The 57,671-nt window shown below is 63.1% G+C and carries 45 protein-coding genes, 3 pseudogenes and 1 riboswitch (2 of these 49 only partly in view); of the genes and pseudogenes, 22 read left to right on the top strand and 26 right to left on the bottom strand.

Translation table 11 applies throughout. The annotated features are described in order from the left end of the window. The 3 genes in view from AOT87_RS26095 to AOT87_RS26105 are tightly spaced (at most 10 nt apart) and all read left to right on the top strand, a layout consistent with a single transcriptional unit that may run on beyond the window. Nucleotides 1-5,375, top strand: the 3' portion of a protein-coding gene (locus AOT87_RS26095; protein WP_057967572.1) for a non-ribosomal peptide synthetase. Its footprint begins 19,021 nt before the window's first position; 5,375 of the gene's 24,396 nt are visible here — the last part of the coding sequence; its start codon lies off the left edge, out of view; it ends in the stop codon at nucleotides 5,373-5,375. Beyond that, on the top strand, nucleotides 5,375-13,531 hold the full coding sequence (locus AOT87_RS26100; protein WP_057967573.1) for a non-ribosomal peptide synthetase: 8,157 nt from the start codon (nucleotides 5,375-5,377) through the stop codon (nucleotides 13,529-13,531). Before AOT87_RS26095 ends, AOT87_RS26100 begins: the two co-directional genes overlap by 1 nt. 10 nt (nucleotides 13,532-13,541) lie before the next feature. Beyond that, nucleotides 13,542-14,216: an isoprenylcysteine carboxylmethyltransferase family protein gene (locus AOT87_RS26105; RefSeq protein WP_057967574.1), complete on the top strand. Its 675-nt coding sequence runs from the start codon at nucleotides 13,542-13,544 to the stop codon at nucleotides 14,214-14,216. Nucleotides 14,217-14,219: 3 nt separating this feature from the next. On the opposite strand, the gene AOT87_RS26110 is transcribed toward AOT87_RS26105, so the two are convergent. From AOT87_RS26110 to AOT87_RS26125, 4 genes are all read right to left on the bottom strand, one after another. Next, nucleotides 14,220-14,672, bottom strand: coding sequence for a hypothetical protein (locus AOT87_RS26110; RefSeq protein ID WP_057967575.1), 453 nt, complete (start codon nucleotides 14,670-14,672; stop codon nucleotides 14,220-14,222). Between the two features lie 64 nt (nucleotides 14,673-14,736). Continuing rightward, nucleotides 14,737-15,354 (bottom strand): TetR/AcrR family transcriptional regulator, encoded by a 618-nt coding sequence (locus tag AOT87_RS26115; protein WP_057967576.1) that lies wholly within the window; start codon nucleotides 15,352-15,354, stop codon nucleotides 14,737-14,739. Between the two features lie 224 nt (nucleotides 15,355-15,578). Next, on the bottom strand, nucleotides 15,579-16,811 hold the full coding sequence (locus AOT87_RS26120; RefSeq protein WP_057967577.1) for a glycosyltransferase: 1,233 nt from the start codon (nucleotides 16,809-16,811) through the stop codon (nucleotides 15,579-15,581). Continuing rightward, nucleotides 16,811-17,455: a TetR/AcrR family transcriptional regulator gene (locus AOT87_RS26125; protein ID WP_057967578.1), complete on the bottom strand. Its 645-nt coding sequence runs from the start codon at nucleotides 17,453-17,455 to the stop codon at nucleotides 16,811-16,813. Before AOT87_RS26125 ends, AOT87_RS26120 begins: the two co-directional genes overlap by 1 nt. 253 nt (nucleotides 17,456-17,708) lie before the next feature. On the opposite strand from AOT87_RS26125, the gene AOT87_RS28140 reads away from it, so the two are divergent. The 4 genes and pseudogenes from AOT87_RS28140 to AOT87_RS26145 all read left to right on the top strand — a co-directional run bounded on the left by AOT87_RS28140 (nucleotide 17,709) and on the right by AOT87_RS26145 (nucleotide 20,539). Next, nucleotides 17,709-17,990: a hypothetical protein gene (locus AOT87_RS28140; RefSeq protein WP_030097516.1), complete on the top strand. Its 282-nt coding sequence runs from the start codon at nucleotides 17,709-17,711 to the stop codon at nucleotides 17,988-17,990. 49 nt (nucleotides 17,991-18,039) lie between these two features. Beyond that, a complete protein-coding gene (locus AOT87_RS26135) occupies nucleotides 18,040-18,342 on the top strand; it encodes a hypothetical protein (RefSeq protein ID WP_057967580.1) in 303 nt (100 codons plus the stop codon). A gap of 802 nt (nucleotides 18,343-19,144) precedes the next feature. Continuing rightward, nucleotides 19,145-19,525, top strand: a pseudogene (locus tag AOT87_RS26140) (hypothetical protein); the annotation flags it as partial. A gap of 238 nt (nucleotides 19,526-19,763) precedes the next feature. Continuing rightward, a pseudogene (locus AOT87_RS26145) lies at nucleotides 19,764-20,539 on the top strand (glucose 1-dehydrogenase). Here AOT87_RS26145 and AOT87_RS26150 read toward each other — a convergent pair. From AOT87_RS26150 to AOT87_RS26200, 12 genes and pseudogenes are all read right to left on the bottom strand, one after another. Further along, nucleotides 20,540-21,334 carry an alpha/beta hydrolase gene (locus AOT87_RS26150; RefSeq protein ID WP_057967581.1) on the bottom strand — a complete coding sequence of 265 codons (795 nt, stop codon included), beginning with the start codon at nucleotides 21,332-21,334 and terminating at the stop codon, nucleotides 20,540-20,542. It lies immediately after the preceding pseudogene. Nucleotides 21,335-21,352: 18 nt separating this feature from the next. Further along, nucleotides 21,353-21,772 (bottom strand): TIGR03618 family F420-dependent PPOX class oxidoreductase, encoded by a 420-nt coding sequence (locus tag AOT87_RS26155; RefSeq protein ID WP_057967582.1) that lies wholly within the window; start codon nucleotides 21,770-21,772, stop codon nucleotides 21,353-21,355. Nucleotides 21,773-22,001: 229 nt separating this feature from the next. Further along, nucleotides 22,002-22,838: pseudogene (locus AOT87_RS26160) on the bottom strand (lipase family protein); the annotation flags it as partial. Between the two features lie 111 nt (nucleotides 22,839-22,949). Then, entirely contained in the window at nucleotides 22,950-25,328 is a 2,379-nt protein-coding gene (locus tag AOT87_RS26165) for an excinuclease ABC subunit UvrA (RefSeq protein ID WP_057967583.1), read from the bottom strand. Next, nucleotides 25,329-25,739: a VOC family protein gene (locus tag AOT87_RS26170; protein WP_057967637.1), complete on the bottom strand. Its 411-nt coding sequence runs from the start codon at nucleotides 25,737-25,739 to the stop codon at nucleotides 25,329-25,331. Between the two features lie 10 nt (nucleotides 25,740-25,749). Further along, nucleotides 25,750-26,190, bottom strand: a complete 441-nt coding sequence (locus tag AOT87_RS26175; RefSeq protein WP_030097541.1) for a helix-turn-helix transcriptional regulator — start codon at nucleotides 26,188-26,190, stop codon at nucleotides 25,750-25,752. A 17-nt stretch (nucleotides 26,191-26,207) separates the two neighbouring features. After that, nucleotides 26,208-29,765 (bottom strand): carboxylic acid reductase, encoded by a 3,558-nt coding sequence (car, locus tag AOT87_RS26180; protein WP_057967584.1) that lies wholly within the window; start codon nucleotides 29,763-29,765, stop codon nucleotides 26,208-26,210. Between the two features lie 180 nt (nucleotides 29,766-29,945). Beyond that, a complete protein-coding gene (locus AOT87_RS26185; protein ID WP_057967585.1) occupies nucleotides 29,946-30,227 on the bottom strand; it encodes a glutaredoxin domain-containing protein in 282 nt (93 codons plus the stop codon). A 9-nt stretch (nucleotides 30,228-30,236) separates the two neighbouring features. Then, nucleotides 30,237-30,632: a pyridoxamine 5'-phosphate oxidase family protein gene (locus AOT87_RS29125; RefSeq protein ID WP_057967586.1), complete on the bottom strand. Its 396-nt coding sequence runs from the start codon at nucleotides 30,630-30,632 to the stop codon at nucleotides 30,237-30,239. 303 nt (nucleotides 30,633-30,935) lie between these two features. Continuing rightward, complete coding sequence (locus tag AOT87_RS28145; protein ID WP_232785744.1) at nucleotides 30,936-31,175, bottom strand: WhiB family transcriptional regulator; 240 nt, start codon at nucleotides 31,173-31,175, stop codon at nucleotides 30,936-30,938. Between the two features lie 38 nt (nucleotides 31,176-31,213). Beyond that, on the bottom strand, nucleotides 31,214-32,950 hold the full coding sequence (locus AOT87_RS26195) for an NRAMP family divalent metal transporter (RefSeq protein ID WP_057967587.1): 1,737 nt from the start codon (nucleotides 32,948-32,950) through the stop codon (nucleotides 31,214-31,216). Between the two features lie 301 nt (nucleotides 32,951-33,251). After that, nucleotides 33,252-33,421, bottom strand: a riboswitch (M-box (ykoK) riboswitch). An 83-nt stretch (nucleotides 33,422-33,504) separates the two neighbouring features. Beyond that, on the bottom strand, nucleotides 33,505-35,001 hold the full coding sequence (locus AOT87_RS26200; protein WP_030097547.1) for a potassium/proton antiporter: 1,497 nt from the start codon (nucleotides 34,999-35,001) through the stop codon (nucleotides 33,505-33,507). Between the two features lie 60 nt (nucleotides 35,002-35,061). On the opposite strand from AOT87_RS26200, the gene AOT87_RS26205 reads away from it, so the two are divergent. After that, entirely contained in the window at nucleotides 35,062-35,739 is a 678-nt protein-coding gene (locus tag AOT87_RS26205) for a TrkA family potassium uptake protein (RefSeq protein WP_057967638.1), read from the top strand. A 4-nt stretch (nucleotides 35,740-35,743) separates the two neighbouring features. On the opposite strand, the gene AOT87_RS26210 is transcribed toward AOT87_RS26205, so the two are convergent. After that, nucleotides 35,744-35,944, bottom strand: coding sequence for a hypothetical protein (locus AOT87_RS26210; RefSeq protein ID WP_057967588.1), 201 nt, complete (start codon nucleotides 35,942-35,944; stop codon nucleotides 35,744-35,746). 200 nt (nucleotides 35,945-36,144) lie between these two features. Between AOT87_RS26210 and AOT87_RS26215 the strand changes: the two genes are divergently transcribed. The 3 genes from AOT87_RS26215 (at nucleotide 36,145) to AOT87_RS26220 (ending at nucleotide 38,011) form a co-directional block, all read left to right on the top strand. Continuing rightward, complete coding sequence (locus AOT87_RS26215) at nucleotides 36,145-37,560, top strand: NAD(P)/FAD-dependent oxidoreductase (protein WP_057967589.1); 1,416 nt, start codon at nucleotides 36,145-36,147, stop codon at nucleotides 37,558-37,560. Nucleotides 37,561-37,634: 74 nt separating this feature from the next. After that, the gene (locus AOT87_RS28550; RefSeq protein WP_044105428.1) at nucleotides 37,635-37,790 is read left to right on the top strand and encodes a DUF6131 family protein; all 156 of its coding nucleotides are present in this window, start codon (nucleotides 37,635-37,637) and stop codon (nucleotides 37,788-37,790) included. 20 nt (nucleotides 37,791-37,810) lie between these two features. After that, the gene (locus AOT87_RS26220) at nucleotides 37,811-38,011 is read left to right on the top strand and encodes a hypothetical protein (RefSeq protein ID WP_030097550.1); all 201 of its coding nucleotides are present in this window, start codon (nucleotides 37,811-37,813) and stop codon (nucleotides 38,009-38,011) included. Between the two features lie 5 nt (nucleotides 38,012-38,016). On the opposite strand, the gene AOT87_RS26225 is transcribed toward AOT87_RS26220, so the two are convergent. After that, complete coding sequence (locus tag AOT87_RS26225; RefSeq protein ID WP_057964626.1) at nucleotides 38,017-38,775, bottom strand: MerR family transcriptional regulator; 759 nt, start codon at nucleotides 38,773-38,775, stop codon at nucleotides 38,017-38,019. Between the two features lie 310 nt (nucleotides 38,776-39,085). Between AOT87_RS26225 and AOT87_RS26230 the strand changes: the two genes are divergently transcribed. The 3 genes from AOT87_RS26230 to AOT87_RS26240 are packed head-to-tail and all read left to right on the top strand — an operon-like array spanning nucleotide 39,086 to nucleotide 42,843. Next, nucleotides 39,086-40,255: a sodium:proton exchanger gene (locus AOT87_RS26230; protein ID WP_232785743.1), complete on the top strand. Its 1,170-nt coding sequence runs from the start codon at nucleotides 39,086-39,088 to the stop codon at nucleotides 40,253-40,255. 48 nt (nucleotides 40,256-40,303) lie between these two features. Further along, nucleotides 40,304-42,181 (top strand): S9 family peptidase, encoded by a 1,878-nt coding sequence (locus AOT87_RS26235; RefSeq protein ID WP_057967591.1) that lies wholly within the window; start codon nucleotides 40,304-40,306, stop codon nucleotides 42,179-42,181. Beyond that, nucleotides 42,178-42,843 (top strand): DUF3159 domain-containing protein, encoded by a 666-nt coding sequence (locus tag AOT87_RS26240; protein ID WP_057967592.1) that lies wholly within the window; start codon nucleotides 42,178-42,180, stop codon nucleotides 42,841-42,843. Before AOT87_RS26235 ends, AOT87_RS26240 begins: the two co-directional genes overlap by 4 nt. Here AOT87_RS26240 and AOT87_RS26245 read toward each other — a convergent pair. The 3 genes from AOT87_RS26245 to AOT87_RS26255 all read right to left on the bottom strand — a co-directional run bounded on the left by AOT87_RS26245 (nucleotide 42,764) and on the right by AOT87_RS26255 (nucleotide 45,377). Next, nucleotides 42,764-43,459 carry a restriction endonuclease gene (locus AOT87_RS26245; RefSeq protein ID WP_057967593.1) on the bottom strand — a complete coding sequence of 232 codons (696 nt, stop codon included), beginning with the start codon at nucleotides 43,457-43,459 and terminating at the stop codon, nucleotides 42,764-42,766. The genes AOT87_RS26240 and AOT87_RS26245 overlap by 80 nt on opposite strands. Nucleotides 43,460-43,525: 66 nt before the next feature. Beyond that, nucleotides 43,526-44,290 carry an endonuclease VIII Nei2 gene (nei2, locus tag AOT87_RS26250; protein WP_057967594.1) on the bottom strand — a complete coding sequence of 255 codons (765 nt, stop codon included), beginning with the start codon at nucleotides 44,288-44,290 and terminating at the stop codon, nucleotides 43,526-43,528. Nucleotides 44,291-44,369: 79 nt separating this feature from the next. Next, nucleotides 44,370-45,377 carry a bile acid:sodium symporter family protein gene (locus AOT87_RS26255; protein ID WP_057967595.1) on the bottom strand — a complete coding sequence of 336 codons (1,008 nt, stop codon included), beginning with the start codon at nucleotides 45,375-45,377 and terminating at the stop codon, nucleotides 44,370-44,372. A 71-nt stretch (nucleotides 45,378-45,448) separates the two neighbouring features. On the opposite strand from AOT87_RS26255, the gene AOT87_RS26260 reads away from it, so the two are divergent. Further along, the gene (locus tag AOT87_RS26260; RefSeq protein ID WP_057964622.1) at nucleotides 45,449-46,303 is read left to right on the top strand and encodes a LysR substrate-binding domain-containing protein; all 855 of its coding nucleotides are present in this window, start codon (nucleotides 45,449-45,451) and stop codon (nucleotides 46,301-46,303) included. 15 nt (nucleotides 46,304-46,318) lie between these two features. Here the strand turns inward: AOT87_RS26260 and AOT87_RS26265 are convergent, their stop codons facing one another. Next, complete coding sequence (locus AOT87_RS26265) at nucleotides 46,319-46,681, bottom strand: DoxX family protein (protein WP_057967596.1); 363 nt, start codon at nucleotides 46,679-46,681, stop codon at nucleotides 46,319-46,321. Further along, complete coding sequence (locus AOT87_RS26270) at nucleotides 46,681-46,977, bottom strand: hypothetical protein (RefSeq protein ID WP_057967597.1); 297 nt, start codon at nucleotides 46,975-46,977, stop codon at nucleotides 46,681-46,683. Before AOT87_RS26270 ends, AOT87_RS26265 begins: the two co-directional genes overlap by 1 nt. 74 nt (nucleotides 46,978-47,051) lie before the next feature. Between AOT87_RS26270 and AOT87_RS26275 the strand changes: the two genes are divergently transcribed. From AOT87_RS26275 to AOT87_RS26290, 4 genes are read left to right on the top strand one after another with little or no spacing between them, the layout of a single operon-like run. Beyond that, on the top strand, nucleotides 47,052-47,894 hold the full coding sequence (locus AOT87_RS26275; RefSeq protein ID WP_057967598.1) for a sigma-70 family RNA polymerase sigma factor: 843 nt from the start codon (nucleotides 47,052-47,054) through the stop codon (nucleotides 47,892-47,894). Between the two features lie 38 nt (nucleotides 47,895-47,932). Next, on the top strand, nucleotides 47,933-48,424 hold the full coding sequence (locus tag AOT87_RS26280) for a DNA starvation/stationary phase protection protein (RefSeq protein WP_030097566.1): 492 nt from the start codon (nucleotides 47,933-47,935) through the stop codon (nucleotides 48,422-48,424). Nucleotides 48,425-48,446: 22 nt separating this feature from the next. Then, a complete protein-coding gene (locus AOT87_RS26285) occupies nucleotides 48,447-49,097 on the top strand; it encodes a thioredoxin domain-containing protein (protein ID WP_057967599.1) in 651 nt (216 codons plus the stop codon). A 34-nt stretch (nucleotides 49,098-49,131) separates the two neighbouring features. Continuing rightward, nucleotides 49,132-49,944: a CoA ester lyase gene (locus tag AOT87_RS26290; protein WP_057967600.1), complete on the top strand. Its 813-nt coding sequence runs from the start codon at nucleotides 49,132-49,134 to the stop codon at nucleotides 49,942-49,944. Here the strand turns inward: AOT87_RS26290 and AOT87_RS26295 are convergent. Further along, entirely contained in the window at nucleotides 49,934-51,184 is a 1,251-nt protein-coding gene (locus AOT87_RS26295) for a M20 family metallopeptidase (RefSeq protein ID WP_057967601.1), read from the bottom strand. The genes AOT87_RS26290 and AOT87_RS26295 overlap by 11 nt on opposite strands. A gap of 75 nt (nucleotides 51,185-51,259) precedes the next feature. Here AOT87_RS26295 and AOT87_RS26300 point away from each other — a divergent pair, with 75 nt between their 5' ends. The 3 genes from AOT87_RS26300 to ppc all read left to right on the top strand — a co-directional run bounded on the left by AOT87_RS26300 (nucleotide 51,260) and on the right by ppc (nucleotide 56,171). After that, entirely contained in the window at nucleotides 51,260-52,420 is a 1,161-nt protein-coding gene (locus AOT87_RS26300; protein ID WP_057967602.1) for an FAD-dependent oxidoreductase, read from the top strand. 55 nt (nucleotides 52,421-52,475) lie between these two features. After that, nucleotides 52,476-53,309, top strand: coding sequence for a glycoside hydrolase family 16 protein (locus tag AOT87_RS26305; protein WP_057967603.1), 834 nt, complete (start codon nucleotides 52,476-52,478; stop codon nucleotides 53,307-53,309). A 72-nt stretch (nucleotides 53,310-53,381) separates the two neighbouring features. After that, a complete protein-coding gene (gene ppc / locus AOT87_RS26310) occupies nucleotides 53,382-56,171 on the top strand; it encodes a phosphoenolpyruvate carboxylase (RefSeq protein WP_030097572.1) in 2,790 nt (929 codons plus the stop codon). Between the two features lie 4 nt (nucleotides 56,172-56,175). Here the strand turns inward: ppc and AOT87_RS26315 are convergent, their stop codons facing one another. Both AOT87_RS26315 and AOT87_RS26320 read right to left on the bottom strand, forming a co-directional pair. Next, nucleotides 56,176-57,348, bottom strand: a complete 1,173-nt coding sequence (locus AOT87_RS26315; RefSeq protein ID WP_057967604.1) for an FAD-dependent oxidoreductase — start codon at nucleotides 57,346-57,348, stop codon at nucleotides 56,176-56,178. Between the two features lie 83 nt (nucleotides 57,349-57,431). Beyond that, nucleotides 57,432-57,671, bottom strand: partial view of a hypothetical protein gene (locus AOT87_RS26320; RefSeq protein WP_057967605.1) — the 3' end only. 381 nt of this gene lie beyond the right edge of the window; the window shows 240 of its 621 coding nt (coding positions 382-621); its start codon lies beyond the right edge, outside the window; the stop codon is at nucleotides 57,432-57,434.

Here is a 57,671-nt window from a genome sequence, read left to right on the forward strand (position 1 = left end):
TCGACTACACGCTGTGGCAGCGCACCGAACTGGGTGATCTTGATGACGGTGGCAGCCGCATAGCGACGCAGGTGGCGCACTGGCAGGAGGCGCTGTCGGGCATGCCCGAGCGCATCGAGCTGCCGACCGACAGGCCCTACCCGCCGGCTGCGGACCAGCGGGGTGACACCGTGTCCCTGGACTGGCCCGTCACGCTACAGCAGCAGATCGCCAGGGTGGCAAGGGAACACAACGCGACCAGCTTCATGGTGCTGCAGGCCGCCCTCGGGGTGCTGCTGGGCAAGCTCAGTGGAAGCACTGATGTCGCCGTCGGATTCCCGATTGCGGGGCGCAGCGACCCCGCTCTCGATGAGCTGATCGGATTCTTCGTCAACACCCTGGTATTACGGGTGGACTTGACTGGTGATCCGACGGTGGCAGAGCTGCTTGCCCAGGTGCGAGGACGGAGCCTGGCTGCCTACGAAAACCAGGACGTGCCTTTCGAAGTGCTCGTCGATCGGCTCAATCCCACTCGGTCATTGACCCACCACCCGCTGGTCCAGGTGGCGCTGGGGTGGCAGAACGTCCCCGGACAAGGTGGCGGCGAGACCGGACCAGGACTGGCACTCGGTGATCTAACGGTGACCCAGATGGCGGCGGACACCCAGACCGCCCGCATGGATCTGAGCTTCTCCATGGCCGAACGCCGCACGCACACCGGTGATCCTGCCGGGATCGGCGGGACGGTGGAGTTCCGCACCGATGTGTTTGACCGGGCCAGCATCGAAACACTGATCAATCGGTTCGAACGGGTGCTGGTGGCGATGACCGCCGATGTGGATCAGCATCTGTCATCGATCGATGTGGTTGATAGTGAGGAACACACTCGCCTTGACGTGATGGGTAACCGAGCGATGTTGTGCCGAACGGGAAGTGCCCCGGTGTCGGTCCCCGAGTTGTTCGGCGAGCAGGTGACGCGCGCACCCGAGTCGGTTGCGATCACCGACGGCGTACGTTCGATGACATATCGGCAACTCGACAGCGCTGCAAATCTCTTGGCACACATGCTAATCGCGCAGGGTGCGGGGCCTGGAGGTTGCGTTGCACTGCTGATGGAGCGATCCGCCGAAGCGATCGTCTCCATGCTGGCAGTACTGAAGTCCGGTGCGGCATATCTCGCGATCGACCCGGCGGCGCCTGCGGCCCGGATGGAGTTCATGTTGGCCGACGCGGCGCCCGTCGTCGCGATGACCACCGGCGGTCTGGCCGAGCGGTTGGACGGTCGCGGGTTGGTGGTCATCGATGTCGGCGATATGTCCGATCTCGATGACACCCTGGCGGACGACGAACTTGGTAATGCGCTGCGGGCCGCGGCTCCCGAGGACATCGCCTACCTCATCTACACCTCGGGAACCACCGGGGTACCCAAGGGTGTGGCCGTCACGCATCACAATCTGACCCACCTGGCGCGCTCGACGCCCGCCTGCCTGCCGCCCGACCAGGTGTGGACTCAGTGTCATTCCTACGCATTTGATTTCTCGGTGTGGGAGATCTGGGCCGCGTTGCTCGATGGCGCACGTCTGGTGATCGTGCCCGAGTCCGTCGTTAGTGCACCCGAGGAATTCCACGCACTGTTGGTCAGCGAGCGGGTCAACGTGCTCACCCAGACTCCCTCTGCGGCTGGGTCATTGCCGGCGGATGGGCTGGAGTCGATTGCGCTGCTTCTCGGCGGTGAGGCCTGCCCGGGTGAGGTGGTGGATCGCTGGGCACCTGGGCGGACGGTGATCAACGCCTATGGCCCCACCGAAATCACGGTGTACGCGTCGATGAGTGCACCGTTGAAAGCCGGGTCGGGTGCCGCGCCGATTGGTGCGCCCGTTGCGACCTCGGCGCTGTTCGTGCTCGACGAGTGGTTACGTCCGGTGCCGATCGGCGTGGTCGGCGAGTTGTATGTGGCCGGTGATGGTGTGGCCTGCGGCTACCTGGGCCGGCCGGGGCTGACGTCATCACGCTTTGTGGCCTGCCCATTCGGCGAGCGCGGTGCGCGTATGTACCGCACCGGCGATCTGGTGACCTGGCGTTCCGATGGACAGCTGCAGTATTTCGGGCGCGCCGATGATCAGGTGAAGATCCGCGGGTACCGCATCGAGCTCGGCGAGGTGCAGGCCGCTTTGTCCGCCCTGGCGGAGGTATCTCAGGCGGTGGCGGTCGCCCGTGAGGACCAACCAGGTATCAGGCGGCTTGTCGGCTATGTCACCGAATCGGAGAAGGGTGCGGTGGACTCGGCTGCACTCCGAAATAGATTGGCAGACAACCTTCCCGGATACATGATCCCCAGCGCGATCGTCGTCCTGGACGCGTTGCCCTTGACGGTGAACGGCAAGCTGGACACTCGCGCGTTGCCGGTGCCGGAGTATCAGGACATCGATCGGTACCGTGCCCCGGCCGATGCGATCGAGGACACGCTGGCAGGCATCTACGCCCAAGTGCTCGGGCTCGATCGAGTTGGAGTCGATGACTCGTTCTTCGACCTGGGTGGAGACAGCATTTTGTCCATGCAGGTTGTTGCCCGGGCACGCGCGTGCGGTGTGACATGCCGCCCGCGCGACATCTTCGTGGAACAGACTGTGGCGCGGCTGGCCCAGGTCGTCGGATTGTCCAGCCACGACGTGGTCCCGGCGGACGAGGGTATCGGGCCGGTGCCCGCGACTCCGATCATGCGGTGGCTCCGTGAGGTCGAAAGGACCGGCGGCCCGATCGACCAGTTCAACCAGACGGTAGTGATCCAAGCACCACGGGGAGTCACTGAGTCCGATGTGGCGATGGTTTTGGGTGCCCTGCTTGACCGGCACGCCATGTTGCGACTACGCGTGCAGGTTGACGATGAGCAGGATTGGGCTCTTCATGTTTCCGAAAAGCCTTCATTATCAGCGCATCTGAGTTCCGTGGAGGCGTTGTCGGACGAGGCGTTGACGGCAGCTCGATCGCGGTTGGATCCGTCTGCCGGGGAGATGGTCAGCGCGCTATGGGTGACATCCACGAACCAGCTGGTCTTGACTATTCATCATCTCTCCGTCGACGCGGTGTCCTGGCGGATTCTGCTTGAAGATCTCAACATCGCTTGGGCCCAGCATCGTCATGGGCAATCCGTCACGCTGCCGACAACGGGAACCTCCTTCGGCCGCTGGGCCGCACTGGTCGACGATCATGCGCATGCCAAGACCGTTGTGGACCAGGCCGATCGCTGGCGCCGAGTGCTGGCAACGCCGTCGGCACTGCCCTCGGTGCGGGCCGGCCTGGACACGTACGCTGCCGCTGGGCATCTCACGGAGTCACTGGATGTTGAGACGACCCGCGCGCTCCTCGGTGAGGTTCCGGCAGCGTTCCACGCCGGGGTTCAAGACATACTGCTCATCGCGTATGCGTTGGCATTGACGGAGTTCCTGGGTATCACCTTGCCGGTAGGCATCGATGTCGAGGGACATGGCCGCGTCGAGGAACTGGGGGACACCGGGCCCAACGTCGATCTGTCGCGCACTGTGGGCTGGTTCACCACCAAGTACCCGGTGGCATTGAGTGTTGCGGGGCAGGTCGGACGATCCGTGGATGGGTTGCGCTGGGAACAGATCGTGGCCGGAGATCAGGCGCTCGGGCAGGTGGTGAAGGACGCCAAGGAACAACTGCGTGCGCTGCCCGAAGGCATGACGTACGGACTGCTGCGCTACCTCAATCCGGACGTTGACCTATCCGGGTCGGATCCGACCATCGGATTCAACTACCTCGGCAGATTTGGTGCGGCCGACACCGCGCAGTCCGTGTCCACTTCAGAGCTCTGGCAGGTCTGTCCCGACGGCGCGGCGGTGTCCGCCGCGGCTGCCGCAATACCCATGCCGCTGGCTCACACGCTGGAACTCAACGCGAGCACCGTCGAAACAGATTTCGGTCCAAGTCTTTATGCCAACTGGACATGGGCTCCCTCGGCGTTGGACGACTCCCAGGTCGGCCGACTTAACCGGCTATGGTTCGACGCCTTGGCCGGGATCTGCGCACATGTGCGTGGTGGCGGCGGCGGTCTTACACCGTCCGACATCACCCCCGCCCGGCTTACCCAGCTGGAGATCGATGAGCTCGCTCGAGATCATCCGATCGCCGATGTGCTGCCGCTGACACCCTTGCAGCGGGGACTGTTGTTCCAGGCCAACGCGACTCGCGGAAACCAGGACGACGTCTATGCCATGCAACTCGATGTCACCGTGACGGGCCCGCTCGATTCTGACCGGTTACGCGAGGCGGTATGCACGGTGATCAACCGGCATCCCAACCTGGCGGCCCGCTTCGACAAACGGTTCGACGAACCGGTGCAGATCATCCCGGCAGAACCCAGTGTGCCCTGGCAGTACGTTGATATGCGCACGGAAAGAACGGATATCGACACGAGACGGCGGGAGCTGTGCGCCGCCGAACGTGTATCGGTCTGCGACCTGATCCAGCAATCCGCATTCCGGGCGGCCTTGATTCGCCTATCCGATAACGCGCATCGATTCGTCCTGACCTACCACCACATCGTGCTCGACGGCTGGTCGCTGCCCATCCTGCTGCAGGAGATCTTCGCGAGCTACTACGGGCAGCGTCTCCCTGCTGCCGGGTCGTACCGCAGGTTCGTCACGTGGCTGGCTGATCGAGACATCGAGGGCGCGCGGCAAGCCTGGCGTGATGTGCTTGCGGGTTTTGACACCCCCGCGCTGGTCGCGCCCCGGGGCAGGACCACGCCGGGACCGCGTGCCACCGAGACGTACCGGCTGCCTGCCGAGACGACAACGGCCGTTACCGAATTGGCGCGCTCGGAACACACCACTGTCAACACGGTGCTGCAGGCTGCGTGGGCGCAGGTGCTGATGTGGCTGACGGGCCGGCACGATGTCGCATTCGGGGTTGCGGTCTCGGGGCGATCGGCGGAGGTGGCAGGCGCAGATTCCATGGTCGGGCTATTGATCAACACCGTGCCGGTGCGGGCAACGATCACGCCCAATACCACTATTGCCGACCTGTTGGGCGATCTGCAGCGGCGGCACAGCGCCACCCTTGACCACCAGCACCTGGCTCTCAGCGAGATACACCATGCCAGCGGTCACGAGCAGTTGTTCGACACGCTGTTCGTCTACCAGAACTATCCGGTGGAGGCGGTGGCGGCATCCATGGCCGACGGCTTGGCGATCACCGAAGTCAGTGGCCGCGAGTACAACCACTACCCGCTGACCCTGCAGGCCATGCCCGGAAGTGAACTGTTCCTGCGGGTCGAATTCGATACCGGACTGTTCGGTGTGGGCCGGGTACAGAAGATCGTCGAGAGGTTCCAGCGGGTGCTGGAGGCGATGACGGGGGAGGTACAGCAATAGTGAAGGCCGATGCCACCAGGCGCGTGTTGTCCATGGATCTGGGCGATACATATGAGCGCACAGAGTTGGATGCGTGGGGTAATCGTGCGGCGCTGGATCGCCCCGTGACCTCGGCGTCGATTCCGGAGTTGTTCGCCGAGCAGGTGGCGCGCCACCCCAGTGCGGTCGCGGCGAGTTGCGATGGCAGCCACGTGTCGTATCGCGGGCTCGACGAGGCTTCGAATCGGTTGGCACACTGGCTTGTTGCACATGGCGTGCGGCCGGGCCAGCGCGTGGCTCTGCTGTTCTCACGATCGGTCGAGGCGGTCGTGGCCATCATGGGGGTGCTGAAGGCCGGTGCGTCTTACGTGCCGATTCATCCCGCGGTGCCCGACGCGCGGCTGGAGTTCGTACTGACCGATGCATCGCCGGCGCTCGCGGTGACCACCGGCGATCTGGCGCACCGTCTGGACGGTCGCGGGTTAGTGGTCCTCGATGTGGGTGACGTGCCGGCGAACGCCGAGACCGGCGCGGTTGGCGAAGGGCCAACATCGGTGGTGCTCAGCGGCGAGGATATCGCCTACGTGATCTACACTTCGGGAACCACTGGCGTTCCGAAAGGTGTTGCCATTGCGCATCACAACGTGACCCGACTGATCCGAGCCATTGACGCCAATCTTCAGTTGTTACCGGGACAGGTTTGGTCACAGTGCCATTCGCTGGCTTTCGACTTCTCGGTATGGGAGATCTTCGGCGCTCTGCTGCATGGCGGGCGGCTCGTAGTGGTTTCGGATTCGGTGGTGCGCTCACCCGAGCAGTTCCACGACTTGCTGGTTGATGAGCAGGTCAGTGTGTTGAGTCAGACTCCGTCAGCGTTCTATGCGTTACAGACCGTGGACACGAGCAGGCCGCGGGCAAGTCAACTCGCTCCGGCGGTGGTCGTCTTCGGTGGGGAGGCTCTGGAGCCGAACCGGCTGAAGGCGTGGTTCGAGGACCATCCACGATCGCCCCGATTGATCAACATGTACGGGATCACCGAGACGACGGTGCATGCCTCGTTCCGTGAGATCACCGCCGAGGACGCCGATGGGTCGGACAGCCCGATCGGTGTACCTCTGGAGCATCTCGCATTCGCGGTTCTGGATGACTGGATGCAGCCGGTGGCGGTTGATGTGGTCGGCGAGTTGTACGTGGCCGGTGCGGCCTTGGGGTGCGGCTATCTGGGAAGGGCTCCCCTGACCGCCACCCGTTTTGTGGCCTGTCCGTTCGGAGAATCAGGCGCCAGGATGTACCGCACCGGAGACTTGGTGTGTTGGGGAGCCGATGGACAACTGCGATATCTGGGCCGTGCGGACCAGCAGGTAAAGATCCGTGGCCATCGGATCGAACTCGGTGAAATACAGTCGGTATTAACGGTTCTCGATGGCGTCGAGCAGGCCGTGGTGATCGCCCGGGAGGACCGTCCGGGCGATAGACGGTTGGTCGCCTACATCATCGGTACTGCCGACCCCGTGGAGTTGCGCGCCGCACTGGCCGACAGGTTGCCGACCTACATGGTGCCCGCCGCGGTGGTCGCGCTGCCGAGTTTCCCCTTGACCGTCAACGGAAAACTCGACAAGAACGGGCTACCGGCGCCGGAATATCACAGCGTCGATCAGTACCGAGCCCCGGTCAGTCCCACCGAGGAGATCCTGGCCGGGATCTATGCTCAAATACTGGGTCTGGACCGCGTAGGCGTCGACGATTCGTTCTTCGACCTGGGTGGTGATTCACTGCTGGCGATGCGCTTGGTCGCCGCGCTCAACCGATCCATGGATGCGGGCCTGGACGAGCGCGCGGTGTTCGACGCCCCCACGGTCGCGCAGTTGATGCTCCTGATCGGTGGGGAAGATCGTCGACTGCAGCCCTTGGTCGCTGCCGTGCGACCGGCGTCGCTGCCGCTGTCATTTGCGCAGAGCAGGCTATGGTTCATCGACCAACTGCACGGCCCTTCACCGGTGTACAACCTGGCTGTGGGGCTGCGCCTACGGGGCCCGCTGGATGCAGAGGCGCTCGGCGCAGCGTTCGTGGACGTGGTGGACCGTCACGAGAGTCTGCGCACGATGTTCCCGGCGGTGGACGGAAAACCGCAGCAGCTGGTTGTGGCGGTCGAAGAGATTGAATTCAGCTGGGATGTCGTGGACGCCGCCGAATGGCCGGCGGACCGGCTGGAAGAGTCGATCGCGGAATCGGCGTGGCACAGCTTCGACCTTGCGACCGAGATCCCAATTAAGGCAGGGCTTTTCCGCATCGCTGACGACGAGCACGTGCTCGTGGCGGTGGTGCACCATATCGCCGCAGACGGTTGGTCGATGACGCCGTTGGTGACTGACCTGGGCGTGGCCTACGCCCGCCGATGCGTGGGGCAGGCTCCCGATTGGAAGCCGTTGGCGGTCCAATACGCCGATTACACGCTATGGCAGCGTGAACAATTGGGTGTACTCGATGACGGCGACAGCCGGATCTCTCGGCAGCTGGAGTTCTGGGAGAAAACACTGGCCGGTATGCCGGAACGTCTGATGCTGCCGACCGATCGCCCCTACCCTTTGGTCGCCGACCAACACGGTGCCCGACTCGATGTGAACTGGCCGGCAGATCTGCAACAGCGCGTCAATCGTCTGGCGCGCGAACACAACGCCACCAGTTTTATGGTCGTGCAGGCGGCACTTGCAGTGTTGTTCTCTAAGCTCAGCGCGAGTTCTGATGTAGCGGTGGGATTTCCGATCGCCGGACGCCGTGATCCGGCGCTGGATGAGCTGGTCGGGTTCTTCGTGAATACGCTGGTGCTGCGGGTGGAGCTCGCGGGAGATCCCAGTGTCGCTGAGGTACTGGAACAGGTACGTGCGCGCAGTTTGGGTGCTTTCGAGAACCAGGACGTGCCCTTCGAGGTACTCGTCGAGCGATTGAACCCGGCCAGATCTCTGACCCATCATCCGTTGGTGCAAGTGATGCTGGCATGGCAGAACGTGCCCGGACAGATCAGCGAGTCTCGCGGTGGACTGACGTTGGGAGATTTGCAGCTCAGCCAGGTACCGCTGGATACCCACTCGGCCCGGATGGATCTGTCGTTCTCATTGTCGGAATGCTGGAACGAATCAGGCCAGGCCGCAGGGATTTCGGGGACCGTCGAGTTTCGTACCGATGTATACGACGCCGGCAGCATCGGGACCATGATCGACCGGCTACGACGGTTGCTCGAGGCGATGACCTCCGATGCGACACGGCCACTGTCGACGATCGACGTGCTGGACGCGGCGGAGCTCGAACAGTTGGACGGCTGGGGTAACCGGGCAGAGTTGGTCAGGCCCGAGATCTCGGTATCCATCCCAGCCTTGTTCGCGCAGCAGGTCTCTCGTGTGCCAGGCGCGGTGGCGGTCTGTTTCGACGGCAGTCATATGTCATACCGCGAACTGGATGAGGCGTCGAATAGGTTGGCGCACCTGCTGGTCCAGTATGGCGTGGGCCCGGGAGAGCGGGTGGCGTTACTGTTCTCGCGGTCGGTCGAGGCAATCGTGGCGATCTTGGGAGTGCTCAAAACCGGTGCGGCCTATGTGCCGATCGATCCGGCGGTGCCTGATACACGGATGGAATTCGTGGTCGCTGATGCAGGCCCAGTTGCTGTCGTGACAACCACTGAGCTCGCGGATCGGTTGGATGGGTACGGAGTTGTGGTCATCGGCATCGACGATCCGGTCCTCGGTGTCCAGCCGGTCGGTGCGCCGTCGGTGGGACCGGCGGCAGAGGACATCGCCTACGTGATTTACACATCGGGTACGACGGGCGTGCCCAAGGGCGTGGCCATTCCGCATCGGAATGTGACCAGCCTGCTGCGAGCGCTGGACGCCGATCTCGAGTTGTCGGCCGGTCAGGTGTGGGCGCAGAGCCACTCGTTGGCCTTCGACTTCTCGGTATGGGAGATCTTCGGAGCCCTGCTTCATGGCGGGCGGTTGGTGATCGTGTCCGAAACTGTGGTGCGGTCGCCGGAGGAGTTCCACGCCTTGCTGGTCGACGAGCAGGTCAGTGTGTTGAGTCAGACGCCGTCGGCGTTCTACGCGTTGCAAACCGTGGACGCGATGGGCGCCGAGCCCGCGGGTCAGCTCGGTATCGAGATAGTGGTCTTCGGCGGAGAGGCACTGGAACCGCAGCGATTGAAGCCATGGCTGGACCGGCATCCGGTCTTGCCGAGGCTGATCAACATGTATGGGATCACCGAGACGACGGTGCATGCCTCGTTCCGGGAGATCACGGCCGCTGATCTCGAGGACGCGGTCAGCCCGATAGGCGGGCCGCTGGGGCACCTGGCGTTCTCCGTGCTGGACAAGTGGCTGCGCCCCGTTCCGGTTAGCGTGGTCGGCGAGCTGTACGTGGCGGGCGCGGGGTTGGGCTATGGATATGTTGGCAGGACGGGCCTGACTGCCGCGCGGTTTGTGGCGTGCCCCTTGGGGACGGCAGGCTCGCGGATGTACCGCACCGGAGACTTGGTGAGCTGGGGACATGACGGCCAGCTGCGGTACGCAGGGCGCGCCGATGAGCAGGTGAAGGTCCGCGGTCATCGCATCGAACTGGGTGAAATCCAGACGGCCCTCATGGGTTTGGCGGGGGTTGAGCAGGCTGTCGTGATCGCCCGTGAGGACCGCCCTGGAGACAAGCGCCTGGTTGGTTACATCACCGGTTCCGCAGACACAGGCAAGATTCGCGCTCAGCTGGGAGAGTGTCTGCCCAATTACATGGTGCCGGCCGCAGTGGTCGCCTTGTCGATCTTGCCCTTGACGGTCAACGGGAAGCTCGACAAAAAGGCTTTACCCGCACCGGAATACACCGATATCGATCATTACCGCGCCCCGGCGACTCTTGTCGAAGAGATCCTGGCCGGGATCTATGCCCAAGTTCTGGGCCTGGACCGGGTCGGCGTTGACGATTCGTTTTTCGATCTCGGGGGCGACAGTATTTCGGCCATTCAGGTGGTGTGGCGGGCGCACGGCGCGGGCCTGGTCGGTCGCCCGCGCGACATCTTCGTCCAGCAGACGGTAGCCCGGCTGGCGCGGGTGGTCAGGATGGCCGACGGTACCGGTGGCATAGCAGACCAGGGACTCGGTGCGGTCGTCGCGACACCGATAATGCAGTGGCTAAAGGGAATTGACGGTCCGATTGACGAATTCAACCAGACCGTAGTACTGCAATCACCGACAGGTGTCACAGAGGCAGCCGTTGTCATCATGTTGCAGGCTCTCCTGGATAGACATGGCATGCTGCGGCTGCGCGCAGCGAACGATGGGGATGGCGGCTGGTCGTTGACGGTGCCCGATCCGGGCACGGTCAATGCTCACGAGTGTCTGCAATCGGTGGATGTCTTGACCGATGAGGTAGTGGTGGCAGCACGTTCGCGGTTGAACCCGGCCGCGGGAGTGATGCTGAGCGCGCTGTGGGTGACCAGCACCAGCCAGCTGGTGCTGGTCGTTCACCATTTGGCTGTCGATGGGGTGTCATGGCGAATTCTGTTGGAGGATTTGACCATTGCGTCAACCCAGCTGCGCGGCGGCCAGGAGGTGCTGTTGCCACCGGCGGGGACGTCTTTCCAGCGATGGGCGGAGCTACTGGCTGAACACGCACGCCGCCCCGAGGTGGTCGGGGAGGCGGGCGCCTGGCGTCAGGTGGGGGAGATTCCGTCGAGCTTGCCGGCGCCGCAACCGGTCGAGGATACGTTCGCCACGGCCGGGTACCTGACCGAGTTTCTGGATGCCGAGACCACACACATGCTGCTCGGTGAGGTGCCGGCAGCATTTCATGCCGGCGTGCACGAGATCCTGTTGATTGCCTTTGCTTTGGCGTGGGCTCAGCACTTGGGTACCGGTGGTGCTCCCATCGCCATCGACGTGGAGGGTCATGGACGCCAAGAGGAGTTGGCAGATACGAGCGGAACCACCGGAAGTATCGACTTGTCGCGCACAGTGGGCTGGTTCACTACCAAGTACCCCGTGTCGTTGGCGGTCGGTGGATTGCGCTGGACTCAGGTTGTCGCCGGAGACGCCGCGCTCGGCGCGGTGATCAAAGATGCCAAGGAGCAGCTTCGAGATCTGCCTGACGGTTTGACCTATGGTCTGCTGCGCTATCTCCATCCTGAGGTGGATCTGCCGGGATCGGACCCCGCAATCGGATTCAACTATCTCGGGCGGCTGGGGGCTCCGGCAGCCTACGCATCGGGAGACGTGTGGCGCTTCAGTCAAGACGGCTTGTCATTGACCGGAGCTGCCGGGGCAATGCCCATTGCGCTTCCACACACCGTGGAGCTCAACGCGGTCACCATCGACACTGACACCGGACCGCACCTGAACGCCACCTGGACGTGGGCGCCCACGGCTCTGGATCGGATGGCGGTCATGCGTATCAACCGGCTGTGGTTCGACGCCCTGGCGGGTATATGCGCGCATGTGCGAAGGGGTGGAGGGGGATTGACTCCCTCGGATATCGTTCCGGCTCGGCTCAGCCAGCGCCAGATCGATGCTCTGCAGGGTCAGTTCCGGATCGCCGACGTATTGCCGCTTACTCCCTTACAACAGGGATTGCTTTTCCACGCTGGCATCGCGAACTGCTCCGGTGATGATGTGTATGCGGTGCAGTTCGATATCGAGATGAGCGGATCGCTGGAGGCGGACCGACTGCGTGATGCGGTGCAGGCAGTGGTAGCAAGACATCCGCACCTGGCAGCGCGATTCTGCGAGCAGTTCGAGCATCCGTTGCAGATCATTCCCGCCGATCCTGTGGTGCCGTGGCGGTATGTCGAGTTATCAGCTGATCAAACAGATCTCGATGTTGGCGAGCAGATTGAGCAGATCTGCACCGCGGAACGCGCCGCTGTTTGTGATCTCGCCGACCAGCCCGCGTTTAGGGCCGCGCTCATCCGCATCGGGGACGATCGGCACCGGTTTGTGCTCACGAATCACCACATTGTGCTCGATGGCTGGTCGATGCCGATCCTCATGCAGGAGATCTTCGCGGGCTATCACGGGATGCGGTTGCCCCCAGCCGCGTCTTATCGAAGCTTCGTGACCTGGCTGTCAGAGCGAGATCACGAGGCCGCGCATGAGGCGTGGCGTGAGGCACTGGACGGCTTCGAGACTCCCGTTCTCGTTGGCCCGTCACAGAAGTTGCAATTCGGGCGACGAAGCGTCGACTCGTTCAGCGTGCCCGCGAAGACCACGCGTGCGCTCACGAAGCTCGCACGTTCGCACCACACCACCATCAACATCGTGCTGCAGGGCGCCTGGGCGTTGCTCCTGAGTTCGGTGACCGGTCACCGCGATGTCGCGTTCGGCTCGACCGTCTCGGGACGCCCGGCCGAAGTCCTCGGGGCGGAATCGATGGTGGGCCTGTTGATCAACACGGTGCCGGTGCGGGCCACCATCACTCCTACCACGACGACCTCAGATCTATTGCACCAATTGCAAAGTGCCCATAACGACACTCTGGAGCATCAGCACCTTTCATTGAGTGACATCCACCGCATCACCGGCCAGGAAAGGCTGTTCGACACCGTCTTCGTGTATGAGAACTATCCGACCGACACCGGGACGGCATCGGAAATCGACGGCTTGGCTATCACTGGTTTCAGTAGTCGCGATTACTACCATTATCCGATCGCTGTGCAGGCCGCGTCCGGCCGTGAATTGGAACTTAGGGTCCAGTACGACACCGATGTGTTCAGCGCGGAGAGTATTGAAGAGCTGATCGAGAGGTTCAAGCAGGTGTTGGTGGCGATGTGTGCCCATCCCGGGCGCACGTTGTCCTCCCTGGAACTGCTGGACCAGCTTGGCCGAGCGCGGTGGAGCGGGTGGAGCGATGATCTTGTGCCGATGCCGGAGATGTCGGCCGGTGAAGTCCGTAGCACAAAGGGATCATATTGTCCCCCTGCAACTTTGAATGAGCAGATCCTGTCAGGGATCTTCGCCCACGTACTGGGCGTGGACCGCGTCGGGGTCGACGAGTCATTCTTTGACCTGGGCGGCAACTCGCTGGGGGCGATGCGTGTGGTTGCCGCGATCAACACCGCCCTGGATGCCAACCTCACGATGCTTGCGCTGTTTGACGCGCCGTCAGTCAGAAGCTTGACCCAGCAGCTGGCAAGCAGTCCCACGCGATGATCGGACGTCTGTGAAAGCCATTGCACGAGTGCTGACATTGGGGCTCGTTGAACTTGCCGTGTTCGGCTTGGTGCTGTTCTTGCTCGCGGGAACGTTCGACTACTGGCAGGTGTGGGTCTTTCTCGTGGTGTTTGCCTTATCGACCTGGATACCCACCCTGTATCTGCAGCAGGTCAACCCGGCTGCGCATGAGAGGCGTAAGCACGCGGGACCGGTGGCGGAGTCCCGAACGGTACAAAAGATCCTTATCGGTGGTTGGTATGTGTCGCTGGTGGCGATGGTCGTGGTCAGCGCATTGGACCACCGCTTTGGCTGGTCTTCGGTGCCCGCGGCGATATGCGTACTGGGTGACGTCCTCGTGGCCGTGGGACTGGGTATCACAAGCCTCGTGGTCATTCAGAACAGTTTCGCCGCTTCCACCGTGCAGGTCGAAGCGGATCAGACCGTCGTCTCCACCGGCCTGTACGGGCTGGTGCGCCACCCTATGTACACCGGCAACGTGATCACCATCGTCGGTTTTCCTCTGGCGCTGGGCTCGTACTGGGGGCTGGTCTTTGTTCTACCTGGCGTGTGTGCACTGATCGTACGCATCCACGACGAGGAGAAGTTGCTTGTCACGCAGTTGGATGGGTACCGCGAGTATGCCCAGAAGGCGCGCTATCGCCTACTGCCGTACGTGTGGTGACTGTCACGAGAACCATTGCGCACGTGCAAATCCGGCGAGCAGAACCGCGAAACCACCTATCTCGCCGGCGATGAGTGAGACCATGGCCAGGTGCATTGCCGCACTGGATTCTTCGAATTGATTGGTGGTGTCACGCAGCGCGCCATGAAACATGTAGCTCACGATCGCGGCGAGAAAGAAGAAGACCAGCACCATTGCGGCAGTGAGGTTTACCCAGCTGGGCCACCCGCTCAACTCGACGAATACCGCGGTGAGCAAGGTGGCGAATGCGTAGAGCAGGGCGGCGCGATGCGCGGTATCCACATACGGGTGCGCGAGATGGTTTGGGCTGGTCACCATCTGACGGTATTTCCACACGCCCAATCCGAGGGCGAGAAGGAAGATGAGCCCGGCCGCAAGTAGTGTTATGGCGGTGTCGGTGCTGAGCACATATCCGGTGCTGGTCATTGTCGTCATCCTTTCCCCAAGAGGTTAGGGCCCCGCGCGCTCGTTTCGGTTGAGGTCAACCACGAGCGCCCGGTTACTTGTCGTGAAGATGTTCCAGGCCGGTGACGAGCAGTCCGAGGCCGAACTCGAAATCATCCTCAATCGAAACGGCCAGGGAGTTCCCGATGGCGAGTGTCATCGGGAAGTTGGCCAGGTCGAGGTCCTGCACGAGACGCATCAGGAGTGCGGGATCGGTGCCGCGGCTCCTATGTTCCACTCCTAGCTGAGTCGCGAAGCCCAGGACGTATCGGCCCACAGTCGTATAGATGCGGGCCGCATCCCCCGGGGAGAACCCTGCATTCACAAACAGCGCGAGCGTGCGTTCGCGGAGCATGAAGACCTTCGGCCCGACGGGCAACTGCTCGGTGAGCAACGCGGCGACATTCGGATGCCGCCGCATGGCCTCGAACAACGCACGCGAGGTGACGATGCACGCGCGCTGCCAGGGGAGTTCCGCGAGTTTCTGGTCGTCGAACTCGACCTCTCCAAAGACTCGATCGACGACATGTGCGACGAGCTCGGTGCGGTTCTCGAAATGCCGATAGATCGTCGCGGTCCCGGAATCGAGCCGACGTGCCAGCGCGCGCATCGACAGCGCCTCGCCGCCCTCTTCGTCCACGATCCGCAGCGCCGCGTCGACGATCGAATCCATGGGTACTGGTGGGCGGCCGCGTGTTCGTCGCTCGTCCGTCACACCGGCCAGTATGTCCCTCTTGACACCGCCCGGCAATTTCGGCAACACTGTCTCCGTAATTCAGTCAGATGGCATGACCAGGGAACCGCGACCGAGTCCACACCGCGCTGATGACGTGGACTGGCTCATGAGGGGTGTCGCGGACTTCCTCGGTCGCCTCTGACTGGGACTCGCGGCGACCCTCAGCCCAATAGTCGGTCGATGGCTGCGACAGTGTAGGCAGCGCCGTCCTCGGCCCCGACGACATTCGCCGCCCGGCGGCCCCGATCTTTGAGCTCTTGATCAGTAGTGGCCGCACGGATGGCCTCCGAGAGTCGTTCAGTGGTCGAGGCGCGTTGTGGGATGGTGTCGGTGCTGAGCCCCAGATTCCGGAGCCGTGCAGCCCAGAAGGGTTGATCTCCGAGGCCGGGTACGGCCACCGTGGGCACTCCGGCACGCAGACCGGCAGCGGTTGTCCCGGCGCCGCAATGGTGTACCACGGCGGCCATGCGTGGAAAGAGCCAGCTGTGCGGCAGCTCGTCCACTGACAGGATGTCATCATCGTCGGCATTGATCCCGGCCCAACCTGTTTGCACGATTCCCCGCACACCCGCCAGATGTACCGCGCCGCGCACGAGCTCTGATAGGCGTGCAGCGTCGGCAGCTGACGTCATCGTGCTGCCGAAGCCGAAGTACACCGGTTGATCACCCGCTGCGAGGAAGTCGGTCAGCTCTGGGGCGGGTCGCCACTGTGGATCGGTTTCCGGCCACCAGTACCCGGCGACCTCCAGGCCTGGTCGCCAATCCAGCGGGCGCGGTACAACATATGTCGAGAATCCATGCAGAACAGTCCATTTCGACTCTGTACGGTTCTTGCGCGACTTGCTTGCCGATACTTTCGGCAGATCAAGCTCCCGCCGGAAGCCGGCTACCACCCCGCCATAGAGGCGATCGACAAGCCAGGCCCCGGCGTGGGATGCCAGACGATTGCCTGCCCCGCCCGCGGACCAAGCTCCGAGGGTCGCTGGCGGGAACTGGGAGGTGGCAGAACAGGGCTGTAGCCGAATCCCCATGGAGGGAATGCCTTTCGCTTCGGCTAGGGGATGCCCTGCTAATTCGGAGAAGGGCGACAGCAGCAAGATGTCTGTCGTCACGTCCTGAACGGCGCTGATTATTGCGGCGCCGAGGGACCGCATGCCGCGCGGGGCGAGAAACTCGGCGAGCCCCTTGGTGACGTTGACGTCGGCGTCATGGGCCGGTGTGTCCGGCTCGGCAACGCCACGAAAATGCAGGCCTGAAGCGGTTATCAAAGAGCTGAAGCGATCAAACGCGGCAATTGTCACCTGGTGTCCGGCCTGGCGTAGGCGGACACCGACACCGGTCAGCGGGGCGACATCACCGTGGCTGCCGATGGCGGCGATGAGGATACGGGCCACTACACCCTCCGCACTACTCGCCGGAACATCTTCACGAGATCCTCGGTATATCCGTGTGTATCGAATCCGGGGTCTTGCAGGATCTTCTCCACGACGATATTGACCGCACCTCGCAGGGCGATCGCAGTGGAATCGACTGGAAAGGAAGAGAATTCGCCGGACTTCTGACCGGCTCGGAGAATGACTGATGGGTCGAGCTGGGTCAATTGCGCGGTCAGCTCGGGTGTCAATCCCATATCGTGCAGATGTCTGCCGCCGCTGGGTTTGTAGCCCGCTGCGAGCTGTGTCAGTGCCGCCAACTGAATCCGGTGGCTGTCGAAATAGCTGATACTGGAACGGATATAGGCCGCAAGCTTGTCAGTCTGCGTCCGCGCTCGATCAACCTCGGGGATCACCGCATCGAGTCCGGACCGGTACATGGAGGCGATCACCGCCTCGACGAGTCCATCCTTGGAACCGAAGTGGTACAGCACCACGCTCATCGCGATTTCGGCACGCTCGGCGATCTTCCGAATCGAGGTCCGCGGATAACCCACCTGGGCGATGACTTCGATGGCGCACGCGACGATCTGATCGCGGCGGGCGACCTCGGTGAACGTCGGCTCCCGACCGGTTTTAGATCGCATGATCGAATTATAGATCAATTGATCTAGACAGTTCGGACTGTTTCGCCTGGTTAACGGCAAGTTAACGGCTATATACCACCTTTCGCTGACCCCAACCCCCATGGGGTATTCTGAGTTTTAGCTGAGAATCAGCCGAGGATCTCATAAATTGGGAACCAGGTGGACCTTAATACCGTTGAACAGGGTGAATGCATCAACGTTGATGTCTTTGGCAAGTGATGTTCACTTCCTAGGCCATTAGCAAGATGACCGAGCGGAAAGGAAACACCACATGAAAAAGTCACTCGCTGCAATCGTCGGCGGCGCTGGCATCGCTGTAGCCGTCGCTGTCATGGGCGCCCCTGTCGCCCTGGCGGGGCCGACGCCTCCTCCGGTCTGCTACGCCAGCGAGACCAGTGTCAACGCTACTGATCTGCGTCCTTGCGTGGCTCCGGGCGATGTCATTTATGAGCAGGGCGTCCACCAGCCGACGTATGAAGGCGCCAACCCGTTGGTCCCGCTGGGCACCAACCCGCACGTCCCCTTTGGCACCAACAAAAACAACGCTTCGTAACCAGATGTAAGTCCGCTTCATCTTCGTCGACGCAGAAGGAGCAACAACCATGAAGAAGATCACGACCGCGGCGGCGCTACTCGCTGCCGCGGGACTGTCCCTGGCCACAGCCGGCGCAGCCTTGGCTGGTCCCGCTGCGGACCCGGACTCCGTCATCAATGACCTCAAGTCCAACGGGTACCGAGTCATCGTCACCAAGGTGGGGTCGGATCATCCGTCGCAGTGCACCGTGCAGGGGGTGTCACAGCAGTCTGGCGTGCAGAACGTGCAGCCGGGACGCAACATGCGCAACCAGCCGACGACGGTTCCTACCACCGGACAAAAGGTCGCGTACGTCACGCTGGCTTGCTAACCACCCCTTCGGTGGTGGCGGCACTTGGTAGTGAGCGGATCTGCCAAGCATCCTCCTGCCGTGGCGCCACTACCCGGATGAGCACTGAGACTGCGGGCCGATTCTCGAAAGAGAACTCGGCCCGCACGTATGAGAGCACCGCTGTCTCCCCGGCTGGCGCGCCCGAGGCATGACTCCCCACGGACGACACGTATCGTGCTGTGGGATGAATGATATTCATCGGCAACTATTGCGGCACAGTCGAATACGGTCCGGTACTCGTCCATGATATTGGAGTTGCCTGGCGCACGGATGCTTCCCGAGTGCGAACACCGGGGTCGGGAGCGGATTCAGAAGTGCAAGAGGCGGTTCGGCGTCAGGCGGCAGCTCCTTGTTCTCGTATTCGTGGATGACGGTGGCCACCATCGGAAGAAAATGCATGCCGCGTCTATTTCATGGGCGGGACGGGCGGCTATTTCGCCGAATGAGATAGCGCGCAAGCCATCCCAGAGAGTGGGACGAAGGGTGCCCAAAAGGTGGGATGGGTAACAGAAAATTTCCTGCGTTAATACAAGAGATGCATGGATGTGTGAGAAAAGTGACCAATGTGATTAGCGCACAGCAAATTACGGCGCAGGGTCATCGAACATTCAACAAACCAATCATGTACTGGGCGTTTGTTGGATTGGACGAACGTTCATCCATGCTCTACCGTAATCAGTAAGGCGTTGGCGGAGAGTAATTCTCGCCATAATTTTCAGCAAATATGACGCAAGCCACATATTTTGGTAGGTCGTCAAGCTCGTTGTTAGCGTCGCGTCCCATGTCTGATCTCGCTGCTTTGCTGGCGTTTATCCATCAGGTCTCGGGTACGCCGTACATCTCGGGCGGAGACTCCGCCCGTGGCACCGACTGCTCCGGTCTGGCCTCCTGGGTGTCCAATGTCGCCACCGATCGTCCCGCCTTCGGTTCTCGCTTCAATACGGGGAACCAAGAGCGTGCCCTCCTCGCACGTGGTTTCAAGTACGGCACCGCACCAGGTGCATTGGTGATTGGCTGGAACGGCGGTCACACCGCTGTCACGCTGCCCGACGGCACTGCGGTGTCCAGTGGCGAGGGCGGTGGCGTCAAGATCGGTGGCGGCGGCGCCTACCAGGCGCAGTTCAAGCGGCACATGTACCTGCCGATGGACAATGAGGGTGAGGCCGCTCCGCTGGATGTGCCCGCTCATGGGGAAGGTCCCGAGGTGATCCCCGCGTCGGTCCTCGCGCCTGATGCCGAGCCGGCTCCCGCCGACGAGGCCCCCGCTGAAGCAGACGCCGTCGCGATCTAAGGAACCTCCAATCCATAGGCGTCACCCCGTAATTGGTGTTGTCGCTCACTGTTCCCGATAGGCGGGACAAGTTCCGCGTGCCTTCGTAGCGTTGTGATTGCCTGGAAACATGAATGGCAATTCTGCTCTGCTACAAGGAAAGAACGTCATCGTCACGGGTGGCGCTCGCGGGCTCGGTGCGGCCTTTGCGCGCCGGATAGTGTCGGAGGGCGGCCAAGTCGTTGTGGCCGATGTGCTCGAGGACGATGGACGGCGGCTCGCGGCCGAGCTCGGTGGCTCCGCGCGATTTGCCCGGCTGGACGTAACAGACGCCGACCAGTGGCGCGCGCTGGTCGAAACCACGCTGGCGGAGTTCGGCGCGGTCACCGGATTGGTGAACAACGCCGGTATCTCCAGTGCCTCGTTGGTAGCCGCCGAGCGCCTTGAACACTTTCGCAAGGTGATCGAGGTGAACTTGGTCGGTGTTTTCATCGGCATGCAGGCCGTTATCCCGCCGATGCGCGTACGGGGCGGCGGTTCGATCGTGAACATCTCCTCGGCCGCCGGTCTGGTCGGTCTGGCCCTCACCTCTGGCTATGGCGCATCGAAATGGGGTGTGCGTGGACTTTCCAAGGTTGCGGCGGTTGAGTTAGGCCCCGAGCGGATTCGGGTGAACTCAGTGCATCCCGGTGTCGTGTACACCCCCATGACGGCCCAAGCCGGTTTTCGGGAGGGGAAGGCAATATGCCCATCACCGCCATGGGGCGAGTGGGAACTCCCGACGAGGTGGCCGGTGCGGTGACCTATCTGCTTTCGGACGCGGCGAGCTATGTCACGGGGGCCGAACTTGCCGTGGACGGCGGCTGGACGGCCGGCCCTACCCTGAAGACCATGACGGGTCAGTAGCTACGAGAGCAGATGCGTGATCTCCGCTGCGACTTGTGCGGGCAACTCCAGCTGCGGGAAGTGGGTCGTGCCGCGCAGGCGAACGTAGCTGAACCACGGATTGCGGGATTGGAACTCTTGGTGAAGATCATCGTAGGCAGTGTGCTCGGGGTTGCAGAAGATGTGATGAACGCGTCGCGGTTCGGCCAGCTTTTCCATTCGCGACATGGGTGAGCCCCACGTGGTGTAGGCATCTTCGATGACTCGTCCGGCTCGCGCCCACACGTCGAACCCGAAACCGCCCATCTCGGAACGGATGTGCCGGTTGACGGCTTCATTGTCGCTGCCGGATAGCCACGCTCGGAGGAAGTCGAGGCGACTGGATTGCCAGCGTTGCGGATCACGAAAGTCTCTTATGCCGTTGAGGAATTCAGCAGGAGCCGCTGACATGATCAGATCAATGATCACGAGGCTTGGCACCCGCCCGGTCCCGAGATGGTCGGCTATCTCAAGCGCGGTCCACCCGGCATGGGCATGAGCGACGGGGACGATCGACTGCACGCTCAGGGCATCAAGCAGCCCGATGACATCTGAAACCTGTTCCTTAAGACCAAAGTCGGCTGCGGGTGTGCGGTCGATACCGTGGCCGCGCCAATCCATGCGGATCACGCGGTGGTGGGGAACGAGGTAGGGCAGTAGCTCGTCATACGCACGGTGGTCGTGCCCCCAGCCAGTGAGCAGCAGGATGGCGGGTCCGTTGTCCAGGCCTTGATCGTCGAAGGTGAGTTGCGCTCCATTGACGGTGATGGTGTACATCGTGACTCCTCCCGAGTGTCAGAGAGCGGCGTGGACACGGACGGGATGTATGCGCACGAGCGCCTCGCCGGGCGCGCTGTGGTGCTCGTCCACGTACGCGTCGGCACGGTCGGCTCCCAGGTACCGGGTGGTGATGTCGATCAGGGTGTCTCGAACTTTCGAGGTGTCGGGTTCCACGTGGGCTTCCCCTTGAACCTGGACATACAGGTAGGGCTCTGCTGGCGTGGCCACGGTGATTACCGCGCGCGGATCACGTTGCAAAGAACGGATTTTCAGGGTGCTCACGTGCGTGACGAACTGCAGGTGGTCCTCGTTGAGCCGGTACCAGATAGGCAGCACAAGCGGCCGTCCGTCGTTTCCGAGATATCCCAGCTGCCCTACCAGAGCGGGAGTCGAATCGAGGAACTGCCGGACGGCCGGATCGTGGATCGAGGTCATGGATCCACAACCTAGAAGCTCAAGCGCGCTTGAGGTCAAATCCGTACTTCCGTCAGGGGTGATGTGTCTGAATAATGGGCCGGATGACCCGCGTGTTCGCGATCGGAATTGCGGCGCTGATGCTCATCTTGGGCGGGCCGCCTGCGGGGTTCGCTCACGCCGACCCACAGGCATGTGTTCCGGGTGATGCTGCCCGGCCTCAGGCGGAGCTCTTCGCCACCACCAACACCGCGGCGAAAAGCCCAGATCCCAAGGCACTGTTCATGCTGCGATACAACAGCGCGTAATCCGTCGGTGTCCCACCCGCGACGGCCCCTTTGAAACTCAGCTCCGGCGCGTAGACCGGCTGCTCCTGGGCGGCCCACACCGTGGCGATGGCACCACCGCTATACCCGTCCATCACCATGGGGGACTCGACGAGATCAGGGCATAGTCCGCGCATTCCGCGTACCGAATCCAGTACGGCGTGAGCAGCCATGACGCCCGCAGAATAGGCCATCCGCGGGCCCTCATGATCGGGTACGAGCACCGCGTAGTTTCGTGCCAGCAGCAGCGGCGCGAACGGCGGCACGTCCACGTACATGCCGCGCTCGATCCGGTACGAGGGCGCCGCCTTGAGCCCGAGCGAGTTGATCGGCTGGTTGCGGACCACCACGGGCCGCGCACCCGGGCCCCGCCACGGGCGGTTCGGCTCGATCAGGGTCGCCGTCACGGGTACCGCATTGCCCGCCGTATCGGTGGAGCGCACCATAAATCGTTGAATAGTCAATCCCGGCAGGGGAATCCGCGGAAAGACTCGATGGGTACGAACGATTTCTCCGTTGGCACGGCTGGTCAGATCACCTGGTTCGGAATAGAAGCTGGGCCCCGGTATCGGCGTCGGCAGGATGGCGGCGTGCCGATCGGCCCGTTGCGCGTCGGTCAGCTTGCGTGCCGCCCAGTTGTTGAGCCGGCGCACCACCGCGGGACTGCGCAGTGCGGTCGCGGTGCCTGCTATCCCTGCCACCGCCGCTGCTGCCCCGGCCCATGCGGTGCCACCGAGAACAGCTATGGGCTTCGTTGCCATGGGCGACCTCCTGTGTCCAGGACAGCGTAGACAACGCGTTTTCACAACGGACGTAGTGGCTTTCACGACAGACGTAGTGGAAGGTCGACGATCCAGGCGCGCCCGGTATCGCTAGGCGCCCACATAGTCGGCGAGGTGCTTGCCTGTCAGCGTCGACCGTGCACCAACAAGATCTTCGGGAGTACCTTCGAAGACCACGCGGCCTCCGTCGTGACCGGCACCCGGGCCCAGGTCGATGATCCAGTCGGCATGTGCCATCACCGCCTGATGGTGCTCGATGACAATCACGGACTTCCCGGAATCCACCAGCCCGTCCAACAAGCCGAGGAGCTGCTCGACGTCGGCAAGATGTAGGCCCGTGGTCGGCTCGTCCAGGACATAGACACCCTCTGCCGCGCCCATGTGTGTGGCCAGCTTGAGGCGCTGCCGCTCTCCACCGGAGAGCGTGGTGAGCGGCTGACCAAGGCTGAGATAGCCCAGGCCGACCTCATTCAGGCTGGTCAAAATCTTGTGGGCTGCTGGAAGTTTGGCGTCGCCTTCCCCGAAGAACGTCTGTGCGTCCGCGACCGACAGTGCCAGCACCTGACTGATATCGCGACTACCGAAGTGATAGTTCAGCACCGCGGTGTCGAACCGCTTGCCTTCGCACACATCGCATGTGGTCTCCACAGTCGCCATCACACCCAGATCGGTGTAGATGACACCCGCGCCGTTGCAATGGGGGCATGCCCCTTCCGAGTTCGCACTGAACAGGGCCGGCTTCACCCCGTTAGCTTTGGCGAATGCCTTACGGATTGGCTCCAGCAGGCCGGTGTAGGTCGCCGGGTTGCTGCGCCGTGAGCCCCGGATCGGTGTCTGGTCCACAGTGATCACTTCATCGAGCTTGGCCACCGATCCGTCGATCAGCGAGCTCTTGCCCGAGCCCGCGACGCCGGTGATGACCACCAGCACACCGAGAGGGATATCGAGGTCTATCTTCTGCAGGTTATGGGTGCTGGCGCCTCGAATTTCCAAGCAGGAGTTCGGCCTCCGCACGGAGTCCTTCAGCGTGGCACGGTCATCGAGGTGTCTCCCGGTAATGGTGCCGCTGGTTCGCAGCTGCGCCACCGTGCCCTCGAAGCACACAGTCCCACCGCGGGCACCCGCACCGGGTCCCAAATCGACGACATGGTCCGCGATGTGGATGGTCTCAGGTTTATGCTCCACCACCAGCACGGTGTTGCCCTTGTCGCGCAACTGCAGCAGCAGACTGTTCATCCGCTGGATGTCATGCGGATGCAGGCCTACGGTCGGCTCGTCGAACACATAGGTGATGTCGGTAAGCGAGGAGCCGAGGTGGCGAATCATCTTGGTGCGCTGAGCTTCTCCACCGGATAGCGTTCCGGCGGGCCGATCCAGGGATAGGTAGCCGAGACCGATCTGTACGAACGAGTCCAATGAATGCCTTAGTTTTTCCAGCAGCGGGGCAGCCGAAGGTTCTTCCAGAGCACTCACCCACTCGGCCAGGTCGCTGATCTGCATCGCGCACACCTCGGCGATGTTCTTGCCTTTGATCTTCGACGAGCGGGCGAGCACAGAAAGCCGGGTTCCGTCGCAGTCTGGACAGGTGGTGAAGGTGGCAATCCGCTCCACAAACGTGCGTACGTGCGGCTGCATGGACTCAATGTCCTTGGACAAGTACGACTTCTGGATCTGCGGAATCAATCCGAGATATGTCAGGTTGACACCATCAACCTTGAGCTTGGTCGCCTCCTTGTGCAGCAAATCATGCAGTTCCTTTTTGGTGTACTTGCGAATCGGCTTGTCGGGGTCCAGGAACCCGCAACCGCGATAGATGCGCCCGTACCACCCGTCCATGCTGTAACCGGGAATGGTCAGTGCGCCCTCGTTGAGCGACTTGCTGTCGTCATAGAGTGCGGTGAGATCGATATCGTTGATCGAACCCCGCCCTTCGCATCGTGGGCACATACCTCCGGTGATGCTGAACTCTCGACGCTCCTTGGTGGGCTGTGAGCCACGTTGAACGGTTACCGCTCCCGCACCGCTTATCGAGGCAACGTTGAACGAGAATGCCTGTGCCGAACCGATATGCGGCTTGCCGAGCCGGCTGAAGAGGATACGTAGCATCGCGTTGGCATCGGTTGCGGTACCCACCGTGGATCGCGGGTCCGAGCCCATGCGTTCCTGATCGACGATGATCGCCGTCGTCAGCCCGTCGAGCACATCGACATCTGGTCGCGCGAGGGATGGCATGAATCCCTGCACGAACGCGCTGTAGGTCTCGTTGATCAGGCGTTGCGATTCGGCGGCCACGGTGCCGAACACCAACGAACTCTTCCCTGAGCCGGAGACACCGGTGAACACCGTGAGCCGGCGCTTGGGTAGCTCGACGCTGATGTCTTTCAGGTTGTTGACCCGTGCGCCGTGCACGCGGATCAGATCGTGACTATCGGCCGGATGGTGGGCGGTCGTTTTGGCGCTCTGGGCCATTCAGGGCAGCTCCTGGATGCGGACGGTGCAGCCTGCGGGATCACGGAAGGCACAGTCTCGGGAACCCCAGGGCTGATCGATGGGCTCCTGCATGACTTCGGCGCCGGTCGCCTGCACACGTTCGAAAAGCCCGGCCAGGTCATCGGTGGCCAGCATGATGCTCGCGTACGTGCCCTTGGCCATCATCTCGCAGACGGTCCGGCGCTCTTCCTCAGTGATTCCCGGGTCTGCAGCAGGGGGTGTCAACACGATGTTCATATCGGGACGCCCCACCGGACCGACGGTGATCCACCGCATGCCTTCATATCCGACGTCCTTGCGGACCTCGAACCCGAGCGCGTCACGATAGAAGGCCAGCGAGGCCTCCGGGTCGGTGTGTGGCAGGAAGCTCGCATTGATCGTGATGTCCATGCCGGTCACGCTAGCTGCGCCGCGCCGTGGTGGCTTCTTGATTCCTGATCGGTCTGGTGACGTGCTTGGCGACGCACGCCGGGATTCCTGCGACGTGCTCTGCAGAGCGCTCTCGGTACACACTGGGCGGAACCCCGACCAGTTCGGCGAAACGCGTGCTGAAAGTGCCGAGCGATGAGCCACCGACCGCGAAGCAGACGTCGGTGACACTCATGTCTCCCCGCCGCAGCAGCATCATGGCCCGCTCGATCCGTCGGGTCATGAGGTAGGAGTACGGCGACTCCCCGTAAGCGCTCTTGAACTGGCGGCTCAGGTGCCCTGCGGACATATGAGCATCGCGAGCCAGTTCTTCGACGTTCAGCGGCTGCGCGTACTCGCGGTCGATCCGGTCGCGTACCCGGCGAAGACGCGCGAGGTCGCGCAGGCGCTGCTCCTCGCCTGCATGGGTCACAGGCGGGACTCTATCGGCTAGATCAGACCCAGCAGACTGATATCGTCGGCGTACTTGAGGATCAGCTCCTTGGTGACATGCGGAATCTCACCTGGTGTCTGGTCCAGGCCGCCGACCTTCGCCTCTCGCACCGCTCCGCTGAATTCGGCTGTCGGCAGCGCACTTCCGTCGATCGCCGACTGCGGATTCTGGTACATCTTGAGCAGCGGTAGCACGGACTGCTGGCGCTGTTGCTCGGGCAACCCCTTGAGGGCTGTCTCGAACCGCGCCAGCCACTGGCCGTAGTCGTCAATGCGGGCGATCTTGTACCCGGCCTCGATGAGCCAATCCACGAAGGTATCCATCGAGACGCCGTCGTGGTGGGGGTTGAACACATCGAAGCTGTGGTAACCGTCCGTCACGTTCACACCGCCGATCGCGGTGATGGAAGCAGCCGTGAAATCACCTGGGACGCCGTCGTAATGGGCGCGCTGCCGATTGCCTTCGGCATCCAATTCGTAGAAGCTGCCCGGCGCGACGCCGGTGAGCAACAAACTCTGGATGGTTCGCGTGAACACGTCGGTGACATTGAGCTGACCGTGGTACTCGCTGTGGGCCAGGATCATGTCGGACCGGAACACCCGCACCGGCAGCCCCGCCAGGTCATGGGCCTCACGTAGCAGCACCTCGCCGGCCCATTTCGAATTGCCGTACCCGTTGGCGTAGCCATCGTTGATCTGCCTCTGCGCCGACATCTCCCTGACATCGGAGTCTTCCTCGAACTGCGTCACCGGGATCTGATCGGCGATGCCGACCGTCGACAGATAAGTGACCGGCTTGAGCCGTTCGGAGATCGCCAACTTGATGATCTCGGCGGTGCCCGCCACATTGGGGCCGAACAGCTGGCTGTACGGCAGCACATGGTTGACCAATGCACCGGAATGGACAATCAGATCGACATCTCCGGCCAGCTTCTGCCAAATATCCTGGGACAGACCCAGGTTCTGGTCACCGAAGTCACCGGCGATCACTTCGAGGCCCTGCTCCGCGAGCTGACGGTAGTGCGCCGACAGCTTCGGGTCTCCCGACTCATAGACGGCATCGAGGCGCGCGCGGGCGGCCGCGGCGTCGGTACCGCGGATGAGTGCGTATACCTTTCCTCCGGCGGGAACCAGCCGTTCGAGCCAGTCCAGTACCAGCCAGCGTCCTAGCCAGCCATTGCCGCCCGTCACCAATACGGTCTTCACGTCCGCGGTAGGTGGTTGAATTTCCTTGGCCACCTTCAACACCGACTCGTCGATGAACTTTTCGAGGGTGAGTTCGGCTGCATTGATAACCGTGGCATCTCTGCCGTGGACCGATGCGAACGTCGGCTGCGTCGCGGCACCAGTGCGCTGTGCCTCGATGTGCCGGGCGATGGCAGCGAGATCATTGGCGACGCTGTTGATGACACCGACCGGAACGTCCACCTCGAAGATGTCGCGCAGCAATTCGGAGTACGACAGCGCCGAAAGCGAGTCACCGCCGAGGTCAATGAACCGGACATCAGGGCCCAGGTCTGCCGCTGACGCCCCCAACAGGGCCGCAGCGGCATCGGTCACGGTATCGAGCACCGGACGGCCCGCCGCCTCCCGCGCCAGCTCGCGCAGACGCTCGTTCTGACTTTCGGCCAGGTCGGCGTACAGCGCCTCCAGTCGTTCGCCGTAGTGCTCCTTCAGCTTGGGGCGCAACAGCTTGCGGGCATCCGATAGCAATCCGGACTCGACCGTGAACGGCACGGTCTCAACGATGAAGTCCCGGGGGATTTCATAGGACTGTAGCTCCGCACTCTTGGCGACCTGCTGCAGTGAATCCTGGATTACCGGCTTGAGCGCATCCGGCGAATCCGCATATCGTTCAAGGGCTTCCGGAGTGGGCACGACAACTGCCAGCAGGTACGAACGCTCGCTGTTGCCGTACACGAAGATCTGCCGAACCAGCGGGCTACCGGTATAGGCGGCCTCCAGCTTGGACACCGCGACAAACTCACCCTGAGCGAGCTTGAGCACGTTCTTGACGCGGTCTAGGTACTTGAGGTGGTCCGGTCCCAACTCGGCGACCACGTCGCCGGTCATGTAGAAGCCGTCTTCGTCGAAGACATCCGCTGTGGTTTCGGGGCGCTTGTAGTAGCCGGGGAACATGGTCTCCGACTTGATGCGCAGCTCACCCCGCGGATGCGGGGAATCCGTTGTGAAGTAACCAAGTTCGGGAACATCAACAAGCTTGTACTCGGTGACCGGAGGGCGCTGCAAGACACCGTCACGCCACACTGCACCGGCCTCGGTGGAACCGTAGCCGTCGAGCATCGCTACCTGCAGCAACGACTCCATGAAGTCATTCATCTCGGGAGACAGTGGCGCAGAACCAGATCCGGCGTTGAGCACACGCCCACCGAAATCTTCCTCGCGGATGCGCACCTTGATCTGTTCGGCGATTTCGGTATTGCTTTCGCCGGGTGCGAGTGAACGATCCAGCTCGGCCTGGTACCGCTGGAAGACCATCTCCACCACCCGCGGCACAAACAGCACCTCGGTGGGACGGATGAGCGCGATGTCCTCGAAGAACGTCGACAGGTCGCTGGACGCGATGTAGTAGGCCGTACCGCCGCCGGAGAGGGTGCCCATCAGAGTAAGGCGGCCCGCGAGGTGGCTCATCGGCATGAAATTGACGCCCACGGATGGGATCACCGTTGTGGTGAGCCACTTCTTCTGCCACAGGTTGGCCACCAGCCACTGCGGGTACATCGCCCCCTTGGGGGTACCGGTGCTACCGGAGGTGTAGATAAGCAGGCGCAGCGCGTCGGGATCTTCGCTGGGCTGTGGCGCTGCGGGCAGCTCACGGCCACGGGCGATGGCATCACCCAACGAATCGATGGTGATCGTCCGCCCGGCCGTCTCCAGCCGGTCACGCACGGCGCTCAGTGCCGCACGATGGGCATCCGCCTCCGGGTGGTAGTCGAACACCGACAACAGTTGCACGGACGGCGTCGCGAGCACGGATTCCACCGCGGCCTCGAGGTACTCGACGCTGGCGGCGAACACCGTGGGCTGCGTCTCTTCGAGGATCGCGTTGCGCTGCTGCACGGATGCGCCGGTCTGCAACGGCACCGAGACGGTGCCCAGACGTAGCCCCGCGACGTCCAATGAGGCGAAGTCCGTGCTGGTAAATCCGAGCTGTGCGACGAAGTCACCGTCACGAATTCCTTGTGCGTACCAGGCGGCGGCGATGGCCTCGGCACGATTCCACAGCTCACGGTAGGAGGTCGTGACGAACTCGGTCTTCAGCGCCACGGTGGTCACACCGTGCTCGTCGGTCACCAATTCGACGGCGCGCTGCCCGAGAGCCGGGCGATCCCCATAGCCCTCCAGCAGCCGCCGGATCAGCTCGATGAGCGTCAGGCCGGGTTCGTTGACCGCGTCGGACACTGTGTCATCGGGCAGGAGGGCCTGTAGCTGCGGGTCGTTGGACACGACCTGCGCGACACGTCGTTCGAGCTCTTGCTGATCGGCGAGGCCGGGCGTCGTGGTTGCGGCGGGTGTGGAAATCGTTTCAGTCATGCCTAGACACCTCAGTAGTCGATGTAAGTACGTGGGGGGCGGTTACGCCTACAGAAGAAAAGTACATACCTACGCTAACTATTCCCTGTGAGCGTACGGCTCTCCCCTCCCACCGAGCGGGCATTCATGCTGGTCCAGGCCGAGCGGTCCAGCACGGATGTCACCGCGGGGTGAGGAGCGTCACTCTCGCAACGCCTGTGGTGCATGCTCTCGCACCAAGGCCAGCAGCTGCCGCCGTGAGGGGTTCACCACGGCATGCCCCGCGACGTCGACAGTCGGCACCGTCTCGTTGCCGTTCGCGACGGAACGCACGTAGGCCGCCGCCTCCGCGGACTCCCAGATGTTGACCTGCGTGTAGCGAAGTCCGCTGAAGCGCAGTTCCGCCCGAAGTTTGATGCAGTAGGGACAGCCCGGTCGCCAGTACAGGACAACCTCGTCAGACGCTGAAATGGGCTTCGTCATGATCCATGTCTACACGCGCTTCCCCGCAGTGACACCTGGCTTGAGCGTGTAGATGTCGTCGATCGCGATGACGACGGCACAGCGCGGGTACTTCAGACCGCGCTCCTGCGCGAACGCGACGGCATCGTCGAACGCAGGCCCCGACTCGTGAACGTGGGCCGAACCGACAAACCGGTAGCCGTCCAACGCTTCGCGATCGATCACCGCGACCGAGACCTTCGATCCCGCATGAATATTGGCCAAAGTCTGCCCACCGGTGTTCTCGTTGAAAATCAGCGAATGCTCGTCCCGGACCCGCAGGGAGCGTTTGGGTCCGATGTTGGGGGTCGTGCCGTCGGTCACGGTCGCAAGAATCGCCAGCTGGGAACCGAGCATCCGCTTCATCTCATCGGTGAGCGTGGGCATAGTGGGCGTGACCTCCTGGAGTGGTTGTACTGGAACGAGATTCGGAATAGGCGGCGGTGGTGTGCAGGTCCGGGCGGTGTCGAGTAGTCGCCTCGTATCACCGACCGGAGCCGTGCGCATCAGCACCGAGAGCAGGTGCAGCAGACCCTCGGACACCACGAGCGGGCGCTGGCTGGTCCGTAAGATACCCGCCGCGGAAACCTTGTCTCCCTGAGCGATTGCTTGAGCTATCGCAACCGTCTCACACCAAGACGCGTGTCGGGGCCCCAGATCCATCTCATGATTTCGGGTCACCTAACTATATTATTCGGAATGACTAACTACGTCTAGTGCTCGCTTCCGCGGCGGCACCCCGCTCCGGTCGCGCCGTTCCCGTGGGGTGGTCGCTCCCCACACCCCGAAAGATTCGCCCGCCGCGATGGCGTACCTACCGCACGGGTCCCGCACCGGGCAATTCCGGCAGATCTGTTTGGCGCGTGCCTCCCTCAGGTTTCGGGCCCTTCCCCGTTCGTTATCCGGCGAGAAGAACAGATCGGTCGACATGCCACGGCAGCGCGCCCACTCAAGCCACTTCATTTCCGCTACCCCACGATCGTCTGCGCGACTTTGACACCGACCAGCACCACGGCCAGCACGAGGTAGCCACGGAGAGCCACCATTCCCGCGGTACGCAGCGGCGACCACGTTGGGCGTTCCAGCGTGTCCAGCGCTGGGGTGCGCCAGGTTTCACGCTCCTGCCGCAGGACTTCCCGCCGCAGTACCCGATCACGCGGCGCGGACTCGAGGTCCCAGATCTCCGCGGGATCCAGTCCCCCGAGATCGCTGGCCGTGACACGAGCGCCAGCACGCTCGGCCTGCTTCTGCATCGCGTAAATCACCAGTCCACCAACGACTCCGGCAACGACTCCGGCCCCAAAGAACATCGTGAGCTGTTGGGTCGTCAGGTCCGGGAAGAATGTCACCGCGGTCAGCGACAACGACAGCAGTACCAATGACCAAACGATCACTCCCGCAACGATGTTCTGGCGCACGTTGTTGACCCACGGCCCCAGGACCGCCTTGTCGTTGCACAGCAGCACCAAGAACACCGTCGCCGAGGGCAGCAACACGCCGGCAAGTGCCTGCACCCCCTGAGTGAGGACACCCAGCACCGGATCCGGGCTGAACGACACCGCCGCGGCTACCGCGAGCAACGCACCATAGCCCAGGTAGAAGGCGGGTGCCTCGCTGAGCTTCCAGTGCAGCGAGTGGCGCTTGCCGAAGGTATCGCCCAGCGCATAGGTGGTGGCCAAACCCACCGCGTTGGCGCCGATGAGCGAGGCATCCAGCAGCAAGAGGGCGAAGAGCGCACCCACCGTAGGGCTCACATGCTCGTGCAGCAGCCGCGCGACGGCACCCGCGTCAGTGAAATTCCCGACAGCGTCGGTACCCGCCAGGCCGAATGCGGCAGCTCCCATGATGCACATGGCGCCGACCATCACCACGACGATTCCGATCGCCAGATCGATTCGCTCGTAACGGATCCAGCGCGGTGTCAAACGCTTGTCCACGATGTTGGACTGCTGGAAGAACAGCTGCCACGGTGCCACCGTGGTACCCACGATCGCAACGATCAACATCAGCAGTTCGGCGTTCAACCCGCCTGGAAATGACGGAACGAATCCGGAGGCCGTTTCGGCCAGCGTGGGCCGAACCAAGACCACCATCGGAATCATCACCACATTGAGTGCGATGAGCGCGAACAGGAATCGCTCCCAGCGCCGGAACGATCCTCCGGCGATCACCGCGAACAACAACACGGCAGCCAGCGGCACCGAGATCCACCGGGGAAGTCCGAAGTAGCTCAACGCCATCGCCACCCCGATGAATTCGGTCACGATCGTCAGCGCGTTCACCACAAACAGGTCGCCGACGCTGAACGCACCCCAGAACCGTCCGAACCTGGTGAAGATAAGCCGCGCATGCCCCACCCCCGCGACCGCACCGAGCCGGACCACCATCTCCTGATTCACGTAGAGAACGGGAATCAGCAGGGCCAACGTCCATATCAATGCCATGCCGTAGTTCTGTCCGGCCTGGGCGTACGTGGCGACGCCGCCCGCGTCGTTGTCGCCGACCATCACGATGAGGCCGGGGCCCAAGACTGCCAACAACATCCGGAATCGCTGCCGCTTACTGCGGCCCTCGGTGCTCTCATGCTGCCCGATGGTGCCCAGGGCGCCGACGATGTCGCCGACATGCGCGCTATCCATGACGGCGCTGGTGGGCGCTTGGGTGCCGTCGTCGTATCGGCGGGAAACGCCGTTGAAAAATGCCATAGCAGATGCCGCCCTTCTCAGGGTTCGGTCCACTGCGGACGATTTCCGCGCACGGCAAATCAAGCCTGGCGCAGTGTTTTTCGCGACAGGTCAGGCGTGAGCGGTACCGCAGCGGAAGGCTGGGAACACGTGTATGTGCTGGTCTAGGCCAGGTTGCCGACCCGGACTGGGATACGGACTATCGCCGGACTGCATGTCGTCCCTCACCTCCTCGCTGCCAGAGCGGCTGTGCCGCAATATCTTCATGTCAACGCACGTCAAAGGCGCCCAGACAGGAGAGAGCGCCCGCCAATGAGCGGGCCGACCACCTCTCTCGTCAGAGCTTCGGCACTGCACGACGTAATCCCCAACGGGAAGCCACCTCGGATCACCCCTTAGGCCGGGGAGATCTGTCCTAACCCTGGGCGTCTCTCGACGTCGTCGGATCAGTGGCCTGTGTTCGTGCAGGAGCCTCGCCTAGCGAGGTGCTGACGCGCGTTACTGTATGCCCGAGTGCTGCTGTGCGTCAACGCAAACCCTAATACCCCACAATTTCTTGACGGTATGCGTCGCAATCAACCGAGGTCCCCGTACTCGTCGAACCAGTACGCGAGCTTGCCGCGCCGACTCACCGCACGCAGTCGTGACTCGGTCAACGCTCGCGCCTTGCTGGTGGTGACGATCATCAATTCATCGTCCGATTCGATCCTGGTGTCCGGCAGCGGAACGAAGGTGTTGCCCTGCCTGATGATCAGGGTGACGACAGCCGGATCGGGTAATCGCAATTCGAGGATGGTGACATTGCGCAACCGGGAATCCGACTGCACCTTCATGGTAAGCAGCTCGGCGTCCAGCACATCCAAAGGTGCTGCCTCGACTTGGATTTCACGGGTGGCTTCGCGAGTGATCAGGCCGAGCAGACGCGCGACGGGCCGCAAGCTTGGCCCCTGCACCAGGGTGAAAACCACCACCAGAACGAACACGATATTCAGCAGACGGTAACTGTTCGGCACGCCCTCCACGATCGGGAAGGTGGCAAGAACGACGGGCACCGCACCGCGCAAACCTGCCCAGGACAGAAAGGCCTGCTCGCGCCAGGGGATTCCGAAACCGACAAGTGATCCCACCACAGACAGCGGCCGGGCCACCAGCAGCAGCACGAGCCCGACGACGATTGCCGGAACCAGGTCGCCCCACAACTCACTGGGATTGACCAGCAAGCCCAGCAGCACGAAAAGACCTATCTGCGCCAGCCAACCGAGCCCCTCTGCGAACGATCGGGTAGCAGACCGGTGCGGTAGACCGGAATTGGCCAGCACCACGGCGGCCAGATAGGCGGCGATGAATCCGCTGGCGTGCACGCTGCCAGAGGCCGCGAACGCGACCAGACCGATACCGAATGTCGCGATCGGGTACAAACCCGACGCGGGCAGCGCAACGCGGCGCAGTGCGATCGCCCCAACAAACCCACACACCAAACCGATCGCAGAACCGGCCAGGAGTTCATACACGATCTGAACAACGGCACTCTTCGGCTCGAATACGAAGGGCACGATGCTGAACATCAAGACCAGAATCACGGCGGGAGCGTCGTTGAATCCGGACTCCGCCTCCAGCAGACCCGCGAGCCGGCGCGGCAGCGGCAGCACCCTCAGAACGGAGAACACGGCCGCGGCATCGGTGGAGGACACGATGGCGCCCAACAGCAATGCCAACTGCCAGTCCATACGCAACAACACGTGCGCACCGACGGCGGTTACCACCGTGCTGATCACCACCCCGACGGTGGCCAGCGCACCGGCGGGTGCGAGCACCTTACGAATGTCGGAAAACCGCGTGGTCAAACCACCCTCGACGAGAATGACCGCCAGTGCCGCGGTGCACACATTCCGGGCCAGTTCCACGTTGTCGAAGTCAAGCCCGAGCCCGTCTTCGCCGAGCACCACACCCACCAAAAGAAAGAACAAAAGGCTGGGGAACCCGATACGCGTAGCCACCCGAGTGCCGACAATGCTGGCGAGCAGCACAAGCCCACCGATAAGCAAGGCCAGGTACAGCTCGTGCAGGCTCACGTCATTCCCGTCGGTCGACTCTGATTAATAGGGCACGATAGCGGGATGGTGGAACGGAAGATGCGAGTCGCTGTTGCCGGCGCCGGCAAGGTCGGCCGTTCCGTTGCCCGCGAGCTGCTCGACTACGGCCACAAGATCCTGCTGATCGAACGCGAGCGCAGCAACTTCGATCCGCACGCGGTGCCCGGGGCCGACTGGCTCAACGCCGATGCCTGCGAGCTGGAGACTCTCGAAGAAGCAGGGATCGAGACCTGTGACGTGGTTGTCGCCGCCACCGGTGACGACAAGGCAAATCTGGTCATGGGCCTGCTGGCCAAGACCGAGTTCGGTGTGCCCAGGGTCGTGGCCCGCATCAACGACATCCGCAATCAGTCGCTGTTCGGCCCGAACTGGGGCATCGATGTGGCGGTCTCCACGCCCGGCGCCATGGTGGCGAGTATCGAGGGCGCGATCGACATCGGCCATCTGGTCCGCCTCATGGGGTTGCGTGAGGGCAGCGCGGAACTGACAAAACTCACCCTGCCGGAAGACAATCCGTTGGTGGGACAGCGCGTAGCCAACCTGGACTTGCCGCCAAACACTGCACTGGTCACCGTGATTCGGAATGGAACCGTTGTTGTACCCAAACCAGAGGACATCTTGGAGGCCGGGGACGAGATGCTCTTTATCGCCAACAGTGCGGTAGAGGCCGCGGTTCGCGCAGCAATCCATGGAGCTGCGGTGTCACCCGACAGATAGATGTCTACACGCTGAGCAGGGCCAGTTCCTCGCGCGCCCGCCGCTCCACCAGCAGTGGAACGTAGTCACGCAGCGGGCTGTCATCGAAGCGGGAGTGCTCGGCCCTAACCACCGCCTCGACGATGTCGCGAGTCAGATTCGGATGCCGCCCATGAAGCTGTTCCACAAGCTCGCCGATCCCTGCCTGCCTACCGAGTACCGCCACAGGGACAAAATTTGCACTACGTTTACAGTTTCGTCAACTGCCGAAATTGACGTCGACGACGGCCAGCCAAGGGCTCCGCAACCGAGTTTGTAGACTCGGATGACAGACCCTACGGAGGTGGATGTCACGGTGCAGGTCGTCTGTAATTCGTTGATCACCTGCGTATCTCGCAGTGTTTGGACCGACCTCCTGGTAGCTCGATGAGCACCGCGACCGTAGTCGGCAGCGGACCCAATGGGCTAGCCGCAGCAATTACCCTCGCCCGCGCGGGGATCTCTGTCACTGTGTTGGAAGCCACTGATGAACCCGGGGGCGGGTGCCGCTCCTCGGAGATGCTCCACCCTGGGCTCATCCATGACCACTGTGCGGCCGTGCACCCGATGGCCATCGGGTCCCCGTTCTTAACCAGCCTGGATCTGGCTCGCCATGGTGTGCATTGGCTGCTGCCCGAGATCGACTGTGTTCACCCCCTCGATGACGGCTCGGCGGGCGTGCTGCTCCGGTCAGTCGAGGACACCGCCGCACAGATGGGGCGGGACGGCAACCGTTGGCGTGCGTTGTTCGGCTCTCCCTCGCGGCATTTCGGCACCCTCGTGGAAGACATCACCGCGCCATTGCTGCGGATGCCCAGCCACCCGGTCCAGATGGCGCGATTCGGAATACCCGCCGCCCTGCCCGCCTCAGCCATTGCACAACTGCTCCGCACTGAACCGGCTCGCGCACTGTACGGCGGCGTCGCCGCGCATGCCTTCCGGCCATTGCACTACCCCATGACTGCTGCGGTGGGTCTCGGAATCATGACGGCCGGCCACCACTACGGCTGGCCCGTCGTCTCCGGCGGCACCGGTTCTCTCGTCGACGCCATGATCACAACGCTCAGAGACCTGGGCGCACAGGTGCACACGGGCGTTCGCATCGATGACGCCGCGCAACTACCCGCCGCCGATCTCACGCTCTTCGACCTTGAACCACGCTCTGTAGCAAAGATTCTCGGTGATCGGCTGCCCCGGCGAGCCGCCCGAGCGTTCACGCGTTTCCGGCACGGGCCCGGCGCCTTCAAGGTCGATTTCGCGATCGAGGGCGGCGTGCCGTGGACCGCACTCGCCGCCCGACGGGCAGGCACTGTGCACCTCGGCGGGAACTACGCCGAGGTAGCCTCAACCGAGCGGCAGATCCACGCAGGCGCCATGCCCGAGCGTCCCTTCGTCCTTGTCGGCCAACAGTATCTGGCCGACCCGCAGCGCTCCTCCGGCAATATCCACCCGTTGTGGACCTACGCGCACGTGCCATTCGGTTACACCGGAGACGCCACCGAGGCGATCATCGGGCAGATCGAACGATTCGCGCCCGGGTTTCGCGAACGGGTCGTCGGTCTGGCGGTGCGCTCCACCACGGAGATGTCGGTGTACAACGCCAACTACGTGGGCGGAGACATCATGACCGGCGCCAAGGACATTCGGCAGCTGGTATTCGGCCCCCGCGTCGGGCTCGCCCCATACAGCCTTGGCACACCGGGCATGTACCTCTGCTCGGCGGCCACACCGCCCGGCCCAGGCGCTCACGGCATGTGCGGTGTACATGCCGCGAAGACCGCGCTCAAACATCTCCCCCGATGAGGGGCGACGGCGTATGGTTGACACCGTAAACAAAATGTAGTGCGTGGGAACCCGCACGGAACGAGGTGAGGGCCATGATCGTCCTCGGGGCCATCCTGTTGGCTGCCGGTTTCTTTCTCGACATTGGATGGTTGTGGACCGGCGGGGTTGTGCTCATCGTCATCGGATTGATCCTGATGGTGGCGGGCCGCATGGGGCACGCCATCGGTGGCCGTCGCCACTACTACTAAGAGCCGCAAAGGAGTACATCATGCGGTACGCAGGATTGTTGCTCGCCGTCTGGCTGATCGTAGGGGCCATCGCCGTCGCTCAACGCGGATACTTCACCAACAGCCCGCAAACCTGTGCCAGCGCGGGAACCATCGCGCTGACTGTGCTCGCCGGTCCGCTCAACTACGCGGGACTCAATCCGACAGTCAGTCAGTGCAACATCCCGCAGCCAAGCCCGTGAACCACTCAGCCCGGCTCTGATCTGATCGCCGCACCCACCCGAACCAGCACGTCGAGCTGCGCCGGGTTGAACAGGTCCAACAGTGCCCGCGCCACCGTGCGTTCGGCGAATTGCTGCCCGCGCGGAGCGTCCGCGGTCGAGTTCAGCATCCCCGGGTGATCGGCGTAGAGCTTCCGGGCATGTGAGGACATCCGGGCCGCGAGATCGGCGCGCGTCTGCTCGTCGGCGTCCGACGCCAGATTTTCCAGCTCGCGGTCGAGATCGCGGTCTTGCTGGTCCAAGAACATCCCGATGAAAGCCTGCAGCCCTTGCGGACCGAGCACCCGGGACATGACGAATGCCAGCGAGCGGTCGGTATCGGTGAGCTCCATAGCGACTGCCGCGGAGCCGAATTCGGGCGGCATATCGGCCGGCACCTTGCTGGACAGTATTTGACCAAGCTCGTCGCGGATGCGTTGCAGCCGTTCGATGGTCGCGGCGAGTTCTGCGTCCAGTGCCCGTAATGCCTCTTGCGGATCCTCGTCGGCCTCATCCATCTCCGCGATCTGCTTCAAGGAGAGACCCAGCCCCGTAAGGCGTTTGATTTGCAGCACCCTGACCAAGTGTGCGACTCCGTAGCTCTTGTAGCCGTTCGACCGACGTTTCGGCTCATCGAGCAGGCCGATGTCGTGGTAATGGCGCACAGCACGCAGGCTGGTGCCGGCGAGCTCGGCAAGCTCCCGCGTACTCCAGCCCACCGTTACTCCTTCTGCATCTGCCGACATACCGCCCACTGGACACTATGCCGCTGCGGCATGGTCAACATTCGAAACCCTCGGCTACCAGCGACTCCCAGGCCAACGCTCACAATCTGGTTTGCCACATTCTAATATTAGGGTACCCGAAGAATTCATAACGGTGCCTACTAGCTGCTAATTTTCCCATTTCAAGTGCATCACGCAGGGGTATCGATCTGTTGCTGAGCGCACCTGGTGGTGCTAACTTGGTCCCGTGCAGACCACCGCCAACGTGACCACAGTGCCCGGTGCGCTGCGCCGTCGGCTCCTGCGGTCGGTGTTCATCACGGCGTTGTTCATGGCGCCCGCACTGATCACTCGGATCGGTGGGTTGCATCCGAATCCGGTAGTAGCTCTCGTGATCTACGGCGCTGCGGTGGTAGCCGCCAGCTTCGTGTTGGCCTGGGCCGCGGAGGCCGCGCAGATCGACGTCTCCGGCGGCCTGGCCATCGCGGTGCTGGCTCTGATCGCAGTACTGCCCGAATACGCCGTCGATCTCTACTACGCCTACATCTCCGGCCAGGTCCCCGAGTACAGCCAATACGCCGCGGCGAACATGACCGGCTCGAACAGGTTGTTGATGGGACTGGGCTGGCCCGTCGTCGTTCTCATCGCACTCGCGGTGGCGCGCAAGACATCCGGCCGCCCCACCAACCTGCTGTCGCTGGAGCCTTCTAACCGCATCGAGCTTGGATTCCTGCTCGTGGCCGGGGTCGTGGCGTTCGTGATACCGGCAAGCGGCCAGATTCACCTCGTGCTGGGCATCGCACTGCTGGCCTGGTTCGGGTTCTACCTGTTCACGATCAGCCGCGGCGAAGCCGAGGAACCGCAGTTGGTGGGCACCGCCGCGGCCATCGGCATGCTGCCCAAGCACATGCGCCGCAGCACCGTGGTGACGATGTTCATTCTTGCCGCGTCGATCATCCTGTTGTGCGCAGAACCCTTCGCCAACAGCCTGGTAAGCGCCGGAACGCAACTGGGCATCGACCAGTTCCTGCTGGTGCAGTGGTTGGCGCCGCTGGCATCCGAAGCGCCCGAGTTCATCATCGCCGCGATTTTCGCCGCGCGGGGCAAGGGAACCGCCGCCATCGCCACCTTGATCTCGTCCAAGGTCAATCAGTGGACGCTCCTGATCGGTTCGCTCCCGATAGCCCATCTGGCGGGCGGTGGCGGCTGCTCCCTGGTGCTCGATGCCCGGCAGGTCGAGGAAACCCTGCTGACCGCCACGCAAACCATGATGGGTGTGGCCCTGATCCTCGCGCTGCGATTCCACCGGGGCACCGCGTGGGCGCTACTGGCATTGTTCGTGATCCAGTTCCCCATCACCTCGACCCACGGCCGGCTGATCCTGTGCGGCGTGTACGCCGTCTTGGCGGTCGCCGGCTTGATCGTCAACCGCAGGCACGTCGTCGCGACACTTCGCGCGCCATTCAGCAGGTCCGCGACCCCACAGTTGACTGTGCCGTAGCGGCATAGTTTCTCCTGGTGTTACTCCGCCACACCGAGAGGAACACCCATCGTGCTGCCCAAGCTCATCACCGTCGAGGAATTCTTCGACCCGCCGGTTCGCGCATCCGCATCGATCTCACCGGACGGCACCAAGATCGCGTACCTGGCTCCGAGGAAGAACCGGCTCAACGTATGGGTCCAAACCCTCGATGACGACAACGACGCCGCGGCACGGTGTGTTACCTACGACGAAACACGCAGCGTCACAGGATTTCTCTGGGTCGATGACCCGCGCTGGCTGCTATACGTGCAGGACTCCGGTGGTGACGAGAACTGGCATCTATACCGGGTTGACCTGGACAGTCCCGATACCCCGGCTGTCGATCTCACTCCGTACCCCGGCGTGCGTCTACTGGGCCTGGAGCAGCCCCACGGCCGTCCCGGAAAACTATTCGTTCAGCTGAACCACCGCAGGATCGACCAAATCGACCTGTACGAGCTCGATGTCGCGTCCGGCGAACTGACCATGCTCGCCGAAAACCCCGGCAACGTCATGTCCTGGTTCTGCGGCCCTCATCATGAAGTGTTCACCCAATCGCTGACATCTGAAGGCGATATCGAGTTCTCCCGATACGAGTCCGGGGCGCTGGAGTCTCTCGTCGTATACAACGGTGCGGACTACCCGGTCGGCATGCACCCGACACAGATGACCCCGGACGGTACCGGGTTGTGGATGGGCTCAAGCCGCGATACCGATCGCACGCGTCTGGTCCGGCTCGACCTGGCCACCGGCGAGGAGTCGGTGGTCGACAGCCACCCTTCGTTCGACCTCTCCGCTGCCCTGGGTCTGGCACCGGCGCTGATCCGGCATCGCAAGACCGGGGAGTTACTGGCCGTTCGCTATCTCGGTGAGCGGCAGGATATCCGGGTTCTCGATCCGGACTTCGCTCCGGTGCTGGAAAAGCTTCAGGAGCTCTCCGACGGCGACCTCGCGGAAATCTCGTGCGACGAGAACGGCAACCGTTGGGTGGTCAGCTTCACCCACGACCGGGATCCCGGTGTCACCTACTTCTACGACCATAAGAAGGGCGAAAGCAGACAACTGTTCCGTCCGTACCCGCATCTGGATCCGGCGACGCTGGCGCCCATGACGCCCGTGACGATCGCCTCGCGCGACGGCTTGAGTCTGCACTCCTACCTGACGCTGCCCGTGGGTGTGGAACCCGCAGGACTACCCCTGGTGCTGGTGGTCCACGGCGGTCCGTGGCACCGTGACAGCTGGGGATTCGATCCGTCCGTGCAGCTCCTGGCCAACCGTGGATATGCAGTGCTGCAGGTCAACTTCCGCGGATCCACCGGCTATGGAAAGGCATTCACGAAGGCGGCCATCGGCGAGTTCGCGGGCAAGATGCACGACGATCTGATCGACGCCGTTGACTGGGCGGTCAAGCAAGGCTACGCCGATCCGAGCCGGGTCGCGATCTTCGGTGGCTCGTACGGTGGTTACTCCGCACTGGTCGGAGTTACCTTCACTCCTGATGTCTTCGCGGCCGCCATCGATTACGTGGGCATCTCCAACCTGGCCAACTTCATGCGCACCCTTCCCGCGTTCGTCCGTCCGAACCTGACCAACAACTGGTATCGCTACGTCGGCGATCCCGCGGTGCCGGAGCAGGAAGCCGATATGCTCGCCCGCTCGCCCATCAGCCGGGTGGATCAGATCCGCACCCCGTTGCTGGTTGTGCAGGGCGCCAACGATGTTCGTGTGGTCCAAGCGGAGTCCGACAACATCGTGGCCGCACTGAGGACCCGTGGCGTCGAGGTCGAATACATGGTGAAAGAGGACGAGGGGCACGGGTTCTTGAACCCTGAAAACCAGATCGACCTGTTTCTTGCGACGGAGCGATTCCTGGCTCAGTACCTGGGCGGACGGCAGGTGTCGTGACCGAGGTTGTTGAGTTCTCAGACAAACCCCACAACAAGCCCACACTTCTCGAACAGGTCGGCGGACTATCCGGACTCATCTACGCCGGCCTACCGAGTGTGACTTTTGCACTAGGCAACAGTGCTTTTGGCTTGGCCGGTGCCATCTGGATATCCATGGCTACGGCGGGCGCCATCGCCGCGTGGCGGTGGTTACGCAACCAACCACTGCAGCCGGCAATCTCCGGGTTGCTGGGGGTGGCCATCTCGGTGGCCATCGCCTACCAAACCGGTTCGGCCAAGGGCTTCTTCCTGATGGGTATCTGGACCAACCTGATCGGCGCAGTCGTGTTCCTGGCCTCGGTCTTGGTGGGTTGGCCGCTAGCCGGAGTGATCTGGCACGGCTTCACCGGCACCGGGCACCGCTGGCGCAAAGACAAACCCTCGCGGTTCGCTTTCACACTGGCGACACTGACCATGGCGGCCGTTTTCGCCTCCAGATTTGTTGTGCAGGAATGGCTGTACGCCGCTGATTCGGTTGGCTGGCTGGCCATCGCACGCATCGCGATGGGCTATCCGCTCGCCGGAATAGCGCTTCTGGTGGTCATCTGGGCAGTGCGGCGTTCGAAGAGCCGTGCATCTCAGTTTGATTCAGCCAGCGCGGCAACCGATCACGACCAATGAGTTCACACTTGCTGGTCGCGGCCAGAGCCTGCGCCTGGCGGGTGAAATCCTGATTGCTGACCACCATGGTGCGGGTGCAGTCGTAATGCCGCGCCCCCGCAACGACCTCTTGAACGGCTCTGACACCCACTGTCTTCGAGTATCGCTTGCATTGGACGGCGACGACGTCACGCCGATTAGTGGCTATCAGATCTACGCCGTAGTCACTGGATGCCGACGTTGTCTCGATATGCCATCCGGCTCCGTGCATACGGGCCGCCACGAAGGTCTCGAAATCGACGCCAGACATCTCATCGATCTCGGAAAGTCCTGACATTGTCATATACCTGCGCAGCCGGGCTTCGTAACGACGCTGCGCCATGACATCGCCGAGCCCACGCAGGCCCCATCCCGCTCCACGCAGAATCAGATACACCGCATACGGCGAAGCCAGATAACCGACCTGTGCCAGCGCAGCAAGCGCGGGGTCTGCCGTGTTCCGGTACACCAGGACACCGGGCCAGACAGCCAGCGCGATGATCGGCCCGGCAAGCACCACGATGACCAGCACGACCAGTGCGCGCGAAAGACGGTGCCACCTACGAGCAGCCCTCCGTCTGAAACGCCGCAGCCTCATTGGATGGACTTTAAGCCAGCCCTCCGACACCCCGGGGGAACTGGCGCCCGGGTACGCGGCGTCACGTCACCGCTGGCAATTGGGGCACCAATATGTCACGCGCGGCAGGGCCTGATCGCGCGTGATCCGGGTTCCGCAACGGCGGCACGGCCTTCCATGCCGACCGTAGACCCACAGTTCACGTCCGGGTCGCGGATCACCGGTCGTAGTCCTGCGATAGCTGTCCTTGTTCGCATGCAACAACGCATGGGCACGCTCGATGAATCGCTCGGGGTCGGTGAGGTCCCGCACCGGCGAGGTGGGCAGCATCCCAGCCAGAAAACACAGTTCGTTGGAATACACGTTGCCAATACCCGCCATGACTCTCTGATCGAGAAGCGTCGAACTCAGCTCATCATCTACTCGCGCCATCAATCGCTCCAAGGCGACGGACGGATCCCAATCTGCCCCAAGAAGATCCGGGCCCAGATGACCCACGATGTCGTTTTCCCGTCCCCGCTTGACCACATCCAGAACACCCAGGCTGACTCCGAGGGCCACCGAATCGTCCGTCCTCAGTACCGCTCTGATTCGATGGTCCCACGTGGGTACGGACTCCCGAGCGGACACGATTCGCCAGCTGCCATCCATTTTCAGATGCGAGTGAATGCTGGCCCAGCCGGCGCGAATGAACAGGTGCTTTCCGCGCGCAACCACGCCGTCCACGCGTTCTCCACTCAAATCGACGGTCGCGAAACGTGGGACACGGATATCGCAGCCCGTGAGCACCCGGCCGGTCAGCGCATCGCCAAGGCGCCGCGCCGTTCGGAAAACCGTATCGCCTTCTGGCATTCCGAGGCCTCCTTGCGCTAGCCGTCACAGGCTACCCAACTCCGCACCGGCGTGATGGCGAAGCCGCTATACGCAAAGATCAGGCAGCAGAGACGGTCTCGTCTCCGACGGTTGCCGCATCGGAACTCTGGGCCCGTCCCCACCGTCCCGCTAGGGCCGCGCAGGTGATCAGTTGAATCTGGTGGAAGATCATCAGTGGCAGCACGATCAAGCCCACCGGGTGACCTGCGAACAACACGGTCGCCATGGGTAATCCAGTCGCCAAGCTCTTCTTGGAGCCGCAGAAGATCACGACAATGCGGTCTGCCCGATCGAACCGTAGTAGCCGTGCGGCCCCCGCCGTGACACCCAGCACCACCGCCAGCAGCACGATGCTGACCGCGAACACGGCCAACAAGCGGGAGATCTGCAGACCCTGCCACACATGCTCGACCATCCCGGCGCTGAAGGCCGCATAGACCACCAAGTAGACAGATCCACGATCGACGACCTTGGTGAGCGTGGTGTGGGACAGGATTCGATACAGCTTGGGGCGCAGCAACTGGCCCGCGACGAAAGGCAACAGCAGTTGCACCACGATCTGCAGGATCGCGGTGGGCGAGACCGTCGCCTCCCCGGTGGTCTGCATCAGCAACATCACCAAGACCGGAGTCATGAAGACGCCCAACATATTCGACAACGAGGCGCTCACCACCGCGGCCGCGACGTTGCCGCGGGCGATGGATGTGAAGGCGATCGAGGATTGCACCGTCGAGGGCAACAGACACAGGTACAGCACACCGGTGTAGAGGTCGTTGGTCAGCACCGAGGGCACCAACAGCCGCATCGCCAGGCCCAGCAGGGGGAACAGGACATAGGTCGCGGCCAACACCGTGGTGTGCAGTTTCCAGTGCTTGAGGCCCTCGATCGCCTCGCGCGGTTCCAATCGGGTTCCGTAGAGGAAGAACAGCACCGCGATGGCGATCTTGGTTGCCCAGTCCAGGACATCGGCCGCGTCGCCGCGCGCGGGGAGCAGCAGCCCAATCCCCATGGCAGCGAACAGTCCGAGTAGGAATCCGTCAATGCGGAGTTTGGCCAGCCACGTCACTAGGCCACAGTACGAGCGCAGGAACTAATTACGAAAGCCGATAGAAGCGATATCTATGAACGCGTACCGTGATGGATGTGCTGGATCCTGAACTGCTGCGGACCTTCCTGACCGTCGAAAGAGCCGGGGGATTCACCGCTGCCGGACGTATTCTCGGGCTGCGCCAGTCGACCGTGAGCGGACATATCGCGCGGCTGGAGCAGTCCGTCGGCCGGGAGCTGTTTCGCCGCGATACCCGCAATCTGTCGTTGACCGCCGACGGTGCGGCGATGGTCGGCTTCGCCCGATCCATCCTGGACGCCCAGAGCCAGGCCGATCGCTACTTCGCGAGTTCGGAGCTGACCGGACTCATCCGGCTCGGCGCCTCCGATGACCTAGTGGCCCGTGAGCTGCCCGATGTCCTCGTCGAGTTTCAGGACTCCCACCCCGGTGTGGATCTGGAGCTGGTCGTGGGGCTCAGCGAGTACCTCAAGACACGCATGACCGCGGGCGAGCTGGATCTGATGGTGGCCAAGCGCCTGCCGGGTGAAAAGCATGGCGAATTGCTCTGGCGCGACAGGCTGGTGTGGGCTGGCCGGCCCAATACGCATGACGTCCGCGACCCGGTGCCCATCGTCACCTATCCCCCGCCGAGCCTGACGCGGCATGCGGCACTGCGCGCACTCGAGCGGGAAGGCCGCACCTGGCGCATCACCTGTGTGAGCGACAGTCAGCTGGGGCTACGGGCAGCGGCCTTGGCAGGTATGGGTGTCATCTCACACGCCGAATCCCTTCTGCCCGAAGGCCTTGTCACGGTTCGCGATGACAGCCTGCCCGACCTTGGCGAGCTGGAGTTCGTGCTGGTGCGTCGACGCAGCGTGCTGTCCGAACCCGAACAGGCGTTGTGTGACGCGATCATCGCCAGCACGCACCGGCTACATCGGTGACCCCGCCCTCGGGCCCTAGACCGGTAGCGTGAAGTAGGCCAGCGACCCCACCGCAAGTGCCAGGAACGCACCGGGGAAGGCGATATTGTGCAACACATTGCTGCGGATGTGTGCACCCACAGCGCCAATGAAGAACGCCACCAACCCGATTGCCGCGGCAAGGCCAATCGGGCGCACTCCGGCCAGCCCGATGATCAGGCCGGCCACCCCGGCTCCTTCGATCACCGCGAGATAGGGAATCCAGCGCGGGGCCAATCCCACTTCACCGGAGTTCTGCATCACGAACTGTGCCTTGGCGGCCTTGGCCACCACCTCGAATCCATTGGCGATAACGCAGAGGACCGTAGTCACCCACAGCCCAGTACCGAGAACCGACATCAGCCCTCATACCTTCCCAGCACGGTGAAATGCTGGGGTGCAACAGGTTCAACCGCCCATCCGGCGACCCTGCTGCGGAAGTCGAGCGCATCCGGGATGCCCAGGAGTGGATTGTCGACCCCCTCGGCGAGCTGCAGCAGGAATACGAAGTCGGGGCCATCTCCGACCCTGCCTGCCGTGTAGGTCATGCCCGTGGGGGCCGCCGCGCTCACCGCCGTGAACAACGCCGCGATCGCATCCTCAACCTCGTGCACCCGTTCGGCATCTGTGCTGAAGCGGACCATCTGTACGCTCATCTGTGCCTCCTCTCTAGTCGGTTTCGTTGACCTCACCCCTCTTGACGACCGGCATGACGGAAAGGTGACCTCTCGTGGATCTCACGGAAAGATTCCAGGCCGCACGGCCACGGCTGCTGTCCGTGGCGCACCGGATCCTGGGTTCACACCACGATGCCGAGGACGCCGTACAGGCTGCGTGGATCCGGGCACAATCGGCCGACCTCAACGCGGTGGACAGTCTCGACGCGTGGCTCACCACGGTCACGGGCCGGCTCTGCCTCGATCAGCTACGGGTGCGCGAGCGGCATGGGGAGATTCCCCTGACTGCCGAACACCTCCCGGGCACGCAGCTCGGCGCGGACGAGGACTTCCTGAAGCGCGAGCAGGTTTCGCGTGCACTACTCGTGGTGCTCGGCGAATTGTCCCCCAAACAGCGCGTGGCCTACGTCTTACACGATCTGTTTTCCGTACCGTTCGAGGACATCGCCGCAGCGCTTGATACCACTGCCGCCTCTGCTAAGAAGCTCGCCAGCCGGGCGCGACTGCGCCTCGATAACGCGAACCCGGTGCAGACCCGCGACGTTCCAAACCAATCGGCGATCGTCGACGCCTTCCTGTCGGCCGCCCGCGGCGGCAACATCGAGCGCCTGATCACGCTGATGGCACCCGATGTGGTCCGCACGGTCGACCGCTCACTCATCCCCAGCGACGCAGCGACACTCGTGCAGGGCGCCCGAGCCGTCGCCGAGGAAACGCGCACCTTCGTCGACCGCATCGCCGTGGCGACAACGCTTTTCGTCGACGGCAGGCCGGGTGCCGTCATCGCGCCGGGCGGCCACCCCTTCGCCATCATCCGAATGGACATCCGCGACGGACTGATCACCCATATCGACATCGCGCCCTATGCGCGCAACAGCGTTGAACTATCGATCTAATCTGGAATAGATCCAAATTAGACCAGGTTGCACCTGACATGCCGAACACAACCCGTACCCCCGAATCCGACGTCACCAACTTTCAGGCCTCCGCCACACTGAGCGCGAGTCTGCAACAGGTCCTGGTCGACCTGATCGAACTGCATCTGCAGGGTAAGCAGGCGCACTGGAATGTCGTGGGCAGCAATTTTCGCGATCTGCACCTGCAGCTCGACGAATTGGTCGACTTCGCCCGCGAATCGAGCGACACCGTCGCCGAGCGCATGCGCGCGCTCGATGCGCTGCCCGACGGCCGATCCGACACCGTCGCGGCGAGCACGACACTGCCGGAGTTTCCGCCCTATGAACGCAGCACCGGTGATGTCGTCGACCTGATCACCACCCGCATCTATGCCACGGTGAAGACGCTGCGCGCAGTACACGACGCGGTGGATGACGAGGACCCCACCACCGCCGACATCCTGCACCAGCTCATCGACGGCTTGGAGAAGCTGGCCTGGCTGATCAAGTCCGAGAACCGGAAGGTGTAGCCGGCTGAGCGATGATGGACCGATGCATGCAGTGAAGCGCTTCGCAACGATCATCGGTCTATTGACCGCGGTACTGGTCCTTGGCCCCAACGCCGGACTGGCACACGCGGCCGAGGCGTCGCCCGCCGGGGATGTGTTGTCCCTCGGCGACCCGGCTGCCCCGGGCCAGATCGATCTCTACCTGGACCCGTTGTGCCCGTACAGCGGGAAGATGGTTCAGAGTCAGGGCGAGGAGATCGGGCGGCGCATCGAGTCCGGCAAGCTGCACGTCAACCTCAGGTTCGTGGACTTCCTCGATAAGTACTCTGCCAGCGGCACATACGACAGCCGTGCGATCTATGCCAGCTTCGTGGTCGCCGATCAGTCCCGGTCAAGCGATATCACCTGGCGCTTCATCCGAGAGTTCTACGCCGAGGACCAGCAGCCCGAGGAGGAAGGTGACACGGACCTGAGCAACGACCAGCTGGCCGGGCTGGCCGCCCGGGTCGATGCGCCCCAGAGCGCACAGGATCTGATCAGGGTCGGGCTGCCAGTGCCCTTTGATGCCCGTGCCATCGCGTCGAACAATCTGCCGCTGCTGCGCGCCTTTCCCAAATCCGGTGTGCCCATGGTTGTCATCGACAATCAACCCATTGATGGAGAATCGGCTTGGCTAGATCGCATCCCGCGGTAACGGCGTCGCTCTGCGAAATACTGGTGAGGTGGCAGTGAACTCGAAGGTCTCGCGCTCATGGCTTCTGGTCAATCCTTCCCGGGAGCCCGACCTCGGTGCCGCGGTCGCATCCACACATGCCGACGAGGTGATCTTGGACCTGGAGGACGCCGTCGCACCGAATGAGAAAGAGTCGGCACGCGCACGCGTGCTGGCGTATCTCAACTCAGGCGGGCGCGCCTGGGTGCGCGTGAACGATGCTTCCAGTGATTTCTGGTCGGCCGACTGTCGAACGCTCGCGGAGGCCCAGGGCCTCAAGGGTGTGGTGCTGGCCAAGACCGAGGGCGGAAATCATATGTGGGACACCGCCAACCGCCTCGGTGGCGAAACTCCCGTGATCGCGCTGATCGAGACCGCGCGAGGCCTGTCCCGCGTACACGACATCGCGGCGGCTCGTCCCTGCTTTCGTATTGCCTTCGGTGTCAATGACTACACACTCGATATCGGTGTCGATCCAGACCCATTGGCCCTGGCCTACAGCAGATCCCAGCTTGTGGTGGCCTCGCGCGCTGCACACCTCCCGGGTCCGATCGACGGACCAACGCGCGAACCGGCCGAGCTGGCCGAGGGAGTAGCGCTGACTCGCCGCATGGGTATGACGGGAAAGCTGGCACTGCACTCATCCGATGCCGACACCATCAACAAGGGTTTGAGCCCGTCCGATGACGACGTTGCGTGGGCTCAGAACTTCGTAGAGCAGTTCAACAGCCACGGGGGAAAGCCGCAGGACGGTAGCGACCTACCCCGGCTCAATCGCGCCCGGATCATTCTGGAGCGCGCGCAGATGCTGGGCTTGATCACGCCGTAGCGGTCAACCGCGACAACGCCGCCACGGTGAGCGCCTCAACCCCGGTGCTGAGCGTCGGCTCCAGCACCGGCGCGAACTCCGGAGAATGGTTGGACGGCACCGGCTTTCCGGCCGCCGCGGCATCCTCGAAACGCTGTTGCTCGTACCCACCCCAGAACCAGAACGCGGTGGGGACACCGGCCTCGGTGCCGAAGAATCCCACATCCTCACTGCCTGCCAGCGGATTCGGAGACTCGATCACCCGCGCGGCACCGAAATGCTCACGGAACACCGCGGCAATCGCCTGCATCGCCGCGTTGTCGACGACGGTGATCGGGAAGGTGTGCAGCGGCGTCACCGCCGGTTCCTTGTCAGCACCTGAAGCCGTCGACTCGGCCTGAGCGATCCGCGTGATCGACGCCAGCGTCTTGCGCCGCACCTCCTCGTTGAAGGTACGGACATTGATGCCGAGTTCGGCGTCGTCGGGGATGATGTTGTCCTTTGCCCCCGCATGCAGGTAACCGACGGTCACCACGGCGGGTTCGAACGGGGACAGCTCGCGCGACACGATGGTCTGGAGACGCTGCACCACATTCGAGGCCATCACCACCGGATCGACGGTCGATTCCGGTTGCGAGCCATGGCCACCCCGCCCGAACAGTTGCATCTTGAGCGAGTCCGAGGCGGCCAGTGCCGTGCCCGTCTTGTACGCGATCATCCCGGCCGGCAACGGGCCGACGTGTTGACCGAGAACGACCTCGGGCTTGGGGAACCGATCCAGGATGCCGTCGGCGATCATCGCCTTTGCACCCCCGCCCACCTCCTCGGCGGGTTGAAAGACCGCGACCACCGTTCCCGACCACGCGGTCTTGAGTTCATTCAGTAGCCGAAGGGCTCCCACCAGTGCGGTGACGTGCATATCGTGCCCGCACGCGTGCATGACGGGAACATCCTTGCCGTCCGGGTTGGTGGCGCGGACGGTGCTCGCGTAGGGAAGGCCGGTCTGCTCCTGCACCGGGAGTGCGTCGAAGTCGGCTCTCAGCCACACCACCGGACCGGATCCGTTGCGCAGCACGGCCACAACTCCAGTGCCGCCGACGCCCGATGTCACCTCCAGCCCGAGCGGCGCAAGCGCCTCCTGGATCTTCGCCGCGGTCCGCTGTTCCTGAAAAGAGAGTTCCGGGTGCTGATGCAGGTCGCGGTAGAAGTCGGCCAAATCCCCCAAAGCGTCCGCCCAGTTGTCGGGCAGCGTGATCGTCATCCGGCCTCTCCACTCTGTGTGTTGCTGCGTCTTAGACCGACCATACGGCGGTCGTGAGGACCTACCCTCGGACATGTGAGCCAGTCCACCGTTACCGAACTGTCCGTCGACACCGTTGTCGTCGGAGGCGGGATGTCGGGCGCGTCGATTGCCTACGAGTTGGCCGAAGATCACACCGTCGCACTGCTGGAACGCGAATCGACGCTGGCGTTTCACACCACCGGAAGATCTGCGGCCACCTTCATCGAGAACTACGGAAATCCCGTCATCCGGATGTTGACGGCGGCAAGCCGCGACTTCTTCACCGACCCCCGCGAGGGCTTCGATGCCCCGCTCGCCACATCGTTGCCGCTGCTGATCATCGCCGATGACGCGCATGCGGAGACGCTGCGCGAACTACATGGCCTGGCCCTGCTCCAGGGCTGTCATACGGAGCTGGTCGACGGCGCGGCGGCCGAGGAGATTAACCCGTACCTGCGCCCCGGACACACGCGACTAGCGACGATCGATCCGACTCCCATGGAGCTGGACGTCCACGGGCTGCACCAGGGCTATGTGCGCGGGCTGCGCCGCCGCGGCGGAAGCATCGTCAAGGCGGCGCCCATCGTGAGCAGCACCCGCCATCGGGGCAGGTGGGTTCTGAGGGACTCATCCGGACGGCAATTTGAAGCGGAAACCGTCGTGAACGCCGCTGGCGCCTGGTGCGATGAACTCGCGCAGGCCATGGGCGCGCGGCCGGTGGGGATCATGCCGCTTCGGCGTACCGCATTCATGGTGTCCGCGCCGCAGGAGAGGTCTGCCGGCTCGATTCCTATGACACTGGACACGTCAGACACCTTCTATTTCAAACCCGACGGCGCCCAGTTCCTGTGCTCGCCCGCCGACGAGACGCTCCAGGCGCCCGGCGACCCCCGACCGGACGAGCTGGAGATGGCGCGGGCGATCGGGATGATCAACGAGGCCACCACCCTCGGTATCCGGACCGTGAATTCCGCATGGGCGGGGTTGCGGTCCTTCACCCCCGATCGCACGCCGGTTGTCGGAGAAGACCCGGATATCGAGGGCTTTTTCTGGTACGCGGCTCAAGGTGGCTATGGCATCCAGATGGCCCCGGCGCTCGCGCGGGTTGGGGCCGCGCTGGCCGCACAGTGCCCGGTTCCACAAGATCTGGCCAGTCGCGGAGTGGACGCGGCCATGCTGTCGCCCGGTCGCGAGTCGCTGCGCGCCAGCCGCTAGCAGCCGTCCCGCAGACCCGGACCGCGCCGAGCGAATCCTGTTATCGTCGGCGTCGATGGTGAATATGGATCGGCGCCGGATGATGGCGTTCTCAGGGCTTGGCATGTTGGCAGCAGCGGCTACTATGCCGCAGGCGTGGGCGCAACCCGCACCACAGAACCCGCCTAACCGGCCGCCAGCGGCACCCCCCACCGGCAAGTACGTCTTCGTCGACGAGTTCGACGGCCCGGCCGGGTCGGCGCCCGACGGGTCCAAATGGGCTGTTTCGAAAGCTCGCGAGTCCATGAAGGACCCGACGTTTTGGGAGCTCCCCGAGAACGTCGGCCAGTACCGCGACGATCGCAAGAATGTCTACATCGACGGCAACTCGAATCTGGTCATCAAGGCCGCCAAGGAAGGCAACACCTACTACGGCGGCAAGATCTACAGCACCACCGAACTTGGTATCGGCTACACCTGGGAAGCGCGTATCAAGTTCAACTGCCTGACTCCGGGCGCGTGGCCCGCGTTCTGGCTCGGCAGCGACCAGGACGGTGAAATCGACATCGTCGAGTGGTACGGCAACGGCAGCTGGCCGGCCGCAACTACGGTGCACGCCAAGGCAAACGGCTCGGAATGGAAGACCCACAATCTGACCCTGGACAGCGGCTGGCACACCTGGCGCACCCAGTGGGACGACAAGGGGATTCGCTTCTGGCGGGACTACACCGACGGGGCGGCGCCGTACTTCGATGTCCCGGCCAACTCCCTGGCGGACTGGCCGTTCAACAATCCCGGGCACAAGGCCTTCGCGGTGCTGAACCTGGCCGTGGCCGGATCCGGCGGTGGTGATCCGCGCGGCGGCACCTACCCCGCGGAGATGCTCGTCGACTGGATCAGGGTCTGGTAGCTCAGCTGCCGATCTCGTCTCATCATCGGCGCTCATCGTGCGAGCGGCGGCGTTGCCACGGATACTCGATCCATGGCTGAGGTTACGGATCTTGCACCGATAGGCGCCGTCACCCGGACACAGGTGGGTCGCGAGGCCACCGAGCCGATGCGTGAAGACATCCGGCTGCTGGGCACCATCTTGGGTCTTACGGTGCGTGAGCAGTGCGGCGACGAAGTCTTCGAGCTCGTGGAGCGGGCGCGAGTGGAGTCGTTCAGGGTGCGCCGATCAGAGATCGATCGCGCCGAACTGGCGCAGCTGTTCGACGGCGTCGACATCCACCGAGCCATCCCCGTCATTCGGGCTTTCACCCATTTCGCGCTGCTGGCCAATGTGGCCGAGGATATCCATCGAGAGCGCCGGCGGGCCGTGCACGTCGCCGCGGGCGCGCCGCCACAGGACAGTAGCCTCGCCGCGACGTACCTCAAACTCGATGCCGCACAACTTACTTCGGATCGCGTAGCACACGCTCTCACCGGCGCGCTGGTGTCGCCGGTTATTACCGCTCACCCGACGGAGACCCGCCGACGTACCGTGTTCGACACCCAGCATCGCATCACCGAGCTCATGCGGCTGCGCATGCAGGGACTGTCGCAGACCGAAACCGGCCGGGATATCGAGCACGAACTTCAGCGGCACATTCTCACACTGTGGCAGACGGCATTGATCCGGTTGTCCCGGTTGAAGATTCAAGACGAAATCGCCGTGGGGCTGCGCTACTACCAGGCCTCGTTCTTCGAGGTGATACCTGAGATCAACGCCGAGATCCGCACGGCGCTACGCCGCCGGTGGCCGGATGCCGAGTTGCTCAGCGAGCCGATTCTGCGGCCCGGATCGTGGATCGGTGGTGACCGGGACGGAAATCCGAACGTCACCGCCGAGGTAGTGCATCTTGCGACAAGTAGTGCCGCACAGACGGCCATCGCCTACTACTTCGAACAATTGGTGGCACTGGAGCAGGAGTTATCCCTATCCGTCCGCCTGGTCACAGTCTCCGCCGATCTGATCGCATTGGCCGAGCAGGGCGGCGAAACCGACCGGGCAGACGAGCCTTACCGTCGCGCACTACGCGTCATCCACGCGCGCCTCACCGCGACGGCCGCGAACATCCTTGACCAGCTGCCCGAGCACGGTCTGGATCTCGACCTGATTCCGTACCGCACGCCGGACGAACTACTGCGAGACCTCGACATCGTGGACGCTTCGTTGCGCGCGCACGGCAGCGTGGTGCTGGCGGACGATCGACTGCGTACGCTGCGAGAGTCCGTTCATGTCTTCGGTTTTCATCTCAGTGGGCTGGACATGCGGCAGAATTCGGATGTCCACGAAGAGGTGGTTTCCGAGTTGCTTGCCTGGGCCGGTGTGCATTCCGACTACCGATCGCTCTCGGAGCCACAGCGCATCGAGGTACTTGTCACCGAGCTACGTACCCGCCGCCCCTTGATCGGCGAGGGCGCCGAGCTCTCCGAACTTGCCCGCAAGGAACTCGACATCGTCGCAGCCGCCGCGCGAGCGGTTCAGACCTATGGCCCCAGGGCGGTGCCCAACTACATCATCTCGATGTGCCAGTCGGTTTCGGACATGCTGGAAGCGGCAATCCTCCTGAAGGAAGCAGGATTGCTGGACGCGTCACGGCCACGACCGTTCTGTCCGGTGGGCATTGTGCCGCTGTTCGAGACGATTGACGACCTACAGCGTGGATCCGCCATTCTCGAAGCAGCCCTGGAGCTTCCGCTTTACCGGGCACTGGTGGCAGCTCGAGGCGAAAGCCAAGAGGTCATGCTCGGGTACTCGGACTCCAATAAGGACGGCGGCTACTTGGCTGCCAACTGGGCCCTGTATCGCGCCGAACTGGACCTGGTGGAATCTGCCCGCAGGAACGGAATCCGATTGCGGCTCTTCCACGGCCGCGGCGGCACCGTAGGCCGCGGTGGCGGTCCGAGTTACGACGCCATTCTGGCCCAACCGCCCGGGGCGGTATCCGGATCACTTCGTATCACCGAGCAGGGGGAGGTGATCGCCGCCAAGTACGCCGAACCACGCGCGGCCCATCGCAACCTCGAGACGCTGTTGGCCGCAACCTTGGAGTCGACGCTGCTCGATGTCGAAGGATTGGGAGAGGCGGCGGGCGCGGCATACGAAATACTCGATGACCTTGCCGCGCGCGCCCAAAGCACCTACCGCGAGCTGGTGCACGAAACACCCGGCTTCGTCGAATATTTCAAGGCATCGACGCCGGTCAACGAAATCGGCGCGCTGAACATCGGCAGTCGCCCAACCTCCCGGAAGCCCACCACATCGATCGCCGACCTACGCGCCATCCCCTGGGTTTTGGCCTGGAGCCAGTCGCGGGTGATGCTGCCCGGCTGGTACGGCACGGGCGCGGCGATCGAACAGTGGATCGCCGAAGGCGACGGACGACTCGAGGTGCTGCAACAGCTCTACCGTCGGTGGCCGTTCTTTCAGACGGTCCTGTCCAACATGGCCCAGGTGCTGGCCAAGTCAGACATGGGATTAGCGGCCCGCTATGCCGAACTCGTTGACGATGAAGCACTGCGGCACCGGGTGTTCGACAAGATCGTGGCCGAGCACGACAGAACCATTGCCATGCATCAATTGATCACCGGGCATGAGGATCTGCTTGCCGACAACCCGGCGCTGGCACGTTCGGTGTTCAACCGCTTTCCCTACCTGGAGCCGCTCAACCACCTACAGGTGGAACTGCTGCGCCGGTACCGATCCGGCGATCAGGACGAGCTGGTGCAGCGCGGCATACTGCTCACGATGAGCGGTCTGGCCACCGCACTGCGCAACAGCGGCTGAGATATCAAGCGCCGGAACGTGACTCCCACATGTTGCGCCATTGCGTTTCCTCTTCTTGTTTGTCACGATGCTGACCGGCGGAAGGCTCGGTGAGGGTGATCTCCGGATGCGGCAGTGTGAAGAAGTCGCCTTTGCCTTGTGCCGCACGATGTTGCCCGGTATCGAGGTAGCAGTACCCCAGTCCCGAAAGTGCTGCGGTCCGGTCGGACCTCTCGAGATAGTGCAGCACATTTTGGGCAGCCGCTTTTGCACCGTTCTTGGCAAAGATGGCCGCCTTCGGCAGTGGCCTGCCGGAGGGGGATGTCACCGATACGGTGTCACCGATAGCCCAAATGCCCGCATAGGGCGTTTGCATGGTCTGCGCATCGACGCCGATCCATTCCGGCCCGTCGATGGTCACGGACGGCTCGTGAGGCGGGACGAACACCAACAGGTCGAAGCTCACTGTGGTGCCGTCGGCGAACACGACAACCTTTCCGTCCGGGTCAACGCGTTCTGTGGTGTGTTCACCGTGGAAGGTGATGCCGTTGTCCTTGAGTAACTGCACCAGCTGAGGTCCCGCGTAAGGGCCGGCCGAGGGCATCGGGTGCTTCTCCGGGGTGTACACGCTGATGTCGACATCCGATCGCATGTTCTTGTCGTTCAAGAAGTCCGAGGCCAGTAGGGCGCCCTCATACGGAGCCACCGGACAACGGTAAGGCTGTGAAGTCACCAGGAAGACGATCTTGCTCCCCGAGAAGCCTTCCATCGCGCGCCGGGCATCACCGGCCGCGTCGACGCCGTAGTAGTGCACCGCCTCACCTCGTGCTGCTGCTTCACTCAAGCCCGGAATCTTGTCGAGGGCGTTGCGCGCACCGGTGGCGATGATGAGCGCGTCAAAGTCCAGAGCCGATGCGTCGGAAAGGGTGACGGTGCGGGCAATGGGATCGATGCCGATGACGGAACCGGTGACCGTGGTTATCCCCGACAGCGCCTCGGAGCTGGGCCGTATCGGCACACTTGCCGCGTCGCGCCAGCCCCTCATGACCCACGGCAAGGTAAATCCCAGAAAGTGCGCGAAGTCCTCGTCCACGATGGTGATGTCGAGGTCGCCCAGTGGCACCTGCGACTGACGGAATTCGTTGACCACGCTCAGACCGCCGATTCCCGCACCCAGGATGACAACCTTCTTCTTCATGTTCTGCGATCCCTCTTCCTGAACAGGCCCCTAAGCGGGCGCTTTGTTTTCACGGACGTAAGACGTGGCGACCACGCCTGGGCTTAATGCGCCGGGCGCGGGCGCTGCAACTGGGTGAACTCCGGCACACCCGCCAGCACGGTGACCGCGTCAAAAAGCGCACGCGCGTTGCCGTGCTCCGGCAATGCCGTCAACACAGGGCCGAAGAACGTGCGGCCGTTGATCTGCAACAGCGGGCTGCCGCCGACGTCTCCCAACGCCTGCTGCCCGGACTCATGCGAGGAACGGACCAGTGCCTCGAGGGAACTGTCCGATAGCGATTC

Origin of the sequence: Mycobacteroides sp. H003, assembly GCF_001440135.1 — a bacterium.
Classification (GTDB): Bacteria; Actinomycetota; Actinomycetes; order Mycobacteriales; family Mycobacteriaceae; genus Mycobacterium; species Mycobacterium gwanakae.

What these genes read in the sequence shown, in the direction of transcription:
- AOT87_RS26135 (WP_057967580.1), top strand. Translation starts at nt 18,040, where the DNA reads ATGAAGAAGATCACGACCGCGGCGGCGCTACTCGCTGCCGCGGGACTG.
- AOT87_RS26270 (WP_057967597.1), bottom strand. Translation starts at nt 46,977, where the DNA reads ATGAGCGTACAGATGGTCCGCTTCAGCACAGATGCCGAACGGGTGCAC.
- AOT87_RS26285 (WP_057967599.1), top strand. Translation starts at nt 48,447, where the DNA reads ATGCATGCAGTGAAGCGCTTCGCAACGATCATCGGTCTATTGACCGCG.
- AOT87_RS26260 (WP_057964622.1), top strand. Translation starts at nt 45,449, where the DNA reads ATGGATGTGCTGGATCCTGAACTGCTGCGGACCTTCCTGACCGTCGAA.
- AOT87_RS29125 (WP_057967586.1), bottom strand. Translation starts at nt 30,632, where the DNA reads ATGCCCACGCTCACCGATGAGATGAAGCGGATGCTCGGTTCCCAGCTG.
- AOT87_RS26305 (WP_057967603.1), top strand. Translation starts at nt 52,476, where the DNA reads ATGGTGAATATGGATCGGCGCCGGATGATGGCGTTCTCAGGGCTTGGC.
- AOT87_RS26110 (WP_057967575.1), bottom strand. Translation starts at nt 14,672, where the DNA reads ATGACGACAATGACCAGCACCGGATATGTGCTCAGCACCGACACCGCC.
- AOT87_RS26165 (WP_057967583.1), bottom strand. Translation starts at nt 25,328, where the DNA reads ATGGCCCAGAGCGCCAAAACGACCGCCCACCATCCGGCCGATAGTCAC.
- AOT87_RS26315 (WP_057967604.1), bottom strand. Translation starts at nt 57,348, where the DNA reads ATGAAGAAGAAGGTTGTCATCCTGGGTGCGGGAATCGGCGGTCTGAGC.
- AOT87_RS28145 (WP_232785744.1), bottom strand. Translation starts at nt 31,175, where the DNA reads ATGTCGACCGATCTGTTCTTCTCGCCGGATAACGAACGGGGAAGGGCC.
- AOT87_RS26115 (WP_057967576.1), bottom strand. Translation starts at nt 15,354, where the DNA reads ATGGATTCGATCGTCGACGCGGCGCTGCGGATCGTGGACGAAGAGGGC.
- AOT87_RS26155 (WP_057967582.1), bottom strand. Translation starts at nt 21,772, where the DNA reads ATGACCTCGATCCACGATCCGGCCGTCCGGCAGTTCCTCGATTCGACT.
- AOT87_RS26215 (WP_057967589.1), top strand. Translation starts at nt 36,145, where the DNA reads ATGAGCACCGCGACCGTAGTCGGCAGCGGACCCAATGGGCTAGCCGCA.
- AOT87_RS28550 (WP_044105428.1), top strand. Translation starts at nt 37,635, where the DNA reads ATGATCGTCCTCGGGGCCATCCTGTTGGCTGCCGGTTTCTTTCTCGAC.
- car (WP_057967584.1), bottom strand. Translation starts at nt 29,765, where the DNA reads ATGACTGAAACGATTTCCACACCCGCCGCAACCACGACGCCCGGCCTC.
- AOT87_RS26195 (WP_057967587.1), bottom strand. Translation starts at nt 32,950, where the DNA reads ATGGCATTTTTCAACGGCGTTTCCCGCCGATACGACGACGGCACCCAA.
- nei2 (WP_057967594.1), bottom strand. Translation starts at nt 44,290, where the DNA reads ATGCCAGAAGGCGATACGGTTTTCCGAACGGCGCGGCGCCTTGGCGAT.
- AOT87_RS26205 (WP_057967638.1), top strand. Translation starts at nt 35,062, where the DNA reads ATGCGAGTCGCTGTTGCCGGCGCCGGCAAGGTCGGCCGTTCCGTTGCC.
- AOT87_RS26295 (WP_057967601.1), bottom strand. Translation starts at nt 51,184, where the DNA reads ATGACGATCACGCTGCCCGACAACTGGGCGGACGCTTTGGGGGATTTG.
- AOT87_RS26220 (WP_030097550.1), top strand. Translation starts at nt 37,811, where the DNA reads ATGCGGTACGCAGGATTGTTGCTCGCCGTCTGGCTGATCGTAGGGGCC.
- AOT87_RS26185 (WP_057967585.1), bottom strand. Translation starts at nt 30,227, where the DNA reads ATGACGAAGCCCATTTCAGCGTCTGACGAGGTTGTCCTGTACTGGCGA.
- AOT87_RS26170 (WP_057967637.1), bottom strand. Translation starts at nt 25,739, where the DNA reads ATGGACATCACGATCAATGCGAGCTTCCTGCCACACACCGACCCGGAG.
- AOT87_RS26150 (WP_057967581.1), bottom strand. Translation starts at nt 21,334, where the DNA reads ATGTACACCATCACCGTCAATGGAGCGCAACTCACCTTCGACGATCAA.
- AOT87_RS26280 (WP_030097566.1), top strand. Translation starts at nt 47,933, where the DNA reads ATGCCGAACACAACCCGTACCCCCGAATCCGACGTCACCAACTTTCAG.
- AOT87_RS28140 (WP_030097516.1), top strand. Translation starts at nt 17,709, where the DNA reads ATGAAAAAGTCACTCGCTGCAATCGTCGGCGGCGCTGGCATCGCTGTA.
- ppc (WP_030097572.1), top strand. Translation starts at nt 53,382, where the DNA reads ATGGCTGAGGTTACGGATCTTGCACCGATAGGCGCCGTCACCCGGACA.
- AOT87_RS26230 (WP_232785743.1), top strand. Translation starts at nt 39,086, where the DNA reads ATGGCGCCCGCACTGATCACTCGGATCGGTGGGTTGCATCCGAATCCG.
- AOT87_RS26225 (WP_057964626.1), bottom strand. Translation starts at nt 38,775, where the DNA reads ATGTCGGCAGATGCAGAAGGAGTAACGGTGGGCTGGAGTACGCGGGAG.
- AOT87_RS26265 (WP_057967596.1), bottom strand. Translation starts at nt 46,681, where the DNA reads ATGTCGGTTCTCGGTACTGGGCTGTGGGTGACTACGGTCCTCTGCGTT.
- AOT87_RS26245 (WP_057967593.1), bottom strand. Translation starts at nt 43,459, where the DNA reads ATGAGGCTGCGGCGTTTCAGACGGAGGGCTGCTCGTAGGTGGCACCGT.